Origin of the sequence: Flavobacterium cryoconiti (genome assembly GCF_048158645.1) — a bacterium.
Lineage (GTDB): Bacteria > Bacteroidota > Bacteroidia > Flavobacteriales > Flavobacteriaceae > Flavobacterium > Flavobacterium cryoconiti.
Genome location: NZ_JBLNKW010000001.1, coordinates 576714 through 634384, shown reverse-complemented (window position 1 = coordinate 634384; position 57671 = coordinate 576714). Strand labels below are relative to the sequence as shown.

Below are 57671 nucleotides of genomic sequence, written 5' to 3'. Positions count from 1 at the left end.
ATATTGCGCGACGAATGGGGATTTAAAGGAATTGTTGTTTCGGACTGGGCTGCTGTTCATACTACCGTAAAAACGTTGAAAAACGGATTGGATATTGAAATGGGAACTCCAAAAGCTTTCAACGATTTTTTCTTGGCCGATAAACTGATCGCAGCAACTAAGGCTGGCGAAATTTCAGAAGCCGAAATTAATATTCACGTAAAACGAATATTGGGAGCTTTGTTTCAAGTAAAAGCAATGGGAGCTAAAGACCGTGCAAAAGGCAGCATTGCAACCGAAGCACATTATCAAGATGCCTACAAAATCGCATCAGAAGCAGTAGTTTTATTAAAAAACGAAAATAACGCCTTGCCTCTAAAACTCGATGACGTAAAATCTATTGCTGTTATTGGAAACAATGCAACTAAGAAAAATGCTTTGGGCGGATTTGGCGCAGGGGTTAAAACAAAAAGAGAGGTTACCCCTTTAGAAGGTTTAAAAAATAGATTGCCAAGCTCCATCAAAATCAATTATGCAGAAGGATATTTAGAGCGTTATGAAGTAAAAAATAAAGGAAATTTAGGAGATATTACCATGAATGGTCCGGTAACAATTGACCAATTGGATCCTGCTAAATTAGAGGAAGCTATTGAAGCCGCTAAAAATTCAGATATAGCCATTGTTTTTGCAGGTTCAAACCGTGATTACGAAACCGAAGCTTCTGATCGTAGAAATTTAACGTTGCCTTTCGGGCAAGAAGAATTGATTAAAAAAATAGTTGCCGTTAATCCCAAAACCATTGTGGTTTTGATTGCTGGAGCTCCTTTTGACTTTGAAGAAATAAAAAACAAAACATCGGCTTTGGTTTGGAGTTGGTTCAATGGTTCTGAAGGTGGAAACGCCTTGGCAGATGTATTGTTAGGAACAGTAAATCCTTCTGGAAAATTGCCTTGGACAATGCCGAAAAACATTATGGATTCACCTGCACATGCGACAAACAGTTTTCCTGGAGATAAAACGGTTAACTATGCAGAAGGAATTCTGGTAGGATATCGCTGGTTTGACACTAAAAAAACAGAGCCTCTTTATCCTTTTGGATACGGATTATCTTACACCACTTTTGCTTTCGACAATGCCAAAACGGATAAAAAAGGATACAGTGTGAACGAAACGATTGCAGTTTCAGTAACCGTTAAAAATACCGGAAAAGTGGATGGTAAAGAAGTAGTACAATTATATTCGTCTAAATCAGATTCGAAAATTACCCGTGCTGCACAAGAATTAAAAGGCTTCCAGAAAGTATTGGTTGCTGCTGGGAATTCTCAAACCATAACAATTCAGGTTCCAGTAAAAGAATTAGCATACTATAATGTTGACGCTAAAAAATGGACTGTTGAGCCAGGAAATTATACTTTAAAATTAGGAAGTTCTTCTCGTGATATTAAAAAAGAAGTTGTCGTAACTATCAAATAAGAATCACTCTAACACTAATTATGTCTTCTTTATTTAAAAACTCGAAAATCTATTAAAATGAAAAAAACAGTAAGTAACCACGTATTCCCTTTTATTTTAAGTTTATTCTTATTAGCAATTTGTGCTTGTAGTAAAGACACTCCAGCTGAAGTGGTAGTAGCTAAATCACTTACTGTAGACACCAACAAAATAGAGTTTCAAAGCATAGTAAATAGTGTTGGTGTGACTATTACAAGCAATGTTGATGCTTGGACGATTAGTAGCTCAGATACAAGTTGGATAACGCTGAGCCAAGCCTCGGGAAATTCAGGTACAACTTTGGTTAATATAGCAGCCTCAGAAAATACAAGTAACGCTGTACGTTCAGCGGTTATAACCATAAAATCAAGCCAAGCAGCCTCAGTCCAAATTAATTTGACGCAACTTGGAGCTGCACCTGTTGTCGCAACCGAACTTTATCCAAGCTACAACACAAACCCTATTGCGGCCGATGCTTCTGGAATGAGTAGTACTGCTGTTCAACTTGCTGCCAAAATAAAATTAGGTTGGAATATTGGAAATACACTTGAAGCAACTGGTGGAGAAACCGCTTGGGGAAATCCAAAGGTTACAAAAGCATTGATTGATCTTGTAAAGCAAAGTGGTTTTAATGCGATTCGAATTCCTTGTTCTTGGAATCAAAATTTAGCCAATACCAGCACTGCTCAAATAAAAACAGAATGGCTAAATAGAGTTAAAGAAGTCGTTCAATACTGCGTCGACAATGACATGTATGTAATTGTCAATATCCATTGGGATGGTGGATGGCTTGAAAATAATTGTACAGAAGCCCAAAAAGAAGCCAATAATGCCAAACAAAAAGCCTTTTGGGAACAAATAGCAACTCAATTACGTGGTTTTGATGAGCATTTACTTTTTGCCAGTGCCAATGAACCAAATGTAGACAACGCAACTCAAATGGCAGTTTTAACATCATATCATCAAACGTTTATTGATGCAGTTCGTGCTACAGGAGGTAAAAATACGTATCGTACATTGGTCGTTCAAGGGCCAGCAACGGATATTGAAAAAACAAATAAACTAATGGCGACTTTGCCAACCGATAAAGTAGCGAGTCGCATGATGGTTGAGGTGCATTATTATACTCCTTATCAATTCTGTCTAATGGACAAGGATGCATCTTGGGGTAAAATGTTTTATTATTGGGGGGCAAATTATCACTCCACAACTGACACCGATAGAAATGCCACTTGGGGAGAAGAAGCCGATTTAGATAAACTTTTCTTGTCAATGAAAACGCAATTTGTAGACAAAGGAATTCCTGTTGTCTTAGGAGAGTTTGCGGCCATTCGACGTGATTTGACAGGTGACGCATTGACTTTGCACTTAGCATCAAGAGCCTATTTTTTAAAATATGTTGTAAAACAAGCCAAAGCAAACGGAATTTTACCTTTTTATTGGGATGCTGGAAACACGGGTGTTAATGCCTCTGCTATTTTTGACCGAACTAACAATACCGTATTTGATACTCAGGCTTTAACTGGATTGCTTGATGGATTGAAGTAAATTGATGGCTATATTCTAAAATAAATAGTATTAAATTTAACCACATAAGAAATACCAGATCATTTAAGTCTGAACGCAAAAAGCAATACTTATATGCTCTTATATGACAACCCTTTTCATAGCAGTGGTTTTTATTTTATTACCTGTTTAAAAGAAATGAAAGTTAATAATGCTGTTTGTTATAAAATTAAGCGTAATTTTTAAAATATAAAAAATGAAAAAAAGTATCGTATTTCTTTTTCTGATTGCTAGCATAATGGCAAATGCCAATGTTCGAATGCCTTTGTTGTTTTCTGACGGAATGGTTTTACAACGCAACAAGGCAATTCCGGTTTGGGGTTGGGCTGATGCCAATGAAAAAATCGCAGTCCACTTCAATAAACAAACCAAAACCATCAAAGCCGATGCAACCGGGAAATGGATGGTTCGTTTAGATTCTGAAAAAGCAGGCGGTCCTTTTGAATTAACCATTACAGGAAAAAACAAAATCATCATAGCCAATGTTTTGGTTGGCGAAGTTTGGATTTGCAGCGGACAATCGAACATGGAATTTCAAATGTATAAAACACTGAATTCCGAGAAAGAAATCAGCGATTCTAATTATCCTATGATTCGCCATTTTGGTGTTGCCCAAGATTTGAGTGGTTCGCCAAAAGAGGATTTAAAAGCAGGAAAATGGGCCGTTTGTAGCAAAGAAACGGTGCGTGATTTTACGGCTGTGGGTTACTTTTTTGCCAAAAAATTATATGCCGAATTAAAAATTCCAATCGGAATCATAAACACCTCTTGGGGCGGAACTTGTGTGGAGACTTGGACTAGCCGTCAAGCATTCGAAAAAAGCGATGAATTTAAAACAGTAATTGCCGATGTGCCAATGCTGAATATGGATTCTATCTCAAAATTGTATGCAAAAACAATGAAAGAAAGAGTCGAAAAAATTCAAGGAACCGAAGTGAATACCGTCAACGAAACCAGTTTTAAAGAATTAGGATTTAATGATGCGAGTTGGGCAGAACTTAACGTCCCTGGACTATGGGAAAACCAGCCATTGGGTGATTTGGACGGTGTAGTTTGGATGCGAAAAACAATAACCCTTTCGGCAGAAGATATTAAAAACGGAACTACTTTAAGTTTATCAAAAATTGATGATGAAGACATCACTTATGTAAACGGAATTGAAGTGGGTAGAAATACCCTTTGGGATGCCAAAAGATTGTATACAATCCCAGCAAATATATTGAAAGAAGGTAAAAATGTTATTGCTGTAAGAATTGTCGATAACAGTGGTGGCGGTGGAATATATGGAGAATCTTCGGATTTGAAACTAACACTTGGTAGCACAATCATTCCTTTAGAAGGAAAATGGAAGTATAAAGTGATTGTTGTAAAAACTGCTTTGTCTCCCAATAGTTACCCTTCGTTGTTGTATAATGCGATGGTCAATCCATTAATTCCGTATGCTTTTCAAGGCGTTTTATGGTATCAGGGTGAAGCCAATGTGTGGAGAGCCAAACAATACAAAAAAGCATTCCCATTGATGATAACCGATTGGAGAACAAAATGGAAGCAAGGCGATTTCCCTTTTTATTTTGTACAATTATCCACCTTCAATGAGTTCAACGGAAACAGTAAAAAAGGCAGCCGATGGGCAGAACTTCGCGAAGCGCAAACCCAAACTTTGCAATTGCCAAACACCGGAATGGCGGTAACGACAGATATTGGTAACGCAAAAGACATTCATCCCACAAACAAACAAGATGTAGGAAAACGATTGGCTGCGATTGCTTTGCATAACGCTTATGGCAAGAAAATGATTTACAGCGGACCAACTTATAAATCCTTAGAAATAAAAGGAAACCAAATAATTCTAACCTTTGATAATATCGGTAGCGGATTGTCAACGTCTGATAATGATGGAAATTTAAAAGGATTTGAAATCGCAGGTGCTGATAAAATTTTCTATGCCGCGAAAGCGATTATCAAGGATAATAAAGTAATAGTTTCTAATGAAATGGTACCAAATCCAATTGCTATTCATTACGGTTGGGCAGATGATGATACGGAGATAAACCTTTTCAATAAAGAAAATTTTCCTGCATCTCCTTTCCGAACCGATGATTGGGAAATGATTACCGCAAATGAAAAATATAAAGTCAGCAAGTAATTTAAGATTATAATCTTACAATGAAATTGTGAATTATCAATTATGAAAAAAACGATCCTATTATTTATATTCTCCCTATCGCTTGCAATCAATGCACAGCAACAGAACACGAAAGTTGGTAATGATTTTTATCAAAACCCCATATTTGCTGGAGATTACCCTGATCCATCAATAATTAGAGATGGAGAAGATTACTATATTGTACATTCTTCATTCAATTATTATCCTGGATTGCTAATCTGGACTTCCAAAGATTTAGTGAACTGGAAGCCTGCTACACACGCTCTCAAAAAAAGTGTAGGTTCAGTATGGGCTCCTGATTTGGTAAAATACAATAACAAATTTTACATCTACTTTCCGGCAAATGAAACTAATTATGTGGTATGGGCAGATGCTATAAACGGTCCTTGGAGTGATCCGATAAACTTAAAAATCGGCAATATTGATCCGGGACATTTTGTTGATGAAAAGGGGAACCGATTCCTTTATTTCAGTAATGGGAATTATGTTCCGCTAGCCAAAGATGGACTTTCAGTCGTTGGTATGGGTAAACATGTTTATGATGGGTGGAAAATACCAACGGAATGGTCTATTGAGTGTTTTTGTATGGAGGGTCCCAAAGTTTTAAAGCGAGGTAATTATTATTATCTTACTGTTGCCGAAGGAGGTACTGCAGGTCCGGCCACAAGTCATATGGTGATATCAGCAAGGTCAAAATCACCTTTAGGACCATGGGAAAACTCTCCATACAATCCAATTATCAGAACAAAAGACAGTTCCGAAAAATGGTGGTCTAAAGGTCATGCAACACTGATTGACGATGTTAATGGAAAATGGTGGATGGTTTTTCACGGTTATGAAAATGGCTATTATAACATGGGGCGGCAGACACTTCTGCAACCTGTAGAATGGACTAGTGATGGCTGGTATAAAAGTCCTGAAGCAATAAAAGCGGAAGAGCCAATTAAAAAACCGGCAGGTCAGACCTCTAAAAGTGATTTTTCCCTTTCCGATACTTTTTCAACTGCAATACTTAGTCCACAATGGCAATTCTTTAACGAGTTTGACACGAAAAGGTTTAAACTAACTAAAGACGGAATACAAATTAAAGGGAAAGGAAAAAGTATTGGTGAAAGCTCACCACTTTTATGCACGCCGTCTGACCATTCCTATGTAGCTCAAGTTGAAGTCAAAATAGAAGGTGATGCTGCGGCTGGGTTAATTCTCTTTTATGACAGTAAACTTTATACAGGAATAGCTGCCGATAAAGAGAATGTATTGGCAATTCTTAGATCATGGCAATTCCCTACTCAAAAAGGGATCAACAAAACACAGCTGTTCCTTCGTTTGGAAAAGAAAGAACAACTGGTAAATATGTTTTATAGCATTAATGGAAAAGAGTGGATGAAAATTGAAAACTCTGCAGAAGTATCCTCATTCAATCATAATGTATTGAGTGGTTTCATGAGTCTTCGATTAGGGCTTTCTGCTGTAGGTGATGGGCAGGTTATTTTTAAAAATTTTATTTACAAACCTATTTATTAAATAACAATCAATTATTTTTTTAAGTTTAAATCAGATAATTATCTACATATGAAATTAAGCTTTTTTAAAAAACTATTTCTAGTTTTCATCTGTTCCTTTTTCAGTGGAAAAGCTATAGCTCAATCCAATCATATTCTGTGGTATAACCAATCAGCTGATTTTTTTGAAGAAAGTCTGGTTTTAGGAAATGGAAAAATGGGAGCAACGGTTTTTGGAGGGGTAAATTTGGATAAAATTTATTTGAATGACATCACACTTTGGTCAGGAGAACCTGTAAATGCCAACATGAACCCTGAAGCGTATAAAAATATACCTGCAATTCGGGAAGCATTAAAAAATGAAAATTACAAACTTGCCGACGAATTGAATAAAAAAATTCAAGGTAAAAATTCCGAGTCATATGCACCATTGGGAACTATGGAAATTAATAGTCATCACTCTGGGAAAGCTTCGAATTATTATAGAGAATTGGATATTTCTAATGCCATTTCCAAAGTCAGTTATGAAATTAATGGCGTGAAATTTACTCGTGAATATTTTGTTTCGGCACCAGACCAAATCATGATAATCAAATTGACAAGCAGTCAAAAAGGGGCGTTAAATTTTGATATCAATTCTAATAGTTTATTGAAATTCAAAACAGAAACTAAAAATAATGTACTCACAATGAATGGCTTTGCACCTATTCACGAAAACCCTGGCTATCAAGTGGTGCCGTCTTTTCTTTTGGAAAAAGAAAGAGGAACACGTTTTACAACTCTGATGAAAATCAAAAATACGGACGGTACAGTTGTAAATTCCGATACGAGTTTGGGATTAAAAAACGGAACCGAAGCTTTAATTTATGTATCAATTGCAACGAGTTTTAATGGCTTTGACAAGAATCCCGCTACCGAAGGACTAAACGATAAAGCGATTGCATTAGCCAATTTGAACAAAGCATTTCTAAAATCATTCGATAAATTAAAACAATCCCATACCGCCGATTATCAAAAATTTTACAATCGAGTTAGTTTAAATCTTGGAAAAACAACAGCGCCAGATTTACCTACAGACGAGCGTTTGTTGCGCTACTCAGAAGGAAAAGAAGATAAGAATTTAGAAGTTTTGTATTTTCAATATGGACGTTATTTACTCATTAGCAGTTCCAGAACCAAAGGTGTTCCAGCCAATTTGCAAGGGCTTTGGAATCCACACCTAAACCCACCCTGGAGTTGTAATTATACTATGAATATCAATTTGGAAGAAAATTATTGGCTTGCCGAAAACACTAATCTTTCCGAATTACACCTCCCGCTTTTGAGTTTCATAAAAAACCTTTCTATAACGGGTAAAGTGACCGCCAAGACATTTTATGGCGTCAATGGCTGGGCTGCGGCTCATAATTCTGACATTTGGGCAATGACAAATCCTGTTGGGAACTTCGGAAAAGAAGACCCAAGTTGGGCATGTTGGAATACGGCAGGAGCTTGGTTAAGTACTCATATTTGGGAACATTATGTTTTTACACAAGACAAAAATTATTTAAAAAACGAAGGATATCCTATTATGAAAGGAGCCTCTCAATTCTTTTTAGAATGGATGATAACTGATAAAAATGGCTATTTAATCACTTCGCCATCAACATCTCCAGAAAATAAATACATCGCGCCCGATGGTTTCATTGGAGCCACGATGTACGGCGGAACTGCAGATTTGGCGATGATACGCGAATGTTTTGATAAAACGATTAAAGCTTCAAAAGTGTTAAATGTGGATACTGAATTTAGAGCAAAACTCGAAACAGCACTTTCAAAATTCTATCCATATCAAATAGGAAAAAAAGGAAACCTACAAGAATGGTATTTTGACTGGAACGATGAAGACCCAAAACACCGCCATCAATCGCAGCTATTCGGACTTTTTCCTGGAGACCACATTACACCATTAAAAACTCCAGACTTGGCCAGTGCTTCCAGACAAACGCTTGAAATAAAAGGCGATGAAACAACGGGTTGGTCAAAAGGCTGGCGCATTAATCTTTGGGCAAGACTTTGGGATGGTAATCATGCCTATAAAATGTTCCGGGAATTGCTTCGATATGTAGATCCTGATGGAAAAAAAACAGAGAAGTCAAGAAGAGGTGGCGGAACGTATCCTAATTTATTCGATGCGCATCCTCCTTTTCAGATAGACGGAAATTTTGGAGGGGCTGCCGCAGTAGCCGAAATGTTGGTTCAGTCTAATGAAAACGAAATCAGATTACTCCCTGCCCTACCCGATGCTTGGGAAAGTGGCGCCGTAAAAGGAATTTGTGCCAGAGGAGGATTTGTAATTTCGATGGAATGGAGCAATAAAACGGTAAAAAAAGCAACTATTTTTTCTAAAAATGGTGGAAATACAACACTTATTAATGGAGACAAAACCAAAAAAATTACTTTGAAAAAAGGACAGAAAATAGAATTAGTCTGGTAATATTTAATTTTAAGACATTTTAACTTACTGTTGAAATTCTTTATTTAAGCACAGAACTAAGTTCCTGACGGTATTGCGAAGCACTTTTACCCGTAAACTCCTTGAATGATTTATTGAAATAGCTAAAATTATTGAAACCACTTTCAAAACAGATTTCAGTAATGCTTATGGGTTTTTCTGCCAGTAGTTTAGACGCGTGGACCAAACGATAATCATTTACAAAATGAGTAAATGTTTTGTTGGTGATTTTTTTAAAATAACGGCAAAAAGAAGGCACAGTCATGCTTACCAATACAGCCACTTCTTCTAGCGTAATATGTTCCTGAAAATTATCTTTCACATAATTAAAAACCGCATTAATACGATCATTATCCTGCATCTGCATTTCCATCCTAAATCCATCAGCATTCAAAACGGTATATTCATTGGATAATTCCAGTTCATTGAGAATGCTTAACATGGTCAGCAACTTTTCAAAATGCGACTGTTTTTCCATAGATTCAATTTTCTTTCCAATATTCTTTTTAGTTTCTCCTCCAAAAGCAATTCCAGCTTTGGCTTGACTAAAAAGATTCCGAATATTCTTCATTTCGGAAATATCAAAAAAATCATTCCCCAGAAAATCCGGTTTCATCTGTATGACCGTTTCATTTTTATTCCCAGTTTCTTCGTTGGTAAACCCACAATGAGGCAAGTTACTCCCTATAAGTATTAGGTCTCCATCAGTATAATAGGATATATGGCTCCCTATTTGTCGTTTCCCAGATCCTCCATTTACAAAGACCAATTCGATTTCTGGATGATAATGCCATAAATGTGCCTTACTGTTGGCATTTTCAACATATTGAGAAAAATAAAAGGAACTCCCAAAGGATGGGGCTATAATTTCAAAGGCAGGCGGTACTATTTTCATCGACTACGTATTTAGAATTAGTACAAAATTACCTAAAACAGACACACAATTATCTTTTTTAACCTTAATCGATTTCGTAAAAGGTAAAATAGCACATAAATTAGAAAATCCTGTACTACTTCATAATGAATCTCTTAGGGTAATTTAGCATCAGATAAATAATCAATTATAAATCTAAACATTTACATTATGAAAAAGATTTTAAAATTTAGTTTAGTGTTAGCCGCAGTAGCATTAACTGCCGTAGAAGCACATGCAGGGAACGCTGATTTCTCATTAGATTTAAAAAAAGAAGAAGGAAAGACTGTAAGTTTTACTTTAAGAGAGATCAAGAAAATCGACTTGTCGATTTATGACACCAGTGACAATTTAATTTATCAAGAAAATGTTACTTCTGACGACGATATTAACAGAACATATGATTTAACGGCTTTCCCAGACGGAGTTTATTACTTACAAGCTGAAAGCGACCTTAAAATCTCAAAGTATAAAATTGAGGTTGTTGGTAAAATAGCTAAATTATCTGCTGATGCTGTTTCTGAGGTTTATAAACCTTCTTTAACAACTAAAAACGGAATAATAACACTTAACATGTTAAACGTTTCTCAAACTCCAGTTACTGTTAAAATTTACAACTCAAATGATATAGAGGTATATAAAGAAACCTTACCTTCTGAAATAAATGTGGGTAAACTATTTGATGTAAGTAACATTGAAGGAGACAGATGCACGTTTGTGATAACTTCTAACGGGAAAACTTTTATAGAAACCGTTGATGTTAAATAGTGATTAAATAAATTGTAGTAATTTGAGAAGGCTGTCTTTTTGGGATAGCCTTTTTTTTGTTTTGAACTATTTTAAATTGCTAAAGGTTTCCTATAATTTTATCCATAACCCAACTAGTATGAGCACCGGTTAATCCTGTTGAAGGATGTTTACTATTGCCAAGAAGATGTTCCCGCATTTGCTTTGCATGATACAACTGAATATTTTCTGGATGTTCAATAAAGACTTCAGTTTTTCCTTGCTCATTAGAAAGCACTAAAGGCTCATTTTCAAAGACAGAGAATGTAATTTTTCCTTTACTTCCAAAAATTTCGACTTTATCTTCCCGCTCATAACAACCAAAGTTCCAACTTCCAGTTCCAGTGATTCCAGATTCATGAACCCAACAAGCTGTAGCGGCATCTTTGGCAGAATACAATCCTTGTTGATTAAGACTTATACCTGAAACCTCTTTTATATTTCCTAAAAGATGAATAAACAAATCCAGTCCATGACTCGCCAAATCATCAAAATAACCCCCAGTAGCAATCTTAGAGTCAGTTCTCCAATTATATTCTCCAGATAAATCTTGAGTCGTTGTAGCTTTACTCAAATGCCATCTTATGTGTCTGATAGCACCAATGCTATCAGCATCCAGCCATGTTTTTATTTGTTCAAAACGAGGAAGTGTACGTCTATAATATGCAACAAACAAAGGGATATTTTTTTCTTCAAAAGCCTTATAAATGCTTAGACTATCTTGATAATTTGGTGCCAAAGGTTTTTCGATACAACAAATTTTCCCGGCTTGAGCCACCTTAAGTCCGTAAAATTTATGAGTATCCGGAGGTGTCGCAATGTAAATCGCGTCAATTTCTGGATCATTAATTAAGTCATCTCCATTAGTGTAAAATTTACTTATTCCATGTCTTTTAGCATAATCAGCGGCTTTACCAGCATCTCTTCGCATCACTGCTTCGATTGTAAAGCCTTCAGTTTTCTGGTATGCAGGACCACTTTTTACTTCAGTAACATTACCACATCCTAATATTCCCCAACGAATTACTTTTGTACTTTCACTCCTATTAATCATTTTCTATAGTTTTAAAACTAATGCTACTTATAGTATTAGTTTATTTCTTTTGTCAAGCTAATTTGAACATTACTAATTCCCCATTTACAGATAAAATACACCGTTAGGTTAAAGTAAATTTAAATATTTATTGGCAAAGACAAAACATTCATCAAGGTTATTTGACAACTATTAGAAATAAAAAATGACTTCTAATTTTAGTCTTTTCATTGCTGTAGTAACTATTATCAGTTATTGAATTATGTAAAAAGCCAAGAAAAAATATCCTTAAAGGAAAATTACACTTAAAAAAAACATAAATATTCGTTCCTTAAAAATTATATTATTTATTTATTTAAGAATATCAATTCGTTGATTTTAAGTATTTTAAACATTAAAAAACAATTCACATTTCATAAGCACGAAACCGTTATTCAAAACTTTGGCACGCTACTTGGATATACCTTATCAAATAAGTAAAAAAGCGTAAGCCGAAAAGCTCGAGAGTAGGCAAAACCCAAATTATATTGATTATGAAAAAAATTACCCTTTTAGTAGCTAGTATCTTCCTTATTGGAGGTGGTGTAGCGAATGCAAGAGAAAAAACGAATTTTTCTCTTGAAAGAAGATCCCCTGTTGATTTTAGAAATGCGGAACCAATTGTGTTCACCGAAAGAGGAATCGAATTTTTTGTATTCCCTGACGGACAATTTGATTTCAATACACGTCCATCAAATGGTAATGATATGTATTATAAATCAACCCGAACAAGTGCAGTAAACAAAACGTATGGTGCGCCCACAAATTATCGAAATGAAAATTACGGTGTAAAAGTGGAACATGATAATTCTGGTAAAGTAAGACGTATTGGAAATGTATTTATCAACTATGATTCAAATGATAGAATTAAACGAGTTGGTTCAGTATACATGTCTTACAACCGTTACGCCTTAGAGCAAGTTGGTGGATTGCAAATTATTTACAACCGTCGTGGTCAAATTGTTGATATTGTTGGAAGTGTAAAAGGGCGTAGAGCGAATGAATACAGTCAGAACAACTATGACAATAATGATCGTGATTATAGAAATAATCAAAATAACGATGACAACGACAATCGTGATTATGGGAACAACCAAAATTCAAATGATCAAGATCAATACTATTACAGAACTAATGGTACAAAAACCAAAGTTGAAGACACTAAAGTAACAGGAAGTTTAGATATCAGATTAGATAAAAGATAATTAGTTTTTTTATAAATGGTTAGTTAAAAAGTCCCGTTGATACGAATTATCAACGGGACTTTTGTTTGAAGCTATTCTCAGTTTTAGTCACAACCATTGATGTCGCAACTATTTTCAGTTGTTGTATTCAGCAAAGTTACTTTCGATTCAAATTTACCTTCTACCCATACTTTTTCCAGTGTCTGTAAAAAAGCGGCTGCGGGTTGCGCTCCGGAAATTGCATATTTATTTTCGAAAACAAAAAAGGGAACACCTTGCACACCTATTGAATTTGCCACTGCAATATCTTCATTTACTTCATTTGCAAAAGCATCAGAATACAAAACTTGTTTCATCTCTTCCGCTTCTAGCCCAACTTCAAGGCCTAATTCAGCTAAAGTATTTAAATCATTAACGTTCTTGCCATCGGTCAAATACGCTTTGAATAATAGTTCTTCTAAATCATTTGCCAGATTGTACTTTTTGGCCAAATGCAACAGACGATGTGCATTCAATGAATTCGCAAGAACTGCTTTTTCAAAATGGAAATCCAATCCTGCCGCCTTTGCATTTTGAGTCATGTTATCGAGCATGTTTTGAGCCCAATCCCTATCTTTTCTGTATTTTTCTGCTAAATGTTCTGCCATATTATCGTCAGGAGACGCAATAAAACCAGCATCTAATTGAAAGCTTTTCCATTCAATGGCAACAGCATCTTTATGTTCAAAAAGCTGCAATGCTTCTTCAATCCTTCTTTTTCCTATATAACAAAACGGACACATGATATCCGACCAGATTTGTATTTTTAATTTATTTTCCATCTTCATTTATTTAATTGAAATTCAAAATTGAATTTATAAGGCAAAATTAATCAATTCGGTTTTAGGCTTTTTGAGTTTTGGAATTTTATTATAAATACCCGAATAGTAAATATTTATTACAATCAAGGAAATAGAAAATCTTTGAAACAAAAAAACCATCAAAATTACTCTTGATGGTTTTTGTATATTTTTAAAACTTTGGTTTATCCCAATAAATCCAAAACAAAAGATGGAAACAAACCTAAGGCAATATTCAAGACAATCGCTATAACGGCAACTGCATAAATAATAACCGGCGTTCCTTTTCTTTCCTCGTTTGGTTCTTTAGTATACATTACCAAAATCAATTTGAAGTAGTACCCAACGCTTATGATAGAATTCACAACTGCTACGATTACTAAAGCCAAATAACCCGCTTGAATCGTTTGATTGAACAAAACCAATTTAGCAAAGAATCCAGCAAAAATTGGAATACCAGCCATTGAAAGTAAAGCGGCTGTAAGAATAGCTGCTAACAATGGATTTGTTTTTCCTAAACCGTGAAAATTCACAACATCTTCGTTATCTCTATTTTTACAAACGTATAAAATCACACTAAAAGCTGCGATTCCAGACAGAGAATAGGCTGATGCATAATACAGCAAACTACCTGCTGAAGTGGACAAACTCAATAAAGTCATCAACATAAAACCAGCATGAGAAATCCCTGAAAAAGCCAACATACGTTTCACGTTTGTTTGTCTTAAGGCCATAATATTACCAACAGTCATGGAAGCCATAGAAATAACGACTACAATAGTTTTGAATGCCTCTGAAATATCAGCATTCATAACGTAAAGCAATTTGTATAAAGTCGCCATGGCAACTACTTTTGCCAAAGTGCTCATCAATGCTGTTGTCAATGCAGGAGAACCTTCGTAAACGTCCGGTGCCCAAAAATGAAAAGGAACGGCAGCAACTTTGAATAACATCCCAATCGTTAACAATACAATCCCAATTGGAAACCAAATTGGCAATTCCGCCGATTGTGATAATTCGCTGATTTCAGTAACGTCAAAACTTCCCATCGCTCCGTAAATTAAACAAATACCAAAAAGAATAATTCCCGAAGCAAAAGAGCCCATTAAGAAATACTTCATTCCCGCTTCGTTACTTTTTAAATTCATACGGTCACTTGCCGCAAGAATATAAAGTGATATGGATAATACTTCGATTCCCAAAAAGAACATCGCTAAGTTCCCAAAAGAAACCATCGCCACTGCTCCCGCCAATAAAAACACTTTTATCGCAATAAAATCAGAAATTTTAGATTGATGATTTTCGTAAAAATTATGTCCTAAAGCCACTAAGAAAATAGTAAGCACAATAAACAAAGAAGAAAATACAGTTGAAAATTTACTAACAATAATCATATTGTTATAGTAACTCTGTGTGGAATTAAATTCAGATATCGTTAAACCAAGAACTGCCAATAATCCAATAATCGTTATTGGAACTATAGCTTTCCTTAAATTAAAAATTTCAAATAAAAGGCATAAAACACCTAATCCTATTATAGCTATTAATGTATTCATTTTTTATTTGACTTAGTTAATTCGGTTTATTTGAGTTAAAATTTCTTCAAGACTTGGTGTGATCAAATCAATGATTGGTTTTGGATACATTCCAAAAAAGAACAGGACAGCAATTACAATTACCAAAGTTATTCCTTCATTGATAGTTACATCGGCAAAAAGTTTTGAATTGGTTTCGCCTAACATAGCATGTTGAAACATTTTCAACATATAATATGCTCCTAAAATTATAGTTAATCCTCCTAAAATGGCAAACCAAATATTTATTTGTGAAAGACTGTATAAAACGGTGAATTCTCCAACAAAGTTAAAAGTAGTTGGCAATGCTACTGAAGCCAAAACCAAAATTAAAAACATGGATGTGAATTTTGGTGTTTGAGCACGAATACCTCCCATTTCAGCAATTGCTCTGGTTTCATATCTTCTGAAAATAATCTCAGCAACAAAAAACAATCCAACAACCACAAAACCGTGTGCAATCATTTGTAAAACTGCTCCACGCAATCCGTCTAATGTCAACGTGTAGGTTCCGGCAGCTATTAATCCAACGTGTGCCAAAGAAGAATACGCTAATAATTTCTTCAAGTCTTTTTGTCTCAATGCTACAATTGAACCGTAAATTACACCTGCTATTCCAAGTCCAATAAAGAGGAACATGTATTCTTTAGCGGCTAGTGGTGCTAGCGGTAATTGCCAACGGATAACGCTGTACAATCCCATTTTTAGCATAATACCCGACAAAAGCATCGTTCCAACAGTTGGTGCTTTTTGGTACACATTAGCCTGCCAAGTGTGGAAAGGAATCAATGGAATCTTAATAGCATAAGCCAAGAAGAAAGCCAAGAATATCCATAATTGTTCGGTTGCAGATAAATTCAATTTATATAAATCTTCCAATAAAAGACTACCCGCTTTTTGATACATATAAACAAAAGCCACAAGCATAAATAATGAGCCTGCAAGCGTATAGATAAAGAATTTAACTACTGCTTTTTTGCGTTCTTCTGTGTCTCCGTTACCCCATATTAATGCGATAAAGTAAATAGGAATCAATGATAATTCCCAAAATATATAATATAAAAGACCGTCTGATGCTAAGAATGTTCCCGCCATTGCAAATGACATAAACAGAATTAAGGCATAAAATGATTTTGAATTTTTATATTCATTTCCAAAAGAAGAGAAAATAATAATTGGAGTCAAAACCGTAGTCAATAAAAGCATTGCCAGCGAAAGTCCGTCTGCTTTTAAAGCAAAAGAAATATTAGGTTTTGTAATCCACTGTTTGATGAAACTGATATTTTCACCTAAATTATAGTGATTTAATAATACAATAGAACAGCCTGCAGCAGCCAACCCAAAGAACAAAGCCACTTTTGAAGCTAGTTTATCGCCTGCAAGAAAAGTTGCAAACGAACCAACTAAAAGTATAATTAATATTAGAGATACATTCATAGTATAAGATTATTGAGCTAAAAATAAATAAGAAACAATGGCACAAAGCCCTAATACGAAAACAAAAAGATAAAGTCCAATGCTTCCATTTTGTATTTTCTTTCCTTGATAACTTATTTCGTTAGTTACTTTTCCGAATCCAAAAACTAAAGCTGATAAAGCTGTTTCTATAGTGTCTCTGAAAAAACGAGACAAGACATTAATTGGTTTAACAAAAATAGCATCATAGAATTCATCAACATAATATTTATTGTAAAGTACTTTAGAAAACCCTGTGATTTCAGCATCTTCTGTAGGAACTGTGTTTTGTTTGATGTATTTGGCATAAGCCAAACCAATTCCTACTAATCCGCCCACAACTGCAATAGCCATCAACATATATTCTGTAGTTCCTAAATGGTGTTCAGCATTCAATAATTCTGGTAAAATAGGCGTTAAATATCCATTCAACCAACTATTTCCTGGCAAACTGATTAATCCGCCTATTGTTGCCAATATCGCTAAAACAATTAAAGGAAAAGTAATCAAAGAGGGACTTTCATGTAAATGATGCTTTTGCTCTTCTGTTCCTCTGAATTCTTGGAAGAAAGTTAAAAACATCAATCTAAACATATAAAAAGCAGTCATTATAGACGCAACCGAAGCTACAACCCATAATGGAATTGTATGTTCGAAAGCCACTAATAAAATTTCGTCTTTCGAGAAAAAACCCGAAAACAATGGAACTCCAGAAATCGCTAAGGAAGCAATCAACATCGTTATAAAAGTAATTGGCATCGATTTTTTCAAACCACCCATTTTGCGAATGTCTTGTTCTCCGTGCAAAGCGTGGATTACTGAACCTGAACCCAAGAACAAACAAGCTTTGAAGAAAGCATGTGTGATTACGTGGAAAACAGCCACTTCATAAGCCCCTAAACCTAAAGCCAAAAACATTAATCCCAACTGGGAAACGGTAGAATAGGCCAATACTTTCTTAATATCATTTTGAACCAATCCAATTGTAGCTGCTACTAAAGCAGTAACTGCTCCAACAATCGCAATAATATCATTTACCAAATGCATACTCGGCAAATCAAGACTGTATAAAAAGTTTAATCTGGTAATCATAAAAATACCTGCAGTAACCATTGTCGCCGCGTGAATCAATGCCGAAACCGGTGTTGGTCCAGCCATCGCATCCGGTAACCAAGTATACAATGGGATTTGTGCTGATTTTCCACAAGCTCCAATAAATAGAGCAAAAGCTGCAACTCCAATCCAATAGCTATTTAAATTGGTAGCCGTAGCAATAGCCGTTTTTAATGTAGCAAAATCTAATGTCGAGAATAAGCTTCCAAGGATAAAAATCCCAACTAATAAACCTAAATCCCCAATTCGGTTCATGATAAACGCTTTCTTAGCTGCATCATTGAAATCTTGGTTTTTATGCCAAAATCCAATTAGCAAATAAGAACAAAGACCTACGCCTTCCCACCCAATGAACATGACTAATAAGTTACTTCCTATTACTAAAGTGATCATGAAAAATATAAACAGATTCAAATACGCAAAGAACTTGTGCATATTTTCATCATCGTGCATGTAACTGATAGAATACAAATGAATCAAAGATCCAATTCCAGTTACGAAAAGCAACCATAAAATTGACAATTGATCTAATTGAAATCCAAAATCAACTTTGAAATTACTGATTTGAATCCAGTTAAAAAGTGAAATATAAATTCCCTCCGGTTGTGCTGAAATTCCACTGAAGAAATAAGCGGTTGCAATAAAAGAAACCACAACAGTACCGGTTCCAATTATTCCAGACAGCAATTTCCCCAGGCTTTTCCCAAAGAAAACATTGATTAAAAATCCTAAAAAAGGAGCAAGAACTAAAACTAAAGCTATATTGGTATTCATTTCCATTTATCCTTTTAAGTTTTTTAAATTATCGATAGTAATTGAGCCTAAATTTCTAAATATTGAAACTAGAATTGCTAATCCTACCGCAACTTCTGCAGCTGCAACAGCCATCGAGAAAAACACAAAAACTTGTCCTTGCGCATCTTGGTGATAGGTAGAAAATGCCACAAACAATAAGTTTACTGCATTTAGCATTATTTCAATTGACATAAATACGATAATGGCATTTCGTCTGTATAGCACTCCAAAAACGCCAATACAAAAAAGTATCACGCAAAGGAATATATAATTTTCTATGCCTATTTGATTTAAAATATTGTTCATCTTATTTTTGCAGTTTTTCTTTTTTAGACAATAAAACAGTCCCAATCATAGCAACCAAAAGTAATATAGAAGCAAATTCAAAAGGAACCATATATTCGTTTAGTAATATTCTACCTAATACTTTTATAGACTGAAAATCTTCTCCAGTAGCAACATATTCTCCAACAATTGGTTTTGAGTTTATAAAAATCAAAATAAGAACGATGCATATCAAACAAAAAGAAACAATAGCGCCTAATCTGGTAATCCTTGGTCTATGTACTTCTTTTTGTTCATTCAAATTCATCAACATAATGGTGAATAAAAATAAAATCATAATCGCTCCAGAATAAACAATAATATGAACAATTGCCAAAAACTGCGCATTCAATAACAAATAATGACCTGCAACCGAAAAGAAACAAATCACAAGATAAATAGCACTGTGGATCGGGTTTCTACTAAAAATTGTCAAAAATGCAGTGGCTAATGTAATAATAGATAAAACACAAAAAATGATTTGTATCGGTGTTGCATTAGCTAAATCAGGTATATGTATCATTAATTAGCGTTTTTAAGTTGAGCGTTTTTCATTGCCATTTCTAAAGGCATGACCAATTTGTCTTTTCCAAATATAAAATCTTCTCTTTCATAACTGGAAGGAACCAATACTTTTGAAGTCGTTAGATAAATTGCATCTTTCGGACAAGCCTCTTCACACAATCCACAAAAAATACAACGCAACATATTGATCTCGTAAATCGAAGCATATTTCTCTTCTCTGTACAAATGTTTTTCATCAGCTCTGCGCTCTTCCGCTTTCATGGTGATTGCTTCAGCAGGACAAGACAACGCACACAAACCACAAGCCGTACAATTCTCGCGACCTTCTTCATCACGTTTCAACATGTGCTGACCACGATAAACGGGACTCATTTCACGTACTTGCTCTGGATATTGAATCGTAACTTTTCGAGTGAACAAGTGCTTGATAGTAATAATCAACCCTTTGATTATCGCAATCAGATACATATTTTCCCAAAAAGTCATCTCTTTATTAGAGACCATTTTTTTTCTTCCCGATAAGGATATACTTTCTATTGACATTTTTTATTTTTATTTGAAGCTTAATCCTGCTATTCGTTTCAATCTTTTATCCTGAACTTGTTTCAGGATCCTGAAACAAGTTCAGGATAAAAGGATTTCCACTGCTATCAGGGCTAGGGCTTTTCGGTACTAATTAAAATCCTAAATAAGTTGCAATTTCACTTCTCAAAATCACAATACCGGTAATCATAATATTGATGATTGATAATGGAATCAATACTCTCCAACCCAAATGCATCAATTGATCGTATCTAAATCTTGGAATAGTCCATCTCACCCACATGTAGAAGAAAATGAAACTACATATTTTTATAAAAAGAGCAACAATCCCAATAACATTAGCAATATTAACACCCCAATTTTCAACAGCCCAACTCATTCCCGGATAGTTATACCCTCCAAAGAACAAAACGGACAAAATCGTTGAAGAGATAAACATATTCGCATATTCAGCAAATAAATAAAATCCCATTTTCATTGATGAATATTCGGTATGGTAACCTCCAATTAATTCACTTTCGCATTCTGCTAAGTCAAATGGAGTTCTGTTTGTTTCTGCAAAAGCACAAATCAAAAAGATTAAAAAGGACAATGGCTGATAAAAAACATTCCAATTCATTCCTGCTTGCTGCGCTGAAATTTCTCTCAAACTCAACGTTCCGGTCATCATCAACAAAGCAATCATTGAAAGTCCCATCGCAACTTCATAAGAAACCATTTGCGAAGCGGCACGAACAGCACCCATCAAAGAGAACTTATTATTAGATGCCCAACCACCAATCATGATTCCATAAACTCCAACAGATACTACTCCAAAAAAGTACAATAATGCCACATCAATATCAGCTGCCTGAAGTAAAATATCTCTTCCAAACAAATGAAAATGATCTCCCCAAGGAATAACGGCACTGGTCATTAAAGCGGTACTCATTGCAATTGCAGGACCTACAAAAAACAAAAATCTGTTTGGGGTATTCGGTTCAAATTCTTCTTTCGAAAATAATTTTAAACCATCAGCAAGCGGTTGAAACAAACCCATTGGACCTGCTCTGTTCGGACCAATTCTATCTTGAAGCCAAGCTGCAACTTTACGTTCAGCCCAAGTGGAATACATCGCCATAAGCATTGTAATAGCAAAAACTACCACAATAATTACGCTTTTATCTATGATAAGTGTACTATTCATTATTTCCCAAACTTTTTTGATTAATAATGTCTTCTTCAGTCAATGGAATCTCCACCATGCTTATTTTCTTACGGTCTTCTTCTCTACCTAAAAGGATATGATCTTCGGTAGCAATTTCAACTTTTTGTAATTTTCTGTTGTATTTATTTTGATTGATAACCGAATCTTTTTCGAATGCTCTAGGACCTTCGATAATCCAATCTTTTATGTCTTTGTGATCAAAACGACATCCGTTACAAATAAATTCGTCCACTTCATGGTATTCGTCTTTCCTTCCGGTAACACGTTGGATTTCATCACCAAACATCCAAACCGTAGTTTTTCCAGAACATGTAGGACAATCTCTGTGTGCATTATAAGGCTTACTGAACCAAACTCTAGATTTAAATCTGAATGTTTTATCCGTCAATGCGCCAACTGGACAAACATCAATCATATTTCCTGAAAACTCATTATCAACCGCTTTAGAAATACAAGTCGATATATTCGAATGATCTCCTCTATCCATTACCCCGTGAACACGATCGTCAGTCAATTGATCTGCAACCATTACACAACGGTAACAAAGAATACAACGGTTCATGTGCAATTGAATATTCGGACCAATATTTTCTGGCTCAAAGGTTCTTTTTTCTTCGATAAAACGACTTTCTGATTTACCGTGCTCAAAGCTTAAATTTTGCAAATCACATTCTCCTGCTTGATCACAAACCGGACAATCTAATGGGTGATTGATCAATAAAAACTCTGTTACTGATTTTCTTGCTTCTTGAACTCTCGGTGAAGATTTACTATTCACTTCCATTCCGTCCATACAACCTGTTACACAAGATGCCATTAATTTAGGCATTGGTCTTGGATCAGCTTCACTTCCTTTGGCAACTTCCACTAAACAACAACGGCATTTTCCACCGCTTCCTTTTAGTTTAGAATAATAGCACATTGCCGGTGGAACTACTTCTCCACCTATCATACGTGCTGCTTGCAGGATTGTTGTTCCTGGTTCTACTTCTATGCTTTGACCGTCTATGGTTACTTTCATTTTCTGAAATTCTTGACTTTATACGATTACTTTAGAAACTAAATGCTTTACTTTTTCAAAAGGTTCAGCAACAAAATGATCTCTATTTTTTATTTTTTCCGGGAAACGGATGTGGTATTCAAATTCATCTCTAAAGTGACGAATTGCTGCTGCCACTGGCCAAGCCGCCGCATCACCTAATGGACAAATTGTATTTCCTTCAATTTTACTTTGAATGCTTAAAAGCAAATCGATATCTTCTTCACGACCGTGACCATTTTCTATTCGGTGCAATACTTTTTCCATCCAGCCTGTTCCTTCACGACAAGGAGAACATTGTCCACAACTTTCGTGGTGATAAAAACGGGAGAAATTCCAAGTATTACGAACGATGCAAGACGTATCATTATAAACAATAAATCCACCTGATCCTAACATAGAACCAGTTGCAAATCCACCGTCACTTAACGATTCGTATGACATCAAACGATCTTCGCCAGCGGCAGTTTTATAAATTAAATGGGCAGGTAAAACGGGAACAGAACTTCCTCCCGGTACAAAAGCTTTTAAAGGTCTGTCAGAACTCATTCCGCCTAAATATTCATCAGAATTCATGAATTCGTAAACACTTAATCCCAATTCAATTTCGTAAACACCTGGGTTTTTAATATGCCCTGAAGCCGAAATTAATTTGGTTCCTGTAGAACGTCCAATACCAATTTTAGCATATTCCGCACCTGTATTATTGATAATCCAAGGTACAGCGGCAATCGTTTCTACGTTATTTACAACCGTTGGATTTGCCCAAAGCCCTGAAATTGCAGGAAATGGTGGTTTGATACGAGGATTTCCTCTTTTTCCTTCCAATGATTCAATCAATGCAGTTTCTTCCCCACAGATGTAAGCTCCGGCACCACAATGAACGTATAAATCCAAATCATAACCTGAACCTAATATATTTTTTCCCAAAAATCCAGCAGATTTGGCTTCGTTAATGGCTTTTTCCAATATTTTATAAACCCACATGTATTCCCCACGAATGTAGATGTAAGAAAGGTTGGCACCCAAAGCATAACTCGAAGTAATCATTCCCTCAATCAATAAATGTGGAATAAATTCCATCAAATAACGGTCCTTGAAAGTCCCTGGTTCCGATTCATCCGCATTGCAAACTAAATGTCTTGGTTTTCCTGATTTTTTATCAATAAAACTCCATTTCATTCCTGCGGGGAATCCTGCTCCACCACGACCACGCAATCCTGAAGTTTTTACTTCTTCGACTACTTCGTCTGGTGTTAATGTTTTTAAGGCTTTTTCTACTGAAGCGTAACCACCGTTTTGACGGTATACTTCGTAAGTTTTAATTCCTGGAATATTTATTTTATCTAATAATATTTTTTGTGACATATTATTTATCGTGTAATATTATTTTATCGTTTTTGCAATCAGCAATTAATTGATCGATTTTTTCTTTATCCAAATGTTCTTTGTAAAAATCGCCTAATTGCATCATTGGAGCGTAACCACAAGCACCCAAACACTCAATACCTCTAACTTCGAATAAACCATCTGGAGTTGGCTCACCCACTTTTACACCTAATTTCTCACAGGTGTAATCCATTAAATCTTCTACTCCATTCAAACAACAAGGAGAAGTTTGACAAAATTCGAACATGTATTTTCCAATTGGCTTTTGGTTGTACATCGTATAAAACGAAACTACTTCATAAACCTCGATTGGTTTGATCAAAAGGATTTCGGCAACTTTATTCATTAATTCAATACTCAACCAATTCTCGTGAGCATCTTGAACTTCATGTAAAACTGGTAATAAAGCCGATTTTCTTTTGTCTTCAGGATAATGACTTATTAATTCATTGATGCGAGTCATCAATGCTGCGGTCATATTTATTTCTTGTTTGTGATACGTTCTTTCCATTTTTATTTTTTTTGCCACGAAGGCCCAAAGTCACAAATTTTTATTTTAAAATCTAAAATCGTTAATCAATAATCTGAAATCTTTATGCGTCTAATTCTCCAGCAATAACATTTAAACTTGATAAAATAACAATTGCATCTGATAGTAATGAACCTTTAATCATTTCTGGATACGCTTGATAGTAAATAAAACAAGGTCTACGGAAATGCAATCTATAAGGTGTTCTACTTCCGTCAGTAACTAAATAGAAACCTAGCTCTCCATTTCCCCCTTCTACCGGATGGTATATCTCGGCAACTGGGACAGGAACTTCACCCATCACAATTTTGAAATGGTAAATCAACGATTCCATACTCGTGTAAACATCTTCTTTTGGCGGAAGATAATAGTCAGGAACATCCGCATGGAAATCATTTCCTTCCGGCATTTTTGCTAAAGCTTGACGAATAATACTCAAACTTTCCCAAACTTCGGCATTACGAACACAAAAACGATCGTATGTATCACCCGATTTTCCAACAGGAATAATAAAATCAAAATCTTCGTAAGAAGAATATGGTTGCGCTACCCTAACATCATAATCAACACCCGCAGCACGTAAATTTGGACCTGTAAATCCGTAAGCCATAGCTTGTTCAGCTGTTATAGCCCCTACATTTACAGTTCTGTCAATAAAAATTCTATTTCTTTCGAATAAGTTTTCAAATTCTTTCCAAGCTGCTGGAAATTCCTCTAAAAACACATCTAATTTTCTGAAAGCTTCTGGCGACCAATCTCTTTCGAAACCACCAATTCTTCCCATATTAGTAGTCAAACGAGCTCCACAAATTTCTTCGTAGATCTCATAGACTTTTTCTCTAAATTGGAAAACATATAAAAATCCGGTATACGCTCCGGTATCCACACCAAGAATCGAATTACAGATGATATGATCCGTAATTCTTGCCAATTCCATTACAATTACTCTTAGATATTGCGCTCTTTTAGGAACTTCAATATCTAATAGTTTTTCTAATGTCATCCACCAACCCATATTATTTATAGGAGACGAACAGTAGTTCATTCTATCAGTAAGAGGGGTGATTTGGTAAAAAGGACGGTTTTCAGCAATTTTTTCAAAAGCTCTGTGAATGTAACCAATCGTTGGTTCCGCTTCTAGAATTCTTTCCCCGTCCATTAACAAGATATTTTGAAAAATACCATGAGTTGCTGGGTGAGTAGGCCCTAAATTCAGGATAGAAAGCTCGCTTCCGTCTTCGTTTAGTTGGGCTGCAATTCTTTTAGCATAACGATGCTCTGGTGGTAATAATAGTTCTGACATTTAGTTAATGTGAAAAATTATAATAGTGAGTATTTTTAATAATTGTCGGTTGTTCTTCCAAAGAAACGGTCATCTTTATCCGTTCTTCCGCTATCTTCCATTGGAAATTCTTTTCGCATTGGAAAAGAAATCATTTCATCCATATTCAAAATACGTTTCAATTGTGGATGACCAATGAAGTTTATCCCATAAAAATCAAACGTTTCTCTTTCCATCCAATTTGAACTTAAGAAAATATTAGATATCGTTTTTATTTCTGGATTTTCACCGTTGATAAAAGCTTTGATTTTAATTCTTTTGTTTTCGTACCAATTGTGTAAATGATAAACAACTGCAAATTGATGATCAACATCATTGTCAGGATAGTGAATCCCACACAAATCAGTCAAAAAATGAAAACGTAATGTTGGGTCATTTTTCAAAAAAAGAATCACCGCCGTAATTTTATCGGCAGCGACTTCAAATGAAAATATATCTTTTTCTTGCTTGAATTCAAAAACAGCCGAATCAAATGTTTCAACTAATTTTTCTTGGATTTGTATTGTTTCTAGCGCCATTATTTATTTGATATTATAAGAAGCCAATAATTCTTGGTATTCCGGAGAACTTCTTCTTCTTACAGATTCGTTTCTTACTAATTCCTGCAATTTCATAACACCATCAACAATTTGTTCTGGTCTTGGCGGACAACCAGGAACATAAACATCAACCGGAATTACTTTATCAATTCCTTGCAAAACAGAATAGGTATCAAAAATTCCACCTGAACAAGCACAAGCACCAACAGCAATTACCCAACGAGGTTCTGACATTTGCTCATAAACCTGACGTAAAATAGGCGCCATTTTTTTTGAAATTGTCCCCATTACCATTAGCATATCCGCTTGACGAGGAGAAAAACTCACCCGCTCCGAACCGAATCGTGCCAAATCATAATGCGAAGCCATTGTAGCCATAAATTCAATCCCACAACAAGAAGTTGCGAAAGGCAAAGGCCATAATGAATTAGCGCGAGCCATTCCCACAACATCATTCAGTTTTGTAGCGAAGAAACCCTCACCAACAACACCTTCTGGTGGCTCAACCATATTTATTTTAGAATCGCTCATTTTTTATTATTTTGAATTATAAACTTTGAATTATAAATTACAATGAAACCATTTAAAATTTAGAATTCAACATTTAAAATAAATCTTTATTCCCACTCTAACGCTTTCTTTTTGATAATGTAGAAAAAACCTACCAAAAGTAAAAGCATAAAAATTACCATTTTAACCATTCCTTCCATTCCCAATTCTTTGAAATTGATTGCCCACGGATAAAGAAAAATCACCTCAACATCAAACAATACAAATAATATAGCAACAAGAAAATATTTAACTGAAAACGGAATTCTTGCATTACCTACCGATTCGATACCGCATTCGAAGTTTTTATCTTTGATTTCAGAGTTCCGTTTTGGACCTAATTTCCCAGAAATAAGTATTGTTCCAACTACAAAACCTACAGCTAAAACAAACTGCATTAAAATAGGAATATAATTTAATTGATCGGACTGCATAAGTATGTTTTTTTCGTGCAAAAATAAGCAACAAAGATAGGTTTCAAGGAATTAAAACACAAGCTAAAAACTGAAATTAATTTCTATGAAAATATGATTTTCTTGCAATTTTTAATGATTATAAATAATTTCGTATTCACAATGTCCTTTTTTCATAATAATGCAAAAAAAAACGCTCCGAATATATCGGAACGTTTTAAACATTCGTAGGCAAAAAAATAAATTTTTATGCTTAGATCACTGCTACTTTCGCAGCAACTTTTCCTTTTCTTCCTTCTTCTTCTTCATAGCTAACTCTGTCACCTTCGCGTAATTCTTCCGCGTTGATTCCTGATGCATGAACAAAAATGTCTTTTCCTGTTTCTTCGTCTGTAATGAATCCGTAACCTTTAGATTCATTGAAAAATTTAACTGTACCTGTACGCATTGTAATAGTAATAATAATTTATAATGGAGCAAATGTAATATTTAATATAATACGAAAGACATTCTTCGCTTTTTATTTTGTAAAAATATTGATATTCAACGTTTTCTAACAAAATTTAACGATAAACTACTATAAGTCAATTTTTATATGCAGCTCTTTTAACTGTGATACGTCTATTGTAGACGGAGCATCAATCATGACATCTCTTCCGGAATTATTTTTTGGAAAAGCAATAAAGTCACGGATGGTTTCCTGCCCACCTAGAATCGCCACCAATCTATCCAATCCAAAAGCTAAACCTCCGTGCGGCGGCGCACCAAACTGGAATGCATCCATCAAGAATCCGAATTGCGCTTTCGCTTCTTCTTCGGTGAAACCTAGATATTTAAACATCAATTGTTGTGTCGCTTTATCGTGAATACGAATTGAACCTCCACCAATTTCATTTCCATTTAAAACCATATCATACGCATTGGCACGAACTTTTCCTGGATTTGTTTCCAATAAATGCATATCTTCCGGCTTAGGAGACGTAAAAGGATGGTGCATCGCATGGTAACGACCGCTTTCTTCATCAAATTCCAATAATGGAAAATCAACAACCCAAAGTGGCGCAAATTCAGTTGGCTTTCTCAAACCTAATCGTGTTGCTAATTCCATACGTAACGCACTTAACTGCCCACGTGTTTTATCAGCCGGTCCAGAAAGCACAAAAATCATATCTCCTGGCTGTGCTCCTGTAGTTTTTGCCCAATTGCTTAAATCATTTTGATCGTAGAATTTATCTACTGATGATTTATAAGTTCCATCTTCATTGCATTTTACGTACACCATTCCTGATGCTCCAACTTGAGGACGTTTTACCCAGTCAATTAATCCATCAATTTCCTTACGGGTATAATTTCCAACTCCGGGAACAGCAATTCCAACAACTAATTCTGCAGCATTGAAAACTGGGAATTCTTTGCTTTTAGCGACTTCATTCAGCTCGCCAAATTCCATTCCAAAACGAATGTCCGGTTTGTCATTTCCATATGTTTTCATGGCATGCTCGTAAGTCATTCTAGGGAATTTCTCTACTTCCACACCTTTTATTTCTTTTAATAAATGTCTTGTCAATCCTTCGAAAATATTCAAAATATCTTCTTGTTCCACAAAAGCCATTTCGCAATCGATTTGTGTAAATTCCGGCTGTCTGTCAGCGCGTAAATCTTCATCACGGAAACATTTCACGATTTGGAAATATTTATCCATTCCACCCACCATCAATAACTGCTTAAATGTTTGTGGTGATTGCGGCAAGGCATAAAATTGCCCTTCATTCATTCGAGAAGGAACAACAAAATCTCTCGCTCCTTCCGGAGTAGACTTAATTAAATAAGGTGTTTCCACTTCGCAAAAATCCAAATCTGAAAGATACTTACGCACTTCCATCGCTACTTTATGACGAAAAAGCAAACTGTTTTTTACAGGATTCCTTCTAATGTCAAGGTAACGGTATTTCATTCGAATGTCTTCTCCACCATCTGTCTCATCTTCAATCGTGAAAGGTGGCGTAAGGGAAGCATTTAGAATGTTCAATTCAGTAACTAAAATTTCTATCTCTCCTGTTGGAATGTTTTTATTTTTGGCTTCACGCTCAATAACAGTTCCTTTTACCTGAATTACAAATTCACGCCCTAAGGTTTTTGCCAATTCAAAAACTGATTTTTCAGAACGCCCTTCGTCAAAAATTAATTGCGTAATTCCGTAACGGTCCCGCAAATCAACCCAATTCATAAATCCCTTATCTCGTGATTTCTGAACCCAACCGGCAAGCGTAACTTCTGTATTAATATGTGAGGCGTTCAATTCGCCACAATTATGACTTCTATACATGATCCAAATTTTAGATTATTTCATCTGTTCGCCCTTTGGGCTCGGGTGCAAATTTAGGACTAATTATGAATAATGAATTGAGAATAGTGAATTATTACACTATTGTTTTTTACCGTAATTTATTTTCCAATGTTAAGCTTTTGTCTAATGTTACTAAATTGTTATCTAAAAGTTTTTTTAATGTAAAGTATTCGTTAATTTTGATAAAGAAATGTAAACTATTAAAAACTCAAGATATGAAAAAATGTATTATTTTAATTGCAATATTGTTCTCCGGGATGATTTTTGCGCAAGAATCAAAACCAGTATTGGAACCTTTTGGTAAAAAGCTAAAAGCAACTTACTTTTTTGAAAATGGTCAAGTGCAACAAGAAGGTTTTTTTGAAAATGGAAAACTACAAGGAGTTTGGGTTGCTTATGATGAAAAAGGAAACAAAATTTCGTCAGGAGAATATAAAAATGGCCAAAAAACTGGCAAATGGTTTTTTTGGTCTGAAAAAAATGACAATGGCTTCCATAATTTAACTGAAGTTGACTATTCTAATAACACTATCGCTTCCATTAAAAACTGGAAACAAGAAGCATTAGTTAACAGAAACTAAAGATTATTTTTACTTATATAAAAAAGCTTTCGCACAAAACGAAAGCTTTTTTTAGTTCTATCAGTCCTGTCCTGAAATAGCGACACAAAAAAACATTATGGAAGCAAACACAAATTTTGTTAAGCATAATCAGAGAGATTACAGTACGCACTTAAAGCTACAAAACGCAAAACTATCTAAACCATTATATGTCGAAATAGACATTCGGACTGCTGTGTTTGGAAGATTTTAAATAGATAAATTCTCAAAAGATTATTTTAGTTATTAAACACGTTGCTTTAACAATCAAGTTATTATAGAAAAAAAATGGAGTATAAAGGAAAATCTATTAGACCGTTCATTGGTGCTAAAAATTATGAGATATCATGTAATTTTTATCGTGATCTTGGATTTCAAGAGCATATTTTATCTTCTGATATGAGCTATTTCAATATGGATGGCTTGGGTTTTTATTTACAAAATGCCTATGTTAAAGATTGGGTAGACAATACAATGGTTTTTATGGAAGTAGATGATGTAAACCGATTCTGGAACGAATTATTGAAATTAGAACTTACTGTGAAATATGAAAATGTAAAACTAGTAGCTATCCGCGAACTTGATTGGGGAAAAGAATGTTTCCTACATGATCCATCAGGAATTTTATGGCATTTTGGAGAATTTAATACGAAATAAGATTTTAGACAAGTAATTATGCATCAAAGAAGCATCAAATTGCAAAAAAAAATATAATTAGACCAACCAAAATCCAATATTAGAATTATAAAACGTAACTATTTATATCCAATGAATTTTAAAAATTTCACTATTCTTTGCTTATTATTTTTAGCTAATGGTCTATGTTATGCACAAAAAGAATCAATGAACTGGAATGACAAAAAATGTGCCGTGGTACTAACTTATGACGATGCATTGAATATTCATCTTGATAAAGTAATCCCAATTCTTAATTCATTTAACTTCAAAGCAACATTTTATCTAATCACATCATCCCCAGTCGTTACGGGTAGAATAGCCGAATGGCGAACCGCTTCTAAACAAGGGCATGAATTAGGGAACCACACTTTATATCATCCTTGTGATGGTAGTTTACCCGGACGCGATTTTGTAACTAAAGAAAATGATCTCTCCAGATATTCGATAGCCAGAGCAGTAAAAGAAATAAGGACTGCAAACGAATTTCTAAAAGATATTGACGGTAAAGAGGAGCGGACTTTTGCATATCCTTGCGGTGATCTTAAAATTGGAGATACTCTTTATTATGATTTTTTGAAGCGTGATTTTGTAGCCGCAAGAGGAGTTGAACAGGGGTTCCTTCAAGCAAAATCAGTAAATTTAGCTAATGTAAATTCTTTTGTAGAAAATGGAACTACTGCAGCACAAATGATAACTCAAATTGAAGAAGCCGAAAAAGTAGGGTCATTTATCGTTTTTTTATTTCATGGCGTTGGCGGTGAACATCCATTAAATATAGATTTAGAAGAACATCGTAAATTACTTCAGTATTTAAAAGAAAGAGAAAAGGATATTTGGGTTACCACAATGGTAGATTTAACTAAATACATCAAAAAAAAGTGTGAAACCAAACGAATTTAGTTTCACACTTTTAATAGAATATCAACTACTGATTCCTACCAGAACTTCACGTACAAAGCAAAAATAATCAATAGCGTTATTACAATCAATACCGTTGTTTGTGGTTTTACCTTAAACATTTCTGTATCTAATTCGAATGCTTTTGGATTCACTTTTGGTCCAGCAAAACTGATGGCAATCATTAGAAGCATCGTAAACACAAAAGACAATCCCATACAAATATGGAATGGGATTTCGAAACCACCTTTTCCATTGGCGAAAGCCGTGTATAACAACGTTTCATTACCAAACAATGCAGGTGCAAATTCATTAAACAAAACTGATAATAAGAAACCAGAGATTACCCCTACTATAGCAGCTGTACCCGTTGTTCTTTTCCAGAACATTCCAAGGAAGAACATCGCAAATACACCTGGACTAATAAATCCTGTATATTTTTGAATGTAAGTGAAACCACCCACACCACCAATTCCTAAAACATCATTCCAAGTAAACAAAACAGCAAGAAGCATAGCAGCAAAAACTGCATATCTACCTATGTTTACTTGAGCTCTATCAGTAGCCTCTTTTTGAATGTATTTTTTGTGTACATCCAAAGTATAAATAGTAGAAATACTATTCACTTTACCTGCTAAAGAAGCAACAATCGCAGCTGTCAAAGCAGCCACAGATAATCCTTTTAAACCTGTAGGAAGGAATGTTAACATTGCTGAATAGGCTCCGTCTTTTCCACCAACTAATTGTGGTAAATGTCCGTTTTCGTGTAAAACAAAAGCAGCAATACCGGGCAACATAACGATAAGTGGCATTAATAATTTCAACATACCGGCAAATAATATACCAGTTCGGGCTGTTTGTAAATCCGCTCCCAAAGCTCTTTGAGTAATGTATTGGTTACAACCCCAGTAATTCAAATTAATAATCCAAATTCCAGCTAAATAGGACATCATCCCAGGAAAAGTAAGATACTTATTGATTTCCAATTGAGAAGACGCAGCAGTCGGTCTTGGAATAATCATTTTGAAATGCTCCGGTGCTTTTTCCATTAATACTTTGAAACCGGCGATTGCGTTTTCACCAAAACCAAAATAGTGTCCAACTGTAGTCAAAGCGATGTAAGAAGTAACTAATCCTCCAATGATTAAAACAGCTACCTGAATTACATCCGTATACGCCACCACTTTCATCCCTCCTAAAGAAATTAGCAAGGCAAAAAGAGCTAAACCAATCATAATAGCGTGTAGGTATTCCCCACCAGCTAAACCATTAATGGCAACAGCCCCTAAATATAAAATAGAAGTTAAGTTTACAAAAACATATAAAAACAACCAAAAAACTGCCATAATTAAAGCCGTAGATTCGTTATATCTGGTTTTTAAAAACTGAGGCATGGTATAAATCTTGTTTTTTAAATAAACAGGAATAAACCAAACTGCAACAATAATCAAAGCAATAGCAGCAATCCACTCATAAGCAGCAACAGCAATTCCTAAAAAGAATCCCTCTCCACTCATTCCGATGAATTGTTCAGCCGAAATATTAGAAGCAATCAATGAAGCACCAATAGCCCACCAAGTAAGAGTTCCTTCTGCAAGAAAATAAGCTTTTGCATCGTGTTCGTTTTTTTCACGTTTGCGATAGATGGTATATCCATAGGTGGACACCACGATAAAATAGATAATAAATACTGCGTAATCCGCAAAAGCAAGGTTCTGGTTCATGAGTAAATGGTTTTTTAGAAATTAATATAAATGAATGCGACTTGTACTATTTTTTTATTGTTAACTGAACTATTTTTAGTTTTTACATAAAACACATCTTATAATTTGGTTAAAAATATACAATTCCATTACAAAATTTAAATATAAAATGTGATATGTGTTTAAATTATATTGTTATTTTATGAATTACGAAAGTCAAAAGTAAAATAAAAATATTTATTTACGTCATTTATAAATGTATTTTTTACATTTATTACTATTATGTAAGTTAAATACTTAAAAGAGTGGTATTTTCCCTGTATTAAATACTAATTTTATTTTCGATTCATTTCACTGGTTTACAATACTGTTTTTATTTATTTTAGTTGCTCTTTCTGATTTTCTGCTCCCATTTCCAAGCACTTGCCATCCCTTCTTCAAGAGTTGACTCTGTTTTCCAGCCAAGAATGTTATTCGCTTTATCCGTATTGGCATAAGCCGAAATCACATCTCCTTCCCTTCTATCAACAATCTTGTAGGGTAATTTTTGCCCACTTACTTTTTCGAAAGCTGCAATAACTTCTAAAACTGAGCTTCCTGTTCCTGTTCCCAGATTAAAAGTTTCTATTTTAGCTAAATTCTTTTTGTTTACCAATCGCTGCAAAGCAATAACATGCGCTTTTGCCAAATCGACAACATGAATATAGTCTCGTACACAAGTCCCGTCAGATGTTGGGTAATCATCCCCATAAACGGATAATTCTTTTCTCAATCCAATTCCGGTTTGTGTAATAAATGGCACTAAATTTTGGGGAGTTCCTATAGGCAATTCACCAATTTCTGTTGATGGATGAGCACCAATAGGATTAAAATAACGCAACAAAATAGCGTTAATCCCACTTACTTTTGTAACATCTGTAATGATTTCTTCACCAATTTGTTTGGTATTCCCATAAGGTGACATTGCAGGTTTAACTGAGGCACTTTCATTAATCGGCATTGTTTCGGCTTGACCATAAACAGTACAAGATGAGCTGAAAATAAAATGAGAATCCGGTTTTTGCTGCAATTCCTGAAGCAAGTAGATTAGAGTATTAATGTTGTTTTCATAATACAATAACGGGTTTCCTACACTTTCACCAACTGCTTTAGAAGCTGCAAAATGAATTACACCAGAAACATCAGAATGTCTTTTGAAAAAATCCTGAACTGATGCTTTCTCTCTCAAATCCAGCTTTTCAAAAACTGGCATTATACCTGTTATAGCAACTATTCCCTTTAAAACTTCTTCAGACGAATTAGAAAGATTATCAATAATCACAACTTCAAAACCTTCATTTTGTAATTCAACTACAGTGTGCGAACCAATAAATCCCAATCCGCCAGTAACTAATATTTTCATAATTTATTTTTTATGCTATTTAAAAACAGTAAAAATTCAGTAGATAACTTCTAAATCATTTATTATCTTTTTAACTATTTGGTTACCTTATTTTACTTCGTTAATCTCTAAAACTACACTCGTTCTTTTCAACGAAACATTTGGATTTATTCCAGCTTTCATCAAGAAATCGCCTGAGTAAACTTTATCAGAAGCTATAGATGAAGTAACACCTGGATACACGTTAATTTCTTTTACCGTATATTTTTTCTTTGGATTTAATCCGTTTAATACAACTGGTCGCTCCGTTGCAGTAATATTAAATCTATTATTCACTAAGTAGTTAAAAACAACTGCTTTGCTTTTCTCTGGATTTACATACATCAATGCTGCAATATTGTTTTCGTGAGGATTCACTAGTCGAAACATATCGCCATGCCAAACTATATCTTTAAATGAATTGTAATTCGAAATAGCTTGTTTGCAAAATGTTTTATCATCAGGGTTTAATTTGCTTGCTACAATATCAAAACCCAATTTTCCCATACTAGCCACATCAACTCTAAATTTTAGTGGTTGTTTCCCCCAATCGGTCACGTGGTTACAGGTTGCAATCGAAGGGAAGAAATAGGAGTAATCCCATTGAACAAAAATTCTTTCCAAAGGTTCGGTGTCATCTGTTGGCCAAAATTCTGTAAAATACTTCAAAAATTCATAATCGCCACGTCCACCGCCACCAGAGCATAACATCATGGGAACTTTTGGATATTTGGCACGAATTCGTTGCAGTACTTTATACAATCCTTTGGTGTAATCTACATACAAATTAGATTGTGGTAATACTTTTTTATTAAGGTATGCGGAATAGGCGTTATAAATAGTCGCATTACAATCCCATTTTATAAATGCTAATTCTGGATTTTTTACAAATAGATTATCTACAATTCCAAAAACAAAATCTTGAACTTCGGGATTCGACAAATCTAAAACGAGCTGATTTCTATAATAAATCTCAGGTCTTTCTGGTTGACGAATGACCCAGTCTAAATGTTTTTCGTATAATTCGCTTTTAGGATTTACCATTTCTGGTTCTATCCAAATACCAAATTTAACTCCTTCTTTTTTAGCTTCTTTTACTAAATAGCCCAAGCCGCTTGGAAGTTTCTTTTTATTCTCCTGCCAGTCACCAAGCCCTGCATCATCATTATTTCTTGGATATTTATTGCCAAACCATCCATCGTCTAACAAAAACATATCAACACCCAAATCTTTTGCATCTTTAAACAAACCTTTAAGTTTATTTTCATCAAAATCAAAATAAGTAGCTTCCCAATTGTTCAATAAGGTAAGACGTTCGCCTTGACCATCAAGAAGTCTGTATTTTCTTGCCCAATCGTGAAGGTTTCTACTGGCTTCGCCTGTACCATTATTTGAAAGTGCATAAATTAAAGAAGGAGTTTTAAAAATTTCGTTTGGAGCTAATGAATATTCAGAAGCAAAAGGATTGATTCCAGCAATTAGTCTAAGATTTTTATTAGAGTCAATTTCAAATTCAAGTTTAAAATTACTACTCCAAGCTAATTGACCTAACATCACTGTTCCATCATTTTCTGAAGCTGGTTTTCCAAAAGAAACCATAAAATTAGGAGTTTGTGTAAGCATCGCTCTGGTTCCTAATTTTGTATCTAAAGATCTTATTCCCTGCACAAGCTTAGTTTCAACAGGTTGCATTTCTTTTAGATATTCTCCTTGAAAACTGGTGAGATAGAAATCTTTTCCTCCAAAAAACAAATTTGCCGAAGCGTATTTTTGTAACAATACCGCTTTCCTCTCGTTATGTTTTATCTCAGTCCATTGCTCAATTACATTTTCTTTTGCCCAAACTTTATAAAACAAAGTTACCTCAAACGGATAAATTGGATCTTTAAGAATAATACTGGTAACCGAACTATTAGCGTCTATTTTTTCAGTTTTATGACTTACATATTTTAGTTCTAAAGAAGTATTTCCATCTGCATGTTTGACCTGAATGGCTGGTTCAGAAAGATTCCAAGTGCCCGATGGTGTGTATGCAGAATTGTAAATTCCTTGATTAGAATAATCATAATTATATCCCGCCGAAACCGTTGCAAATTCATTTTCGTTTTCAAGTGGTTTACCAAAATAAACTGTCATCAAACGATTATTATTATCTGTTTGCAACAACATCATATTGCTATTAGTTGCGATAGGTATTGTAACTTTTTGCGCCCATAAACTGATGACACCAAACATAAAAAACAATGTAAAAACACCCTTTTTATTGAAACAGAATTTTAGTTTTTCTTTCATAATAATTAATTTTAACAGCTCAATTAATTTCACCCCTATTTATAATTGCTAAAATTAGGAGTGAAATTTTAATTTTTATTTCTTTTTAGGTTTAATAACAAAACCGTAACTATATTCTTTGTTTTTCAATTGATATTGTTCGTGTGGCATAGCGCCCCAACTAGTATCTCCACCAACACCTCTTTGTGCTAAATCAACGCATACTACAACTTCATGACGTGGTGTAATATCATTTGTATGACGGTATTTTTTAGTCAAACCTGGATCAAAATCTTCAGGATAATTATTCAGTGCACTTACTCCTAGCGGCTGTAAACCTTCAATTTCAATACCATTTCCTGAATTATTAGTAAGTGTTAACCAACGAACATCCGTTTTATATCCATTTTCTTGAGGACGTGTGTAAGGAACATATTGATCGGCAACTTTACTTTGGTAAATTCCTTTCAAAGAAGAGGTATTTCTATCTTGATAGTTCTCCCAAGGTCCTCTTCCATAATAACTAAAATTATCTAACTCTTTTTTGAGAGAGAACAGCATTCCAAAACGAGGCATTTCAGCCAATGGATTAGTTCCCGCTTTGAATGAATTTTGCACAGTTAAACTACCACTAGAATCCATTGTGTAAGTAATTGTATAAGCGGAAGCTACATCCTTTAAGAAAAGGTGAGACACTACTATTGTTTTACCGGACACTTCTTTGACCTCAATAGTATCCAAATTACTGAATCTTCCCACTGTTCTCCATACATTACTGCTCACTTGCATATAATTCCCAAAATCATTATCCGTAGGTGCTCGCCAAAAATTAGGAACCGGCATTTGATTGAAATAATATTCGCCGTTAGATTTATATTGTTGCATTAAACCTGTTTTCTTATTTATAGTCACTTCAACACCGGCTGCACTAAGAGTGACCGTATCTTCAGTATTTTTAACTATAGGATTAGTACCAGCATCAGCTGCTTTAACAAAATATTTAGGCTCTCCAATTGAAAACTGTTCGCGGGCTACTTCAAAATTTTGAGGTAAAACTTCAGTACCGTCTTTTGTGTAGGCAAAAATATTTAAAAGATATTCTACTCCGTCTTCGGGAGCTAGTTTTGGCAATTCAAGCTGAACCTGTTTCTTAGATTGTGGCGCAAGACGAATAGCAATAGTTCCCGTTTTGACAACTAACCCATTTTTCAGCACTTCATATTTGAAAAGATATTTATCAAGATTGGTATAACTAAATCCATTTTCTATTTGAATAAGTCCTTTTTTCAAATCAACTCCTGAAAATAATATATCTTGATATACTTTTTTAACCTCAAAAGCACCTGGATGAGGCGTACGATCTGGCCAAACTAAACCGTTGTGACAGAAATTCTCGTCATTGGTATAATTTTGACTTCCCATATCACCACCATAGGCCCAGTATTTACGTCCTACTTCATCAGTCATTTCAAATCCTTGATCTACCCAATCCCAAATAAACCCTCCTTGCATGTTTTTGCTGCTGCGAATAACATCCCAATATTCTTGAAAATTTCCACTGCTATTGCCCATAGCATGAGCATATTCACACATAATAAAAGGGCGTTTTACGTCCTTGCGTTTAGCATATTCTTTCATGTAATCCATACTTGGATACATCGGACAAACCACATCCGTATTTTCTTTTTCTCCTGCTTGCTCAAATTGAACCAATCGTGTTTTATCTCTATTTTTTATCCAATTATAAGCCTCTTGAAAAACAGGTCCATTTCCGCATTCATTACCCAAAGACCAAAGGATAACCGAAGGTTGGTTTTTGTCGCGTTCCACTAAGCTGTAAATACGATCCATGTGAGCGGCTTTCCACTCCGGAAGATAAGCAGGATGTTTTGTTTTATCAAAAGAGCCTTGCAATTCAGCTCCCATTCCATGACTTTCAATATTAGCTTCATCTACCAAGAATAAACCATATTTATTGCATAGTTTTACCCACATTAAGTTATTTGGATAATGACTGCAACGCACCGCATTAATGTTTAATTGCTTCATCAACTTGATGTCCTTCATCATGGTTTCTTTATCCTGATAATGACCCGTTTTAGGATTATGTTCATGAATATTCACACCATGAACCATAATTCGGATGCCGTTGACCAATAATTGCCCGTTCTTCAATTCTACTTTTCTGAAACCAATTTGCGTAGCAACAGTTTCAATGAATTTTCCATTTTCATCCTTTAGCGTAAGCAATAAAGTATAAAGATTTGGTGTTTCATTACTCCATAATTTAGGAGCAGCAACATTTTGTGTAAAAGTGGTTGATTCAACTGAATTAGCCCCTATATTAATTTTTATTGTTTTCTTAAAAACTTCTTTTCCGGTTGCATCTACTAATTTAGCTTCTACAATCTGGTTGTTTTTTGCAACCGCATTCATGTTCTTCAGTTTAACATCAACAGACAAATTTCCGTTTTTATAGGAAGCATCAAGATCAGGACGTGCAAAGAAATCAGCAATACGAGTATTAGTTGTACTATAAAGATAAACATCACGGTCAATTCCTGACAAACGCCAAAAATCCTGGTCCTCTAAATATGACCCATCGCTCCAACGATACACCTCAACAGCAACTTGATTTTTACCGGCTTTTACATATTTAGTTATATCAAATTCCGTTGGACTTTTTGTATTTTCACTATACCCTACTTTTTCTCCATTTACCCAAATATACATCGCTGAAGTTCCTGCTTCAAAATGAAGGTAAACACGGCGTCCGTTCCAGTTTTCTGGCAACTCGAAAGCACGTCGGTAAGACCCCACTGGATTATCCGCATGATTAATAAACGGTGGATTTTTGACAAATGGATAGGTAATATTAGTGTAAATTGGAATCCCATAACCATCTAATTCCCAGTTTGACGGTACCGCAATTTCTTTCCAATTGGTAGCATTAAAATCTGTTTTAAAGAAATCCATCGGACGTTCATCTGGTGTTGGTGACCAATTAAATTTCCATTTTCCGTCTAACGTTAGAAACCAAGGAGAACGCGTATAATCATCAGCAATAGCATATGACTCATCAGCATAAGGCAAAAAAGCCGCTCTTGCAGGTTCTCTATTAATCTGAAATATAGCTGGATTTTCCCAATCGTTAGTCGTTGGCTTTTCTTGTGCACACACAACCAAAGAAATAATGGTAAAAATGCAGGATAAAATTATTGCTTTTTTCATATATAATGAATTTTTAAAATCGAATTACTTTTATCTGATAAACATAAAGCTATCGGATGTTTATAAGAGATGACAAATGATTAATCCGCTATAATATAACGCATCAACCATTTGTCAAGTTCTTATTTTAATCTTTTATTAATTAAAAGGTATAACCCATATTACCAATTGGCATTTTGTGTCATTTTTGGGTTGTTATTCAACTCACTTTCTGGAATAGGAAAGAAGTTGTATTTTGCCGAGTAATTAAGATAACCGCCAACTTGACTTTCTTTGATTACTTTTTCTAAAGTACCCCATCTTCTTAAATCATACCAGTGAATCCCTTCACGAGCAAATTCAACATTTCTTTGATGCATAATCTCATCCATCATTTGGGTTTGATTCCATCCTGTCATTGTGATAGTAGCTAACTTTGCTCTGTCTCTTATTCTTTTAACTAAAGGTATCGCTTCAGCCACTTTTCCTTGCATTGTTTTTGCTTCGGCAAGCATTAAAAGAACATCAGCATAACGCATTGCATATTCATTCAATTCTGATTTCCAATCCCCTTCATCATTATTCCACCAGTTTTGGTTTTTTCTAATCCATATAGCATTTGCCCCAAACTTTGATGCAAAATCAGAATTATAATAGGTACTACCCGGATAGTTCCAAGCCAAAGTAGCAAGAGCTCTAGGATCAAAATTATTATCAGTCGTTTTTTCTTTAGTCATGGCATCCAATAATACTTTTGTAGGCAACAACTCAAACCATCCTCCAACTTCTCCTGGCGCTAATTCTTGTGCCATAGTAGTTGCTCTAGTTCTTTCGGATGGATTTCCACCCCAAATAGTAGCACCACCTTGTCTGCTGAATTGAATTTCAAACACTGATTCTTTACTATTTTCATGTTTACCATCAAATAATTGTGCGTAATCGTCCAAAAGACCAAACCCATTTGCAGATTCGTTATTTACCAGTTTAGAAAATTGTTCTTCGGCTTTTGCCCAATCTTTTAAATACAAATACGATTTTCCAAGGTAAGCGATTGCCGTATTTTTCGTTACTCTACCTTTTAAGGCTGAAGGATATATTTCAGGTAAAGGACTTGTAGCTGCCGCTTGAAAATCAGCAATTATTTGTTTCCACACTTCCTCTTCTGTTGATTTTTCTTTAAAATAATCTGCTGATTCTTTTACTAAATCTGTAAAAATTGGAACGCTTCCAAATTCATTTACTAAATTAAAATAATTCAATCCTCTAAGGAAGGTAGCTTCGGCAACTATTTGTGCTCTTTTTGTTTCATCAATATTCTTGATTTGAGGAGCATAATTGATTACTTGATTAGCACGAAATATACCAATGTACATCGCTTTATACATTCCAGTAGTCTCACTTGTACTTGGTGTATTTTTATAGCTGGAAACGGCATAACGACCTGGAACATCATTTCTTGCAACAAAATTTTCGGTTCTGTTTTCTTTCAACTGCATGGCTTGTATTTCCCAATAACCCGCGTTATTGTTATCTACTAATACATTGTAAACAGTAGCTAATCCAGACTCTAAATCCTCAGGAGTTTGCCAGAAAGAACCGGTTGTTACTTTACTAGGGTTTTGTAATTCGAGGTTATCAGAGCAAGAGCTTAGCAAAGCCAGTCCTCCCATAAAATATAATATTATTAATTTCTTTTTCATTTTTCGTTGATTTAAAAGTTAAGTTGCATACCAAAAATAATAGTCTTGCTTAATGGATAAGATTTATAATCGATTCCTCTACCTCCAAGTCCATCAGCCGAAACATCTGGATTATATCCTGTGTATTTAGTAGAAGTGAAAAGATTATCACCTGCAACATAGAATCGACATTTGTCAATTGCTAATTTTTGACTTAAGTCATTAGGAAACGTATATCCTAATTGAATCGTTTTTAATCTAAGATAAGATCCATTTTCAAGGAAACGATCTGAGTAATCAGCACCATTATCATTTGGATCATCAATATTTAATCTTGGAAAATTAGAGTTTGGATTAAAAGTAAATGAATTTAAAGTTGAACTAGCATAATTTGTATTTGCTTTTACTGTTGCTAAGTCTGTATTATTTCCATTATATATTTCATTTCCTTGAACTCCTTGAAGAGCAAGTGTCATATCAATTCCTTTCCAATCTGCTTGAAGACGGAATCCATATTCAAAATCAGGGAAAGCACTTCCTCTAAATTGTCTGTCACCAGCATCAATTTTTCCATCTCCATTATAATCAACATATCTTATGTCCCCTATTTGCGCTCTAGGTTGAATAGGATTTCCATTTACACTATGTGCATCCAGTTCTTCTTGTGTTCTGAATAATCCGTCAGTCTTAACAAGGAAAAAAGAATAAATAGGATAGCCCACTTTACTGTATGTCACTGCTGATCCGTGAAATGATCCGCTAGAACCTGCAAGAATCTGGCTTCCAGTACTCAATTCATCAACACGATTTTTTACACTTGAAATATTAGAAGTTATAGAGAAATTAACTTCTCCAACTTTTTGATTGTACGTTAATCCCATCTCAAAACCTTTATTTGAAACCTTACCAGCATTAGTATAAGGATCATTACTAGAACCTACAGACAATGGAATTGGCACACGTAAAAGTAAATCGGAAGTGTTTTTTTGGAAGTAATCAAAAGTATAATCTAATTTACCATTCCATAACCCTAAATCAAAACCAACATTAGCCGTTGAAGTTGATTCCCATTTTAATCCAATCGCAGGATAATCTGTTTGAATGTTACCTATCCAAAGTGTATTTGGTTCTCCTGTACCATAACTTATACCTGATGTAATTGACCCAAGATACTGGTAATCTCCAATTTCTTGATTTCCTAAGATACCATAACTAGTACGTATTTTAAATTCAGACACAGGTAAACCTAAGTTTTTGAAAAACTGTTCTTTTCCTATTCCCCATGCAGCAGAAATGGAAGGGAAATTTCCCCATTTATTTTCTGGGCTAAAACGAGAAGAACCATCACGTCTAAAAGTTGCTGTAAGGATATATTTATTATCATACGAATATATCGCACGTCCAAGATAAGAAATCAATTTACTCTCAGTAGCATACCCTGATATAGCTGGTTGTTCAGCACCTGCTAAAACAAATATACCATCAGGCATACCTTGAACAGAACCTGAAATAGAACGGAAATTATTTTCATAAATAGTATGTCCTACCAATAAGTTTACCGAATGCTTACCAAATTTTTTAGAATAGTTTAAAGTATTTTCAATTTGATAGTATTGGTTTAATTCACTTCCTTCCGCTAAAGTATTTTTTAAATTCTTAAAGAATCCACCCACTTCATAACGTGGCGTATAGTTATAACTTTTATGCTCTGAAGCAGTTACACCAACATTTAATTTATACTTAAAACCATCAAAGAAACTTGCTTCAGCATAAGTATTAATCAATGCTTGGTAGTAATCATTTTTAACATCAAAAAGATTCAAAGCTGCCACTGGATTGAATATATCCGTAACTGCACCTGATGCTCCACCATATCCACCTACTGCATTTTCATTATAAATTGCAAATCCTGGAATCATAGATATAGCAGCTCCAAGAATATTTCTTCCTTGTCCTGGTATTCCTGGTAAATCATTTCTTTTTTCTTTGGTCAACATTACTGTTTCTCCAATTTTAAAAATTCCTTTTTTATAATCCGATTTAACTCTTAAGTTAACACGGTCATAATTAGTTTCCTTGATAACTCCTTCTTGATTAAAGTAGCTCAAAGACATATTGTATTTTAAATTATCTGAACCTCCAGAAAGCCCTAATGAATAGTTTTGTGTAGGAGCTGCTCTGAAAATTTCATTCTGCCAATTAATTCCTGCTCCAGGAACCTGAGGGTTTAAAGCAATATCTAGTGGTGCTTTACCTGCTGCACTATATGCTGCATTACTTACCTTTGCCCATTGTTCTTGATTTAATAAATCAAGTTTTTTGGTTACACTGGCAATTCCATAAAATGAATCAAAACTCACTTTCATTTCTCCTTTTTTCCCGCTCTTGGTAGTAATTAAAATTACACCATTTGCAGCTCGTGAACCATAAATTGCAGCCGCAGAAGCATCTTTCAAAACTTGAATTGATTCGATGTCATTTGGGTTAAGGTTATTCATTGAGGCAACAGCAATATCATCAACCAATATCAAAGGATTGTTATTGTTTAATGATCCTGCACCTCTAATCTGAATTCTGGTTCCAGAACCAGGAGCACCACCCGCAGACTCTACAGTAACACCGGCAATTTTACCTTGTATTGCACTCCCTAAATTTGTATTACTTTGAGAATCTAATTGTGCTGCTTTTAATCCTCCAACAGCTCCAGTTAAATCACTTTTCTTAACAGTACCGTATCCAATTACTACTACTTCATCTAAGGTATTATTCTCTTCTTTAAGTGAAACATTGATCACTTTTCTACCCGCAATAGCTTCTTCTACTTTAGTATATCCAATATAAGAGAAAACTAGCGTAGCATTAGGGTCAGCTACATTTAATTTATAATTTCCATCACCGTCAGTCATGGTTGCATTCGCTGTTCCTTTTACAGCTACCGAAGCGCCTATAACAGTTTGTGATGTTTTTTGATCTACAACGGACCCAGTAATGGTATTCTGAGCCTGTAAACTAATACACGATGTCATAATGATTATTGACAGAGTGAGTTTAGATGTCAAGAATGTTTTAATCCTTAACAGCTGATTTACGTTCTTAATGGTTTTCATAAATTCATGGTTTTAAAAATTGATTAGTTAATAATTTTTTGGGATTTATTTAATTATCCTTTAAAAAAAACACAAAAGAATAGTAGCCTTCCTTGCTAAAGAAAGAAATTGAAATTGAGCTAAAAATCAATTCATTCGGAAATTTTACTATATTCTGTGTAGTTTATAGGGAATGCTTATAATGAGATCCTAATAGGTTTTTTAGAATTTCAGCACTCTTTTCAGGAGTAATGTCTCGTTGTGATTCACCAAGCATTTCATATCCTACCATGAATTTTTTTACGGTTGCAGAGCGTAATAATGGTGGATAAAAATGCATGTGAAATTGCCATTCAGGATGTAATTCTCCATCAGTTGGAGACTGATGAATTCCTGATGAATATGGGAATGACGTTTCAAAAAGATTGTCATATTTAGTTGTCAATTGTTTCAAAATTGTAGCAAAAGCTTTCACTTCTGCTTCTGTAAAATCAGTGATTTTTCCAAAATGACGCTTGCTGATTATCATGGTTTCGTAAGGCCAAATTGCCCAAAAAGGAACCAATGCCACAAAATGATCATTTTCGATTACTATACGTTCGTTTAGTTTTAATTCCTCTTGCAAATAATCTTGCAAAAGTGTGCTTTCATGTTTATCAAAATACGCTTTCAGGTTATTTTGCGTTTTCTCTACTTCTGTCGGCAATGAAGATTGCGCCCAGATTTGTCCATGCGGATGCGGGTTACTGCATCCCATAACACTTCCTTTATTTTCAAAAATCTGAACGTGATTGATGTAATCAACATTACCTAAATCTGTATATTCTTTTTGCCAAGTATGAATTATATTTTCAATGGCAGCAACAGGCATTTCCGGCAGTGTAAGATTATGTTTTGGTGAAAAACAAACCACTCTGGAAATTCCTCTTTCAGGTTGCGCTTTGAAAAAAGTTTGATTTTTGTCCTCTTCAAATGCAATTTCTTCTTGCTTTAAGGCCGCAAAATCATTTTCAAAAACAAAAGCATTTTCATACGCTGGATTTACCTCCCCATTGGCTCGAACATTTCCTGGACATAAGTAACAAGTCGGGTCATATTCTGGCAATGCGTCTGAAGTAACAGTTTCATTTTGCCCTTGCCAAGGACGTTTAGAACGATGTGGAGAAACCAAGACCCATTCGTTAATTAACGGATTATAGCGTCTGTGCGGATCTTCGTTGATATCAAATTTTTTCATCCTAGTTATTGTTATAAAGTGATGTACCGTTTCCGATTTTAACATCATAAATTTTTAATTCTATTCCAAAAGCATCAAAATAAAGTGCGGAAAGTTGTTGTTTGATTCGCTCTTCATGCCCTTTTTTAATCAAATTGATGGTGCAACCTCCAAAACCACCACCCATTAATCGGGAACCAACTACCGCTTCTTCCTCTTTAAGAGTATCAACAATCATGTCTAATTCAGCACAACTTACTTCATAATCAGTTGACAAACCTTCGTGCGTTTCAAACATCAATTGCCCTAAAACTTCAATTTTTCCATTATCTAATGCTTCACAGGCTAGTTTTACCCGATTTATTTCTTTTACAACAAAAAGACATCTTTTGAAAACATTGGCACTCATTACCTTTTGCAATTCTAAAACATGTTGCTCCTTACAATCTCTAAAACTTGTTATCTCAGGAAAATTATTTTTTATAATAGCAATACCTTCTTCACATTGCTGTCTTCTTTCATTATAAGCCGATGTCATTAATGAATGTTTTACATTCGAATCGAATAAAATCAAAGAATAATCATTGAAATCCGCATTATGATATTCGAACTCCAATGTTTTGCAATCAATTTTTATCACTTTATTTTCTAGACCCATAACACTTGAAAACTGATCCATTATCCCGCAATTGATTCCTACCCAATGCTCGGCACTTTGACCTATTAGTGCAATATCAACTGGTTTTATATTCAAATTGAATAGTTCATTTATTCCAAATAAGAAACCACATTCCAAAGCTGCCGAAGAAGATAAACCGGAACCAACAGGAATATTACTGCTAAAAACACAGTTGAATCCTTGAAACTCAAAACCATTTATTTTCAATTGATTAACAACACCACGGATATAATTAGTCCAAACATTATCCGTTAATTGCATTGAATCAGTAACATCAATTTCAAATTCATCATCAAGATCTATGGCGATTATTCTTGAAGTATTAGAATTGCTTTTTTCGAAAGCAAAACAAATAATTTTATCAATCGCTGCAGGCAAAACATAGCCATCATTGTAATCAATATGTTCCCCAATGATGTTGATTCTTCCCGGAGAAAGCACTACTTTTTGTGGCTCAGCGCCAAATGTTTCTTTAAAAAAAGTGGTCGTTTTTTTAATTAAAATATCATTCATTATTTAGAAATTGTAAGTGTTCCTTTTTGTAATCGTTCAGAACTTGACGTTATTTTTATTGATTTTTTTAAGTTTGCAGTTTTAAGAATAATCGTGGCGATTCCCGCTTCGGCCTTTACTGGATTCTCACCTATTAATTCAGCATTGCCTTCGCTTAAAGCAAAAGTCACTTCATTAGTCGCATCAGGAATAATAGTTCCATTCTCATCCGTGATTTTGGCATAAACAAAAACCATATCAGGAGAATTCGGATTGATTGCTTTTGATGAAACATCATAACTCAATACTATTTTAGCAGCACTTTCTGGTGTTTTTACCACATTTGAAACCACTTTCTCTCCTTTGACAAAACCTTCAGCACGCAAAGTTCCCGCAATGAATTTTTCTACTTTAAAAACAAACGGCGCATGTTTTAATTCATCACTATTTTGATTTATTATTGGTTTTTGTTTCCCAACAGGAACATCATTCAAATACAAAGCAACTTCATCACAGTTACTGTAAACGGTCACATTCAATGGAGAATTTGAAGTCCAATAATTCGCAATATGTACCATTGGGCCAGAAACTATTTTTTTGTCTAAAATGCTATTTGTATCTCGTTGGCTTTGATAAAAATAGTAGGCAAATTTTGGAATCCTAAAAATGTCGCTTATTCCAGAACTCTCTAAATCATTACTGTAACCGCGATTGTAATCGAACATCACCCAGTTTGCTTCACCAATAGTCTGTACTCCTTTTCTATTCGAATTAGCCGCTTCCTGAAAATTATAGGCTTGTTGCAACAATCTTTTTTCACCATTGCTACGCAACTGACGGGAAGTTCTTTCATCTTCTTTCAAATTTGAAAATTCCTTTTGATTAAATCCGGCATTTTGCGCATAATACTCCCAATCACCATATTCAGCAATGAAAATTTTACGATTTCCTTTGTTGTATTTGGTCCAATAATCTGGTGCTTTTCCGTGCTGACGCGCAGGTATAAACAAATCATAATTATCGCTATCAATCCAACTGGCACTGTAATTATGAGCAAAAGGCAATTCCTCTTTCAAGGCTTTTGTCGCTTCTTTCATAAAACTTTCACTCATTTCGGTTTCATTCAAAGAGGCTTCCCAAAAAATAATACTCGGATGATTTCGGTCTCTTCTCGCCATATCCCGAATATCTTTGATAGCATTTTTTTGAAAAGTATCATTCCCGAAAAACTGCCAACCCGTCAAACTGTTCATTACTAAAATTCCCAATTCATCACAAGCATTTAAGAATGCTTCGGCATGTGGATAATGTGATAATCGGACAAAATCAAAACCTGCATTTTTAATTTTCACCGCATCACGATATTGTGCTTCATCCGAAATAGCGTATCCTAAATACGGATATTCCTGATGCTCGTTTGTTCCAGTAATGTATACTTTTTCGTCATTGAGATAATAACCATCGTCTTTTATTTCGGATTTTCGGATTCCCACTTTTTCCGAATAACTATCGATCATTTTATTATTTGAAATAACCTGAACCTCTAAATGGTATAAATTTGGGTTCGAAATTGACCATAATTTTGGATCTTTTACTTCAATATTTTGAGTAATTGCTTTATCTGAATTGGCTTTTATTGCGAATGCTTCGGATTTAAATTCTAGTTTTCCGCCTGCTTTGGTAGTTAGAATAAATTTCAATGAAACATATTTAGCAACTGCAAATTCATTTTTCAAATGTACTTGAACTGTTCCGGAAGCTTTCTCTTTATTGATGTTATCAAAGTTTACATAAACTCCTCCACTTGCTTTTTTATCTGCCTCAACGACATTGGTAATGTATAATTTATCTGTTGTAAGAAGATATACATTTCTATAAATTCCACCATAATAATTAAAATCTAAATCCTTCAACGGTTTCCCCGGAAGAAATTCTGGATTGTCTTCATTATTGACTTTAACTTTAATCGTATTCTCTTTTTTTAAATTTAAAAAAGCTGTGATATCTACCGTAAATGGCAAATAACCCCCTTTATGATTGGTTATTTTTTGATCGTTTATCCAAACATCTGCTTCTTGCATTACCCCTTCAAAATAAAGGAAGACTTTCTTGTTATTTGAATTTTCAACTTTGAACTTTTTTTGATACCATGATGTTCCCTGAAACTGATTATTGACTACCAAAGGTTCAATTTTATCAGTATGTGGAATCGTTATTTTCTCCCAATTGGAAGCCATTTTTTCTTCTCTTTTGAATTCCCAATCAAAACCAAAGTTTACTTTAGTTCTAGATTGCGCCTGCACTTTTCCAGAAGAAAAAGTCAGTGTAATTAGCAATAGAAAAATAATATGTTTTGGAATCAACTTCATTTTTTGGGTACAATAAAAATTTAAAAAAAATAAAAAACAGCAATTATTATAATTAGTTTTTGTTAAAAGGATTGAAACTTATAGATTGTTTTATGCTGATAAATCTCTTCTTTTTTTAAAATTGAATTCGGAAAATGTTCGTGATTTGGCGCATCAGGAAAATTTTGTGTTTCAAAACAAATACCACTTAACGAATGATAATCTACATTTTCTTTTCCTTTTACAGTATTGAAACAATTGCCTCCAACATAAATGTGAACACCCGGTTGGTTCGTATAAACCGCCATTTTTAGATTATTCTTTTTATTAAAAAGTGAAGCCGAAAATTCATTTCCTTTTTCTAAAACAAACGTTGTATCAATTTTTGAAGGACATTTTTTTGGTTGACTAAAATCAAACGAAGAATTAGCAGTATTTAAAAACCTTCCTGTTGGAATATTTTCATTTGTCGTTTCTAACATTTTCTCGGAATTTATAATCAATTCCTGTTCTGAGATTTCGGATTCGTGACCATCAAGATTAAAATAACTGTGATGCGTCAAATTCACAATGGTATCCTCAGTAGTGTTTGCTTTGTATTCTATAATTAATTCGTTTTCCTCAGATAATGTATAGGTTAACTCAATTGCTAATTCTCCTGGATAATTCTCTTCATTATTTGGACTGACGTATGATAACGTTATTGATGGGTTTTTACCTTCATTTACATTTTCTATCTTCCAAATTTTCTGACTAAAATTGGCTTTTCCGCCATGTAATGAATGGTTATTATTGTTTTTATTCAATTGAATTTTTTTTCCATTCAAACTAAAAACACTATCCTTTATTCTTCCTGCAAATCTCCCAACTGTTGCTCCAAAATAAGGAGCACTTTCTAAATCAAATGATTCGACGTAGCCTTCTAAAGTATCAAATCCTAAAACTACATCCACAATTCCTCCATTTTTCAATGGCATTTTTAATGAGGTAATGGTAGCACCATAATTAATAACATTTAATTGCATTCCATTTTTGTTAGTCAATTCACAAGAATCGACAATCTCACCTCCGGGCATTAAACCAAATAATTCCATTATATAATTAGACATAAAATATGATATATGTTTTATTTTGATTATTTTTTTACGAAATATTAAATTCAAAATTATACGAATAATTCACTTTAGCATACCAGTACCTACCAGTTTTTTGTATATTGCACGAAAAATATCTATTTATGAAAATTATTTCGATTCAAAACAATCTCGGAGTTCCAAAATATAAACAGATAATTCTTTCAGTTGAAAAGGCAATAGAAGAAGAAAAACTAAAAAAAGGAGACCGACTTCCTTCTGTAAATAAAGTTTGTTTGGCCTCTTCATTATCACGTGACACTGTTCTACAGGCATACGATGAATTGAAAAAGAGAGGTATTGTTTACGCTATTCCAGGGAAAGGATACTATATTAAAAGTGTTGAAATCACTATAAAACAAAGGATTTTTTTACTTTTTGATGAATTAAACATTTTCAAAGAAGACACTTATAATTCATTTGTAAAAAATATTGGAAAAAATGCGCAGGTAGATATTTTTTTCCATTATTTTAATGTACAAGTTTTTAAAAAACTAATAAATGACAATAATGGGAATTACACGAAGTACATTATAATGCCAACCAACTTAATCGATGTAGCTGAATTTATAAAAACCCTACCAGTAAATGAAGTTTTTATACTAGATCAGACCAATATTGAACTAGAATCCTATCCCGCAATTTACCAGAATCACAAGAAAGACATCTTTGATGGGTTATGCAAAGGAAAATCCAGGTTAAACAAATACAAAAAACTCATTATGATTTTCCCTGGATTTAGAGAACCACCAGGAATGAAAGAAGGTTTTTTAGATTTCTGCAACGACTATTCATTTGACTACGAAGTCATTACTGAGTTTACCGACAGAGAAATAAGCATCGGCGAAGTATACATCATACCAAACGACAGAGACCTAGTTCGTGTGATTGAAAAATCAAAGCTTCAAAACTTAAAATTAGGCAGTGATTTTGGCATTATTTCCTATAACGAAACTCCTCTCAAAAAAGTAGTGGCAAATGGAATTACAACAATTTCCACGAATTTTGAAGCCATGGGGAAAATTATGGCACAGATGATTCTACAAGGAAAAAAAGAACAAATAGAAAACAAGTGCGCCTTAATTATTCGGAATTCTTTATAAAAAACAATTCTCTTATTTGCAAACATGAATTCAAAAAAATAGGGATCTCATTTTTTATTGGCAAAGAAAATGTGATTCCTATTTTATAAAAGCAAGAAAAATAATTTATTTGTTATTGTAAAATAAATTTACATATATTTGCAAATGTATTTTTTACACTTATTATTAATTTCTACGTTATTCACTCAAAAACAGCCTCTTATTTGATTGATTTAAAAACCACAGAAAAAAATAATTAAATACAGCAATCCGTTTTTAAAGCTATTAGCACATTAAATTTTGACCAACCACTTCAAAACAGAACCGTTTGAAATGGATTTATAAACTTTAAAATTTCTATGTTGAAATGCCTATACTAAAAACGAACTATGTACTTTTTTCTATTTACACCAAATTATGACAATTAAATTATGAATAAAAAAATTGACCAATTAGCAGCCGATAATATAAGAGCACTTGCCATTTCTATGGTAGAAAAAGCAAATTCAGGACATCCGGGAGGTGCTATGGGAGGTGCTGATTTTATGCACATTTTGTACACTGAATATGTAGATTTTGATCCTACAGAAATGGATTGGACTTTTAGGGATCGTTTCTTTATGGATGCCGGGCATTTATCCGCATTAATGTATTCTCAATATTATTTATTGGGAAATTATAAAAAAGAAGACCTTCAAAATTTTAGACAATGGGGTTCTCTTACACCAGGTCACCCAGAAGTAGATGTACTTAGAGGTATTGAAAACACATCAGGTCCTCTAGGCCAAGGACATGCTATGGGGGTGGGAGCTGCCATTGCAGCAAAATTTCTAGATGCGAGATTCAAGGGACTTTTCAATCATAAAATATACGGTTTCATAACTGATGGGGGTGTTCAGGAGGAAATTTCTCAGGGAGCTGGGAGAATCGCGGGACATTTAGGATTGAATAATTTTATCATGTTCTATGATTCTAATGATGTGCAGCTTTCTTCTATGACAGAGGAAGTTACCTCAGAAAACACAGCCATGAAATATGAAGCTTGGGGATGGAACGTAATAACCATTGATGGTCATGACCATGATCAAATTAGAAAAGCGTTGAATGAAGCTCATGCAGAATCTGAAAAACCTACTCTGATAATTGGAAAAACAATTATGGGAAAAGGATGTGTTACCGCAACTGGTGCTATGTACGAAGGAGAATGTGAATTGCATGGAAAACCAATTGGTGACACCAAAGCAGATTATGTAAAAACGCTTATTAATCTGAATGCAAATCCTGAAAATCCGTTTGCCATTTTTGAAGAAGTGGAAACGCATTATGCAAAAATAGTAGCAATAAAAGCGGAAAAATCAGCCTATAAAAAACTTCAAATAGCAAGTTGGAGAAAAGAAAATCCGGAACTATCTCAAAAGATGGATTTGTTTTTATCCGGAAAGCTACCTGAATTAGATCTAAGCAGCGTTATCCAAAAACCAAATGCCGCCACTAGAGATGCTTCATCCGCTGTATTGGCCTATTTAGCGGAAAACGTGGAAAACATGATTGTTTCTTCAGCAGATTTATCCAATAGTGACAAAACTGACGGATTCTTGAAAAAATCATCTGTTTTACAAAAAAATGATTTTAGCGGAGCCTTTTTACAAGCTGGAGTTGCGGAACTTACCATGACTTCAATTGCTAATGGAATTGCACTTCACGGAGGCGTTATTCCTGTAGTGGCAACGTTTTTTGTCTTTTCTGATTATATGAAACCTGCCATTCGATTAGCCGCTATTCAAGAACTTCCGGTAAAATATGTTTGGACACACGATTCATTCCGAGTGGGTGAAGACGGACCAACACACCAACCTATTGAACAGGAAGCGCAAATTCGTTTAATGGAAAAAATAAAAAACCATTCAGGAAATCAAAGTTTACTGGCGCTGCGTCCTGCAGATGCCATAGAAACTTCAGTTGCTTGGAATATGGCATTAAACAATACCAAAACACCAACAGGTTTGATTCTTTCGAGACAAAACATCAAAGACATTCCAGCACAAGGAACTTCAAGATATGAAGAGGCAACTGAATCAACAAAAGGAGGTTATTTGGTTAAATCTACGCAAGATCCTGACATCACTTTAATTGCAAATGGATCAGAAGTGGCAACACTTTTAGAAGCCGCAGTTATATTAGAAAAATCTAAAAATCTAAAAATAAACGTAGCGTCAATTATATCCGAAGGCCTGTTCAAAGAACAATCAAAATCATACCAAGAAAGCATCATTCCAAAAGGTAAATTAGTATTTGGATTGACTGCCGGACTTCCGGTAAATCTTGAAGGCTTGATTGGCGACAGCGGAAAAGTGATTGGACTGGACCATTTTGGTTATTCAGCTCCAGCAAGTGTATTGGACGAAAAATTTGGATTTACAAGTGAACACGCTTGTGCAGCAATCCTTAAATATATTGAAGAAAGTAACTAAATAATCAAAAAACTAAATAATAAAGAAATGAAATTTTTTATCGATACCGCGAATTTAAAAGACATAAAAGAAGCCAATGATCTAGGAATCCTAGACGGTGTAACCACTAACCCATCGCTTATGGCGAAGGAAGGAATTACGGGAGCTGAAAATATTATTGCACATTACGTAAAAATATGTGAATTGGTAGATGGTGATGTTAGCGCCGAAGTAATTTCAACTGATTTTGCAGGAATGATTACCGAAGGAGAGAGACTAGCGGCTTTGCATCCTCAAATTGTGGTGAAAATTCCAATGATTAAAGATGGTATAAAAGCAATAAAATACTTTTCGAATAAAGGAATCAGAACCAATTGCACTTTAGTATTTTCAGCAGGTCAAGCCTTACTAGCTGCTAAAGCCGGTGCAACATATGTGTCTCCATTCATAGGAAGATTAGACGATATTTCAACAGATGGAATGGCATTAATTGCCGAAATCAAATTGATTTACGATAATTACGGGTATGAAACACAAATTTTAGCTGCTTCAGTACGTCACGTCATGCATATTTTGAATTGTGCAAAAATTGGAGCCGATGTAATCACTGGTCCATTAAGCGCCATTGAAGGTTTGCTAAAACATCCCCTTACGGATAGTGGTTTAGCAACATTTTTAGCAGATTATAACAAAGGAAATAGTTAAACCCAAAATTTAGAACTACTTATTTTTAGTCATTTTATAATTGCAGTAGTTCTGATTTATAAGAAATAATCTGAGATCTTGAAATTGTAGTAAATCAAAGAAAATAGGATTATCTCTGCCTAATTTTAGTTAGTTATACAAAAAAAGGAAGCTCTTAAATAAGGCTTCCTTTTTTTATGCTCTGAAAACAGGCTAAAACTATTTATAAATTCAATACAAAATTATCCAATAATTTTGCATCATATTTTTCTTTGTCAAAGGTATATAGGTACGATCCTTTTCTGGAGGACATCATGTCTTTCTCTTCTAATTTTATAAGAATATCTAACGAATTGATTTTACTGATAAAATTTCTTTTATCCAGTTCTTTACTTAAAATAGCTTCGTATAATTCCAATAATTGACGCATGGAAAATTTTTCTGGCAAAAGCTCAAATCCAACCGGTTTTATAGAAGTTCTATAACGCAATCTTCTAATGGCATGTTCTACCATAGAATCATGGTCAAAAATTAATTTAGGAGCCTGAGCAATACTAAACCATTGTGCATGATAGTTTTGAGTTAATTCTGCGTTGTGATTCTCAATATTAATTAATGCATAATAAGCAACCGATATAGTTCTTTCGACAGGGTCACGATTTATTTCACTGTAGGCATATAGTTGTTCCATATAGATATCCTGAAGACCTGTATACCGATCAAGAATTCTAATTGCGGCAGTATCTAACACTTCTTCTTTTTTAAGAAACCCCCCTATTAAAGACCATTTCCCTTTTTCAGGTTCAAAATCTCTTTTAATCAAAAGTATTTTTAAACCCTCATCATCAAAACCAAAAATGATACAATCTACCGCCAATAAAACTTTATCCGCAGAACTATAACTATTAAGCATACTCCTTTTTTTAGGGTAAATATATAAACTTCCTTAAAGGTTTCATAATTTTATTAATGTAGATTTTACACTTCGTAAATTTAAAACAAAAAATGACACTCTAAAATAGGGTTCAATAAGTAATTAACACTTCATTTAAATAAGGCTTTACACATTTCAAAAATACCCTTTTTAGCTTCTAATTTGAAAAAGATAACACGTTGAATTTCAAAATTATTGATTTATGAAATACCATTTCAATCGATTGAGAAGAAAAATGATTCTTTATCAGGTTACAATTTGGCTTTTTTTCTAAAAAAACTAAGTTTTAAACAAGACTTTTTTTACAATATCACTCTGATTTATAGTTTAAAAAGAGAATATTTCAATTTTTTTTAAAATAATTAACCCATCCCGTTTTTTGTAGAAAAGTTTGTTTTTTTACTAAAAGGGTGGGTTTTAAATAAATAAATTGTAAAAACGGGAACTTTTTTTACAAAACCACAATATTTAAATGTTGTTTTTACACTTAATTTACAAGATGTATTTTTTTAAGGAGTTTTTTTTATCAGATTAATTTGTTTTTGTAGTTTTTTTTTAATTAAATTTACAAATGTAAAATACACACTTATAAATTAACCAAAACAAAACAGAATGAAAACAAACCAACGATTATTTTTCTATTGCAATTTTTTATTGCCAAGAAAAGAATGGCTATTAGCAATAATAGTTATGTTATTTTCTTCCTATACTCTTTCTGCACAACAAGATAAGACTATAAAAGGAATCGTTACATCAACAAAAGACGCGATGCCTTTACCAGGTGTAAATGTTTTAATAAAAGGTACCAACAAAGTAGTTGTTACTGGCTTTGATGGAGAATATTCAATAAAAGCGGACTCAAATGATATTCTTGTCTTTAGTTATATAGGTTTTGCAAATCAAGAAGTTACTGTAGGGAACAAATCTCAACTAAACATAGTAATGAATAATGATTTGAATAAACTCGACGAAGTAGTTGTTATTGGATACGGAACACAAAAGAAAGCGGATATTACAGGAGCTATTGCTGTTGTAAACGTAAATGATGCAAAAAAAACTGCTACACATGATGTTGCCAAAATGCTGCAAGGACAGGTTGCTGGCGTTACCGTACAATCATCCGGAGAGCCAGGAGGATTTGTAAACATTAAAATTAGAGGGATTGGTTCTTTTACTAACAACAATCCTCTTTGGGTAGTTGACGGTGTTATTTTAGACAGTCCTTATGATTTAGCAACTGGTGATATAGAATCTATTCAAGTACTGAAAGACGCATCGTCGGCAGCTATTTATGGAGTTCGAGGTGCTAATGGAGTCGTTATTATTACCACAAAAAAAGGTAAATCGGGTGCTATGGTCATCAAATACAAATCAGTATTAAGTGTGCAAAATGTAGCCAAGAGATGGTCATTAACAGACCGAGTTGGTTATCAA

44 protein-coding genes (2 of these 44 cut by a window edge) are annotated in these 57671 nt (G+C 34.3%); 14 read left to right on the top strand and 30 right to left on the bottom strand.

Annotated features, from left to right (window positions below; all coding sequences use genetic code 11):
* The 5 genes from ACM55H_RS02580 to ACM55H_RS02560 form a co-directional block, all read left to right on the top strand.
* On the top strand, positions 1–1452 hold the 3' portion of the coding sequence (locus ACM55H_RS02580; protein ID WP_416835014.1) for a glycoside hydrolase family 3 C-terminal domain-containing protein. The gene continues 783 nt to the left of window position 1, outside the view; only the last 1452 of its 2235 coding nucleotides appear in the window; its start codon lies off the left edge, out of view; it ends in the stop codon at positions 1450–1452.
* A 57-nt stretch (positions 1453–1509) separates the two neighbouring features.
* A complete protein-coding gene (locus ACM55H_RS02575; RefSeq protein ID WP_416835013.1) occupies positions 1510–3018 on the top strand; it encodes a cellulase family glycosylhydrolase in 1509 nt (502 codons plus the stop codon).
* Positions 3019–3232: 214 nt separating this feature from the next.
* The gene (locus ACM55H_RS02570) at positions 3233–5182 is read left to right on the top strand and encodes a sialate O-acetylesterase (protein ID WP_416835012.1); all 1950 of its coding nucleotides are present in this window, start codon (positions 3233–3235) and stop codon (positions 5180–5182) included.
* Between the two features lie 42 nt (positions 5183–5224).
* Positions 5225–6727, top strand: coding sequence for a family 43 glycosylhydrolase (locus ACM55H_RS02565; RefSeq protein ID WP_416835011.1), 1503 nt, complete (start codon positions 5225–5227; stop codon positions 6725–6727).
* Between the two features lie 48 nt (positions 6728–6775).
* Positions 6776–9181: a glycoside hydrolase family 95 protein gene (locus ACM55H_RS02560; protein ID WP_416835010.1), complete on the top strand. Its 2406-nt coding sequence runs from the start codon at positions 6776–6778 to the stop codon at positions 9179–9181.
* A gap of 40 nt (positions 9182–9221) precedes the next feature.
* On the opposite strand, the gene ACM55H_RS02555 is transcribed toward ACM55H_RS02560, so the two are convergent.
* A complete protein-coding gene (locus ACM55H_RS02555) occupies positions 9222–10094 on the bottom strand; it encodes an AraC family transcriptional regulator (protein ID WP_416835009.1) in 873 nt (290 codons plus the stop codon).
* 189 nt (positions 10095–10283) lie between these two features.
* Between ACM55H_RS02555 and ACM55H_RS02550 the strand changes: the two genes are divergently transcribed.
* Positions 10284–10880: a hypothetical protein gene (locus ACM55H_RS02550; RefSeq protein ID WP_416835008.1), complete on the top strand. Its 597-nt coding sequence runs from the start codon at positions 10284–10286 to the stop codon at positions 10878–10880.
* A gap of 79 nt (positions 10881–10959) precedes the next feature.
* On the opposite strand, the gene ACM55H_RS02545 is transcribed toward ACM55H_RS02550, so the two are convergent.
* Positions 10960–11952 carry a Gfo/Idh/MocA family protein gene (locus ACM55H_RS02545; protein ID WP_416835007.1) on the bottom strand — a complete coding sequence of 331 codons (993 nt, stop codon included), beginning with the start codon at positions 11950–11952 and terminating at the stop codon, positions 10960–10962.
* Positions 11953–12464: 512 nt separating this feature from the next.
* On the opposite strand from ACM55H_RS02545, the gene ACM55H_RS02540 reads away from it, so the two are divergent.
* A complete protein-coding gene (locus tag ACM55H_RS02540) occupies positions 12465–13175 on the top strand; it encodes a hypothetical protein (RefSeq protein WP_416835006.1) in 711 nt (236 codons plus the stop codon).
* Positions 13176–13258: 83 nt separating this feature from the next.
* Here the strand turns inward: ACM55H_RS02540 and ACM55H_RS02535 are convergent, their stop codons facing one another.
* From ACM55H_RS02535 to aspS, 17 genes are all read right to left on the bottom strand, one after another.
* Entirely contained in the window at positions 13259–13975 is a 717-nt protein-coding gene (locus ACM55H_RS02535; protein ID WP_416835005.1) for a DsbA family oxidoreductase, read from the bottom strand.
* A 203-nt stretch (positions 13976–14178) separates the two neighbouring features.
* Complete coding sequence (locus tag ACM55H_RS02530) at positions 14179–15549, bottom strand: NADH-quinone oxidoreductase subunit N (RefSeq protein ID WP_416835004.1); 1371 nt, start codon at positions 15547–15549, stop codon at positions 14179–14181.
* Between the two features lie 12 nt (positions 15550–15561).
* Positions 15562–17004, bottom strand: a complete 1443-nt coding sequence (locus ACM55H_RS02525) for a complex I subunit 4 family protein (RefSeq protein ID WP_416835003.1) — start codon at positions 17002–17004, stop codon at positions 15562–15564.
* Positions 17005–17013: 9 nt separating this feature from the next.
* Positions 17014–18909, bottom strand: coding sequence for an NADH-quinone oxidoreductase subunit L (gene nuoL, locus ACM55H_RS02520; RefSeq protein WP_416835002.1), 1896 nt, complete (start codon positions 18907–18909; stop codon positions 17014–17016).
* A gap of 6 nt (positions 18910–18915) precedes the next feature.
* Positions 18916–19236 (bottom strand): NADH-quinone oxidoreductase subunit NuoK, encoded by a 321-nt coding sequence (gene nuoK, locus ACM55H_RS02515; protein WP_035668725.1) that lies wholly within the window; start codon positions 19234–19236, stop codon positions 18916–18918.
* 1 nt (position 19237) lies between these two features.
* A complete protein-coding gene (locus ACM55H_RS02510; RefSeq protein WP_416835001.1) occupies positions 19238–19777 on the bottom strand; it encodes an NADH-quinone oxidoreductase subunit J family protein in 540 nt (179 codons plus the stop codon).
* Complete coding sequence (locus ACM55H_RS02505; protein ID WP_291247698.1) at positions 19777–20322, bottom strand: NuoI/complex I 23 kDa subunit family protein; 546 nt, start codon at positions 20320–20322, stop codon at positions 19777–19779. The genes ACM55H_RS02510 and ACM55H_RS02505 overlap by 1 nt, the downstream gene beginning before the upstream one ends.
* Positions 20323–20455: 133 nt before the next feature.
* Entirely contained in the window at positions 20456–21508 is a 1053-nt protein-coding gene (gene nuoH / locus ACM55H_RS02500) for an NADH-quinone oxidoreductase subunit NuoH (protein WP_416835000.1), read from the bottom strand.
* Entirely contained in the window at positions 21501–22550 is a 1050-nt protein-coding gene (locus ACM55H_RS02495) for an NADH-quinone oxidoreductase subunit G (protein ID WP_416834999.1), read from the bottom strand. The genes nuoH and ACM55H_RS02495 overlap by 8 nt, the downstream gene beginning before the upstream one ends.
* A gap of 18 nt (positions 22551–22568) precedes the next feature.
* The gene (gene nuoF, locus ACM55H_RS02490) at positions 22569–23936 is read right to left on the bottom strand and encodes an NADH-quinone oxidoreductase subunit NuoF (RefSeq protein WP_416834998.1); all 1368 of its coding nucleotides are present in this window, start codon (positions 23934–23936) and stop codon (positions 22569–22571) included.
* A gap of 1 nt (position 23937) precedes the next feature.
* On the bottom strand, positions 23938–24468 hold the full coding sequence (locus ACM55H_RS02485; protein WP_416834997.1) for a complex I 24 kDa subunit family protein: 531 nt from the start codon (positions 24466–24468) through the stop codon (positions 23938–23940).
* A gap of 82 nt (positions 24469–24550) precedes the next feature.
* Positions 24551–25789, bottom strand: coding sequence for an NADH-quinone oxidoreductase subunit D (locus tag ACM55H_RS02480; protein ID WP_315211023.1), 1239 nt, complete (start codon positions 25787–25789; stop codon positions 24551–24553).
* Positions 25790–25824: 35 nt separating this feature from the next.
* Entirely contained in the window at positions 25825–26346 is a 522-nt protein-coding gene (locus tag ACM55H_RS02475) for an NADH-quinone oxidoreductase subunit C (protein WP_039110431.1), read from the bottom strand.
* 3 nt (positions 26347–26349) lie between these two features.
* Entirely contained in the window at positions 26350–26898 is a 549-nt protein-coding gene (locus tag ACM55H_RS02470) for an NADH-quinone oxidoreductase subunit B (RefSeq protein ID WP_035668744.1), read from the bottom strand.
* An 86-nt stretch (positions 26899–26984) separates the two neighbouring features.
* Positions 26985–27350, bottom strand: coding sequence for an NADH-quinone oxidoreductase subunit A (locus ACM55H_RS02465; RefSeq protein WP_039110432.1), 366 nt, complete (start codon positions 27348–27350; stop codon positions 26985–26987).
* 232 nt (positions 27351–27582) lie between these two features.
* A complete protein-coding gene (locus tag ACM55H_RS02460) occupies positions 27583–27777 on the bottom strand; it encodes a cold-shock protein (RefSeq protein WP_007137066.1) in 195 nt (64 codons plus the stop codon).
* Between the two features lie 129 nt (positions 27778–27906).
* Positions 27907–29655: an aspartate--tRNA ligase gene (gene aspS / locus ACM55H_RS02455; RefSeq protein WP_416834996.1), complete on the bottom strand. Its 1749-nt coding sequence runs from the start codon at positions 29653–29655 to the stop codon at positions 27907–27909.
* Between the two features lie 236 nt (positions 29656–29891).
* On the opposite strand from aspS, the gene ACM55H_RS02450 reads away from it, so the two are divergent.
* From ACM55H_RS02450 to ACM55H_RS02440, 3 genes are all read left to right on the top strand, one after another.
* Positions 29892–30257, top strand: a complete 366-nt coding sequence (locus tag ACM55H_RS02450; protein ID WP_039110494.1) for a toxin-antitoxin system YwqK family antitoxin — start codon at positions 29892–29894, stop codon at positions 30255–30257.
* Positions 30258–30563: 306 nt separating this feature from the next.
* Positions 30564–30932 (top strand): VOC family protein, encoded by a 369-nt coding sequence (locus ACM55H_RS02445; RefSeq protein WP_416834995.1) that lies wholly within the window; start codon positions 30564–30566, stop codon positions 30930–30932.
* A gap of 186 nt (positions 30933–31118) precedes the next feature.
* Positions 31119–31853 (top strand): polysaccharide deacetylase family protein, encoded by a 735-nt coding sequence (locus tag ACM55H_RS02440; protein ID WP_416834994.1) that lies wholly within the window; start codon positions 31119–31121, stop codon positions 31851–31853.
* Positions 31854–31888: 35 nt separating this feature from the next.
* On the opposite strand, the gene ACM55H_RS02435 is transcribed toward ACM55H_RS02440, so the two are convergent.
* The 10 genes from ACM55H_RS02435 to ACM55H_RS02390 all read right to left on the bottom strand — a co-directional run bounded on the left by ACM55H_RS02435 (position 31889) and on the right by ACM55H_RS02390 (position 51063).
* Positions 31889–33574, bottom strand: coding sequence for a sodium/sugar symporter (locus tag ACM55H_RS02435; protein ID WP_416834993.1), 1686 nt, complete (start codon positions 33572–33574; stop codon positions 31889–31891).
* Between the two features lie 361 nt (positions 33575–33935).
* Positions 33936–34955 (bottom strand): UDP-glucose 4-epimerase GalE, encoded by a 1020-nt coding sequence (galE, locus tag ACM55H_RS02430; RefSeq protein ID WP_416834992.1) that lies wholly within the window; start codon positions 34953–34955, stop codon positions 33936–33938.
* 87 nt (positions 34956–35042) lie between these two features.
* The gene (locus ACM55H_RS02425) at positions 35043–37265 is read right to left on the bottom strand and encodes an alpha-galactosidase (RefSeq protein WP_416834991.1); all 2223 of its coding nucleotides are present in this window, start codon (positions 37263–37265) and stop codon (positions 35043–35045) included.
* 75 nt (positions 37266–37340) lie between these two features.
* Positions 37341–40475: a beta-galactosidase, LacZ type gene (gene lacZ, locus ACM55H_RS02420; protein ID WP_416834990.1), complete on the bottom strand. Its 3135-nt coding sequence runs from the start codon at positions 40473–40475 to the stop codon at positions 37341–37343.
* A gap of 161 nt (positions 40476–40636) precedes the next feature.
* Positions 40637–42154 (bottom strand): RagB/SusD family nutrient uptake outer membrane protein, encoded by a 1518-nt coding sequence (locus ACM55H_RS02415; protein ID WP_416834989.1) that lies wholly within the window; start codon positions 42152–42154, stop codon positions 40637–40639.
* 11 nt (positions 42155–42165) lie between these two features.
* Positions 42166–45240 carry a SusC/RagA family TonB-linked outer membrane protein gene (locus ACM55H_RS02410; RefSeq protein WP_416834988.1) on the bottom strand — a complete coding sequence of 1025 codons (3075 nt, stop codon included), beginning with the start codon at positions 45238–45240 and terminating at the stop codon, positions 42166–42168.
* A gap of 163 nt (positions 45241–45403) precedes the next feature.
* Positions 45404–46456 (bottom strand): UDP-glucose--hexose-1-phosphate uridylyltransferase, encoded by a 1053-nt coding sequence (locus ACM55H_RS02405; RefSeq protein WP_416834987.1) that lies wholly within the window; start codon positions 46454–46456, stop codon positions 45404–45406.
* Position 46457: 1 nt separating this feature from the next.
* Positions 46458–47627: a galactokinase gene (galK, locus tag ACM55H_RS02400; protein WP_416834986.1), complete on the bottom strand. Its 1170-nt coding sequence runs from the start codon at positions 47625–47627 to the stop codon at positions 46458–46460.
* Entirely contained in the window at positions 47627–49975 is a 2349-nt protein-coding gene (locus ACM55H_RS02395) for a glycoside hydrolase family 2 protein (protein ID WP_416834985.1), read from the bottom strand. Before ACM55H_RS02395 ends, galK begins: the two co-directional genes overlap by 1 nt.
* 62 nt (positions 49976–50037) lie before the next feature.
* Positions 50038–51063: an aldose epimerase family protein gene (locus ACM55H_RS02390; protein WP_416834984.1), complete on the bottom strand. Its 1026-nt coding sequence runs from the start codon at positions 51061–51063 to the stop codon at positions 50038–50040.
* A 128-nt stretch (positions 51064–51191) separates the two neighbouring features.
* Between ACM55H_RS02390 and ACM55H_RS02385 the strand changes: the two genes are divergently transcribed.
* The 3 genes from ACM55H_RS02385 (at position 51192) to fsa (ending at position 55324) form a co-directional block, all read left to right on the top strand.
* Positions 51192–52190 carry a GntR family transcriptional regulator gene (locus ACM55H_RS02385; RefSeq protein WP_416834983.1) on the top strand — a complete coding sequence of 333 codons (999 nt, stop codon included), beginning with the start codon at positions 51192–51194 and terminating at the stop codon, positions 52188–52190.
* A gap of 410 nt (positions 52191–52600) precedes the next feature.
* A complete protein-coding gene (locus tag ACM55H_RS02380) occupies positions 52601–54640 on the top strand; it encodes a transketolase family protein (protein WP_416834982.1) in 2040 nt (679 codons plus the stop codon).
* A 27-nt stretch (positions 54641–54667) separates the two neighbouring features.
* Complete coding sequence (gene fsa, locus ACM55H_RS02375; protein ID WP_039110452.1) at positions 54668–55324, top strand: fructose-6-phosphate aldolase; 657 nt, start codon at positions 54668–54670, stop codon at positions 55322–55324.
* 202 nt (positions 55325–55526) lie between these two features.
* On the opposite strand, the gene ACM55H_RS02370 is transcribed toward fsa, so the two are convergent.
* Positions 55527–56216, bottom strand: a complete 690-nt coding sequence (locus tag ACM55H_RS02370; RefSeq protein ID WP_416834981.1) for an NUDIX hydrolase — start codon at positions 56214–56216, stop codon at positions 55527–55529.
* A gap of 633 nt (positions 56217–56849) precedes the next feature.
* Here ACM55H_RS02370 and ACM55H_RS02365 point away from each other — a divergent pair.
* A protein-coding gene (locus ACM55H_RS02365) for a SusC/RagA family TonB-linked outer membrane protein (protein WP_416834980.1) crosses the window boundary here: on the top strand, positions 56850–57671 show its start. The gene runs 2250 nt beyond the window's last position; 822 of the gene's 3072 nt are visible here — the first part of the coding sequence; the start codon lies at positions 56850–56852; the stop codon falls past the right edge of the window.

What these genes read in the sequence shown, in the direction of transcription:
- ACM55H_RS02575 (WP_416835013.1), top strand. Translation starts at nt 1,510, where the DNA reads ATGAAAAAAACAGTAAGTAACCACGTATTCCCTTTTATTTTAAGTTTA.
- ACM55H_RS02570 (WP_416835012.1), top strand. Translation starts at nt 3,233, where the DNA reads ATGAAAAAAAGTATCGTATTTCTTTTTCTGATTGCTAGCATAATGGCA.
- ACM55H_RS02565 (WP_416835011.1), top strand. Translation starts at nt 5,225, where the DNA reads ATGAAAAAAACGATCCTATTATTTATATTCTCCCTATCGCTTGCAATC.
- ACM55H_RS02560 (WP_416835010.1), top strand. Translation starts at nt 6,776, where the DNA reads ATGAAATTAAGCTTTTTTAAAAAACTATTTCTAGTTTTCATCTGTTCC.
- ACM55H_RS02555 (WP_416835009.1), bottom strand. Translation starts at nt 10,094, where the DNA reads ATGAAAATAGTACCGCCTGCCTTTGAAATTATAGCCCCATCCTTTGGG.
- ACM55H_RS02550 (WP_416835008.1), top strand. Translation starts at nt 10,284, where the DNA reads ATGAAAAAGATTTTAAAATTTAGTTTAGTGTTAGCCGCAGTAGCATTA.
- ACM55H_RS02545 (WP_416835007.1), bottom strand. Translation starts at nt 11,952, where the DNA reads ATGATTAATAGGAGTGAAAGTACAAAAGTAATTCGTTGGGGAATATTA.
- ACM55H_RS02540 (WP_416835006.1), top strand. Translation starts at nt 12,465, where the DNA reads ATGAAAAAAATTACCCTTTTAGTAGCTAGTATCTTCCTTATTGGAGGT.
- ACM55H_RS02535 (WP_416835005.1), bottom strand. Translation starts at nt 13,975, where the DNA reads ATGGAAAATAAATTAAAAATACAAATCTGGTCGGATATCATGTGTCCG.
- ACM55H_RS02530 (WP_416835004.1), bottom strand. Translation starts at nt 15,549, where the DNA reads ATGAATACATTAATAGCTATAATAGGATTAGGTGTTTTATGCCTTTTA.
- ACM55H_RS02525 (WP_416835003.1), bottom strand. Translation starts at nt 17,004, where the DNA reads ATGAATGTATCTCTAATATTAATTATACTTTTAGTTGGTTCGTTTGCA.
- nuoL (WP_416835002.1), bottom strand. Translation starts at nt 18,909, where the DNA reads ATGAATACCAATATAGCTTTAGTTTTAGTTCTTGCTCCTTTTTTAGGA.
- nuoK (WP_035668725.1), bottom strand. Translation starts at nt 19,236, where the DNA reads ATGAACAATATTTTAAATCAAATAGGCATAGAAAATTATATATTCCTT.
- ACM55H_RS02510 (WP_416835001.1), bottom strand. Translation starts at nt 19,777, where the DNA reads ATGATACATATACCTGATTTAGCTAATGCAACACCGATACAAATCATT.
- ACM55H_RS02505 (WP_291247698.1), bottom strand. Translation starts at nt 20,322, where the DNA reads ATGTCAATAGAAAGTATATCCTTATCGGGAAGAAAAAAAATGGTCTCT.
- nuoH (WP_416835000.1), bottom strand. Translation starts at nt 21,508, where the DNA reads ATGAATAGTACACTTATCATAGATAAAAGCGTAATTATTGTGGTAGTT.
- ACM55H_RS02495 (WP_416834999.1), bottom strand. Translation starts at nt 22,550, where the DNA reads ATGAAAGTAACCATAGACGGTCAAAGCATAGAAGTAGAACCAGGAACA.
- nuoF (WP_416834998.1), bottom strand. Translation starts at nt 23,936, where the DNA reads ATGTCACAAAAAATATTATTAGATAAAATAAATATTCCAGGAATTAAA.
- ACM55H_RS02485 (WP_416834997.1), bottom strand. Translation starts at nt 24,468, where the DNA reads ATGGAAAGAACGTATCACAAACAAGAAATAAATATGACCGCAGCATTG.
- ACM55H_RS02480 (WP_315211023.1), bottom strand. Translation starts at nt 25,789, where the DNA reads ATGTCAGAACTATTATTACCACCAGAGCATCGTTATGCTAAAAGAATT.
- ACM55H_RS02475 (WP_039110431.1), bottom strand. Translation starts at nt 26,346, where the DNA reads ATGGCGCTAGAAACAATACAAATCCAAGAAAAATTAGTTGAAACATTT.
- ACM55H_RS02470 (WP_035668744.1), bottom strand. Translation starts at nt 26,898, where the DNA reads ATGAGCGATTCTAAAATAAATATGGTTGAGCCACCAGAAGGTGTTGTT.
- ACM55H_RS02465 (WP_039110432.1), bottom strand. Translation starts at nt 27,350, where the DNA reads ATGCAGTCCGATCAATTAAATTATATTCCTATTTTAATGCAGTTTGTT.
- ACM55H_RS02460 (WP_007137066.1), bottom strand. Translation starts at nt 27,777, where the DNA reads ATGCGTACAGGTACAGTTAAATTTTTCAATGAATCTAAAGGTTACGGA.
- aspS (WP_416834996.1), bottom strand. Translation starts at nt 29,655, where the DNA reads ATGTATAGAAGTCATAATTGTGGCGAATTGAACGCCTCACATATTAAT.
- ACM55H_RS02450 (WP_039110494.1), top strand. Translation starts at nt 29,892, where the DNA reads ATGAAAAAATGTATTATTTTAATTGCAATATTGTTCTCCGGGATGATT.
- ACM55H_RS02445 (WP_416834995.1), top strand. Translation starts at nt 30,564, where the DNA reads ATGGAGTATAAAGGAAAATCTATTAGACCGTTCATTGGTGCTAAAAAT.
- ACM55H_RS02440 (WP_416834994.1), top strand. Translation starts at nt 31,119, where the DNA reads ATGAACTGGAATGACAAAAAATGTGCCGTGGTACTAACTTATGACGAT.
- ACM55H_RS02435 (WP_416834993.1), bottom strand. Translation starts at nt 33,574, where the DNA reads ATGAACCAGAACCTTGCTTTTGCGGATTACGCAGTATTTATTATCTAT.
- galE (WP_416834992.1), bottom strand. Translation starts at nt 34,955, where the DNA reads ATGAAAATATTAGTTACTGGCGGATTGGGATTTATTGGTTCGCACACT.
- ACM55H_RS02425 (WP_416834991.1), bottom strand. Translation starts at nt 37,265, where the DNA reads ATGAAAGAAAAACTAAAATTCTGTTTCAATAAAAAGGGTGTTTTTACA.
- lacZ (WP_416834990.1), bottom strand. Translation starts at nt 40,475, where the DNA reads ATGAAAAAAGCAATAATTTTATCCTGCATTTTTACCATTATTTCTTTG.
- ACM55H_RS02415 (WP_416834989.1), bottom strand. Translation starts at nt 42,154, where the DNA reads ATGAAAAAGAAATTAATAATATTATATTTTATGGGAGGACTGGCTTTG.
- ACM55H_RS02410 (WP_416834988.1), bottom strand. Translation starts at nt 45,240, where the DNA reads ATGAAAACCATTAAGAACGTAAATCAGCTGTTAAGGATTAAAACATTC.
- ACM55H_RS02405 (WP_416834987.1), bottom strand. Translation starts at nt 46,456, where the DNA reads ATGAAAAAATTTGATATCAACGAAGATCCGCACAGACGCTATAATCCG.
- galK (WP_416834986.1), bottom strand. Translation starts at nt 47,627, where the DNA reads ATGAATGATATTTTAATTAAAAAAACGACCACTTTTTTTAAAGAAACA.
- ACM55H_RS02395 (WP_416834985.1), bottom strand. Translation starts at nt 49,975, where the DNA reads ATGAAGTTGATTCCAAAACATATTATTTTTCTATTGCTAATTACACTG.
- ACM55H_RS02390 (WP_416834984.1), bottom strand. Translation starts at nt 51,063, where the DNA reads ATGTCTAATTATATAATGGAATTATTTGGTTTAATGCCCGGAGGTGAG.
- ACM55H_RS02385 (WP_416834983.1), top strand. Translation starts at nt 51,192, where the DNA reads ATGAAAATTATTTCGATTCAAAACAATCTCGGAGTTCCAAAATATAAA.
- ACM55H_RS02380 (WP_416834982.1), top strand. Translation starts at nt 52,601, where the DNA reads ATGAATAAAAAAATTGACCAATTAGCAGCCGATAATATAAGAGCACTT.
- fsa (WP_039110452.1), top strand. Translation starts at nt 54,668, where the DNA reads ATGAAATTTTTTATCGATACCGCGAATTTAAAAGACATAAAAGAAGCC.
- ACM55H_RS02370 (WP_416834981.1), bottom strand. Translation starts at nt 56,216, where the DNA reads ATGCTTAATAGTTATAGTTCTGCGGATAAAGTTTTATTGGCGGTAGAT.